The organism is Muricoccus roseus (assembly GCF_900141905.1).
In the GTDB taxonomy this organism is placed as follows: domain Bacteria; phylum Pseudomonadota; class Alphaproteobacteria; order Acetobacterales; family Acetobacteraceae; genus Roseomonas; species Roseomonas rosea.
The window spans coordinates 56047-110674 of sequence record NZ_FQZF01000007.1; the positions used below are offsets into that span (position 1 = coordinate 56047).

A 54628-nucleotide genomic window follows, 5' to 3' on the forward strand; every position below is an offset into this window, starting at 1 on the left:
CCCGGGCGGCGGCGGAGCCGTTCCGGGCGCAGGGGTCGGGCGCCTTCGTGCACATGACCTCCACCTCCGGCCTGGTCGGCAATTTCGGCCAGGCGAACTATGCCGCGGCGAAGCTCGGCGTCGTGGCGCTGTCCAAGTCCATCGCGCTGGACATGCAGCGCTTCGGCGTTCGCTCCAACTGCATCGCGCCCTTCGCCTGGAGCCGCATGACGAGCTCCATCCCGGCCGAGACGCCGGAGCAGCAGGCGCGGGTGGAGAAGCTGAAGCGCATGACGCCGGAGAAGAACGCGCCGCTCGCGGTCTTCCTGGCCAGCGATGCGGCGGCGGATGTCACGGGCCAGGTCTTCGCCGCCCGGAACAACGAGATTTTCCTGATGAGCCAGCCGCGGCCGCTGCGGAGCGCGCATCGGGGCGAGGGATGGACGCCGGAGCTGATCGCCGAGCACGCCATGCCCGCGCTCCGCGCGCAGTTCCTGCCGCTGGACCGCAGCGCGGACGTGTTTTCCTGGGATCCTGTCTAACCACGGGTTCCCGGCCAAGGGCGACAAGCCACGAAGGGGAGACGGGCGGGAATGATCGGGCGCAGGCAGCTTCTTGCGGCGGGGGCGGCGGCGCCCCTGGCCGGCCCCTTGGGGTCGCGCGCGGCGCGGGCCCAGGCCCAGCCCATCCGGCTGGGGGTGCTGGGGGATTTCTCCGGGCCGTACCGCCATCTCTCCGGCCCCACGGCGGTAGCCTGCGTGCGGCAGGCGGTGGAGGATTCCGGCATCCTCCAGCGCGGCATCGCGGTGGAGGTGGTGCAGGCGGACCACCAGCAGAAGGCGGATGTGGGCCTGACGGTCACGCGGGAATGGTTCGACCGCGGCGGGGTGGATGTGGTGCTGGAGGTGAACAACTCCTCCATCGCCCTGGCCCTGAACGGGCTGGTGCGGGAGAAGGACAAGCTGCACCTCAACACCGGCGCCGCCACCTCGGAGCTGACGGCGAGGGCCTGCAGCCCGAACACGGTGCACTGGACCTACGACACCTACATGCTCGCCCGTTCCTCCGGCGGGGCGACGGTGCGGGCGGGGGCCGATACCTTCTTCATCATCGCGGCCGACATGGCCTTCGGGCACCAGATGGAGCGCGACGTGACGAAGTTCGTGGAATCCGAAGGGGGGCGCGTGGTGGGCGCGGTGCGCCATCCCTTTCCCGGCACCACGGATTTCTCCTCCTTCCTCGTGCAGGCGCAGCGCAGCCGCGCGAAGGTGGTGGCCTTCGCCAATGCGGGGGCGGACTTCATCAACTGCGTGAAACAGGCCCATGAGTTCGGCCTGGTCTCGCGCGGGCAGAAGCTGCTGGGCACCATCGCCTTCGTGAACGACGTGAAGTCGCTGGGGCTGGAGACGACGAAGGGGCTGCTGCTGACCGAGAGCTTCTACTGGGACCTGAACGACCGCACCCGGGCCTTCACGCGCCGGGTGCTGCCGAAGACGCCGGACAACTACCCGAACCAGACCCATGCCGGGAATTATTCGGCCGTGACGCATTACCTCAAGGCCGTGGCGGAGCTGGGCGCGGCGCGCGCCAAGGCCTCCGGGCGGGAGGTGATGGAGGTGATGCGCCGCATGCTGACGGATGACGACGCCTTCGGGGCCGGCAGCATCCGCGCGGATGGCCGCCACCTGCATGACGCGCATCTGTTCGAGGCCAAGGCGCCGGCGGAATCCACCGGGCCGTGGGACCTGCTGAAGCTGGTGCGGACCACCCCGGGGGCGGAGGCCTTCCGGCCGCTTTCGGAGGGGGGCTGCCCCCTGGTTCCGGGCTGAGGCGCCCCGGGGCGGCCACAGGCCGCCTTCCCGGCGGCCGGGAGCCCCTGGCCCGGCCCCGCCGGGCCGGGGCGGCGGCTCTGCCGGGGGCGATGCGGGGCAGCTTTGCTGCGCCCGCGAGGCGAGACCCCTTGAAACCGGGGGGGTCTCTATGGTCAGTCGGGTTCTTCCTTCCGTCCCCGGGTCCCGCACCATGCTCCCTGACCGCCGCCGGTTCCTGACCGGCCTGGCCCTGACCGGCCTTTCCGCCCCCGCCTTCCTCCGGGGCGCCGCCGCCCAGGGCCTGATGAAAACGCGGCTGCAGCTCAGCTGGATCCCCAATGTGCAGTATGCCGGGGAGTGGATGGCGCTGGACAAGGGCCTGTTCCGCAAGCACGGGGTGGAGGTGGAATGGGCGCCCGGCGGCCCCAACGCGCCCGCCGCCCCGGTGGTGCTGGCCGCCGGCCGGGCCGATCTCGGCTATACGAACTGGTTCCCCTTCCTGGACGCGGTGATGCGCGGGAACGACTTCGTCATGGTGGCGGCGGTCTATCCCCGGAACCCGCTGGGCATCATCTCCCTCCCCCGCAAGCCCATCCGCCGGGCGCAGGACCTGGTGGGAGCCCGCATCCTGGCCCAGGGCGCGACGGAGAAGACGGCGGTGGACGCCACCCTGGCGATCGCCGGGCTGCCGTCGCAATGGACCCAGGTGCCGGCCGGCTTCTCGCCGGAGCCGCTGCTGAGCGGCCAGGGGGACGGCTACACCGCCTTCAGCACCAACCAGGTCATCACCCTGGAGAATATGGGGCTGGTGCGGGACAAGGACTTCTTCTTCACCCGCTTCGACGAGATGGGCTTCCGCGCCTTCGGCGCCGTGCTCGCGGCGCCCCGCGCCTATGTCGAGAAGAGCCGGCCCGTGGTGGTGGGCTTCCTGCGCGGGCTGATCGAGGGCATGCGGGAGAACGAGCGCGACCCGACGGTGGCGCCGCGCCTGGCCGTGCAGCGCTACGGCGTGGATTTCGGCCTCGACCTGCGCCAGCAGACGCGCCAGAACGCCGTGCAGATTCCGCTGACCAAGTATGACGAGCCCGGCCGGCCGCTGCTCTCGCTCGACCGCGAGCTGATGGCCGGGGTGATGTATGACGGCGCCCGCGCCACGGGGCGCACCAACCTGCCCGATGTGGACCGGATCGCCGACTTCACGCTGGTGGCCGAGGCCCATCAGGGGCTGTGACGATGACGCTTCCCCAAGGGCCCGTGGATATCCTCGTCCGCGGCTGCGACGTCGTCACCATGGATGAGGCAGGCACGGTGCTGAAGGGCGGCGCCGTGGCCGTCTCGGGCGGCCGCATCGCCTGGATCGGCGCGGATGCGGAGGCCACGGGCATACAGGCCGGCACGGTGCTGGACGGGCGCGACCGGATCGCCATGCCCGGCATGATCGACGGGCATGTGCACACCGCGCAGCAGCTGCTGCGCGGCAAGCTGCCCGAGATGAGCCGCAAGGCGCCGCTGCGGAACCCGCCCTGGAAGAACTACTACATTCCCTTCGAGGGGCTGCTGGAGCCGGAGGACGTCCATCTCAGCGGCCTCGTCACCTATGCCAACATGCTTCTCTGCGGCACGACCTGCTTCGCGGAGGCGGGCGGGCCGCATCCGGATGAGATGGCCCGCGCCGCCGAGGAGATCGGCATCCGCGGCTTCGTCGCCCTCTCGACCGTGGACCAGAACACGGCCTTCGCCGGCCGCACCGTGCCCGGCTCCATGCTGATGACGACGGAGCAGGCCTATGACCGCAACGTCGCGCTCGTCCGCCGCTGGAAGGGCGCGGAGCGGCGGGTGCAGGCCTGGATGTCCATGCGGCAGATCATCGTCTGCACGCCGGAGCTGATCCGCTCCCTCTCGGATGCCGCGAAGGAGGAGGGCGTGCGGATCCACACCCATCTCGGCGAGGGCACCTATGAGGTGGACTACGCGCTGGAGAATTTCGGCCGGCGCCCCACCGAGTATCTGGACCAGATCGGCGCCCTCGGGCCGCATCTGCACTGCGCCCATTCCGTCACCCTCTCGCCAGAGGAGGTGGACCTCTATGTGCGGCACGGGCTGACGGCCTGCCACTGCGCCTGGGGCAATTACGGCATCGGCGTGCCGCGGCTGCAGGAGATGTGGCGGCGCGGCGTGCCGATCGGGCTGGGCACGGATGGCGCGGCGGGCGCGGCCACGATGGATATCTTCCAGGTGGCCCATGCGGCCCGCGTCGGCCAGGCGGCGCAGATCGGGCACCCCTATCACCAGCGCGTGCCGATGAGCGCGGAGGACCTGCTGAAGATCGCGACGGTGGGCGGGGCGCGCTCCCTCGGGCTGGGGGACCAGCTCGGCAGCCTGGAGGTGGGCAAGCGCGCGGACCTCATCCTCGTGCAGACCACGGACCCCGACCAGATGGGCGCCGAGGACCCGCTCTTCCTCGCCTCCTCCTGCATCGTCGGGCGGGACGTGCAGGACGTGATCGTGGACGGGAAGCTGGTGGTGAAGGACCGGCGCCTGCTGACGGTGGAGCTGGAGGCGATCCGTGCCCGGCTGAAGACGCGCCGCCCAGAGATCATGGCGCGCTTCGACGCGGCCGTGACCGCCTGATGGACACGCAGCCCGCCATCGCCGTCCGCGGCGTGACCAAGCGCTTCCGGCTGGATGACGGGAGCGAGTTCACCGCGCTGGACGACATCTCCCTCTCCCTCGCGGAGGGGGAGTTCGTCACGCTGCTAGGGCCGAGCGGCTGCGGCAAGAGCACCATCCTGCGGCTGGTGGCGGCGCTGGAGGCACCCAGCGCCGGGACGGTGCTGGTGGAGGGCAAGGCGCCGGCCGAGCTGTCCCGCCAGCACCGGCTGGGCGTGGCCTTCCAGGACCATGCACTGCTGCCCTGGCTGGACGTGGCGGCCAATATCGCCCTGCCCTTCCGCGTGGCGGGGCAGAAGGTGGACGAGGCCCGCGTGGCCGCGCTGATCCGGCTGGTGGGGCTGGCGGGCTTCGAGAAGGCGCGGCCCCGGCAGCTTTCGGGCGGCATGCGCCAGCGCGTGGCGATCGCCCGCGCCCTGGTGCTGAAGCCGGACGTGCTGCTGCTGGACGAGCCCTTCGGCGCGTTGGACGCGGTGACGCGCCGGCAGATGAACATCGAGCTGCAGCGCATCTGGACCGAGCAGCGGACCACTACCCTTCTCGTCACGCATGACGTGGGGGAGGCGCTGTTCCTCTCGGACCGGATCGTGGTGCTGAGCGGGCGCCCGGGCCGCGTGGTGCGGGTGGTGGACGTGCCCTTCGCCCGGCCGCGGGACCCGGCCATCATGCGCTCCGCCCTGTTCCACGAGATGTCGGACGACCTGACGGAGGCGCTGGCCCCGCCGGCCGGCGCGCCATGACCGAGGCGCGCAAGACCTTCCTGCTCGGCGCGCTGGGGATCCTCGCCTTCCTCGCCCTGTGGGAGGTGGCGGGACAGGGGCGCTGGCTGGGGCTGAGCTGGCCGCCGCTGAGCGCGGTGCTGGCGCTGCTGGTGGACGAGAACCGCCAGCCGCTCTTCGCCCGGGCCCTGGGGGCGACGCTCTCCTCCCTCGGCACGGGCTATCTCATCGGCGGGGCCGGTGGCATCGCGGCCGCCGCGCTGGCGCATCTCGCCACGCCGCTGCGGCCGGGGCTGGAGCGGACCAATGCCTTCATCCACGCCATCCCCTCCGTCGCGCTCGCGCCGCTGCTGATCCTGGTGGTGGGGCGGGAGGGCACGCCGGCGACCCTGGCCGCGCTGAACACCTTCTTCATCCTCTATGTCTCGACCGCCTCCGGCCTGGCGGCCACGCCGCCGGCGCTGAAGGACCTGGTGCAGGTGCTCGGCGGCGGCCGCTGGACGCGGCTGCGGCGGCTGGACCTGCCCATGGCCCTGCCGACCATCGTCAGCGGCATGCGGCTGGCCGCGCCCTCCGCGCTGATCGGGGTGATCATCGGCGAATGGTTCGGCGCGCCCCGCGGGGTGGGCGTGCTGGTGATCAACGCGATGCAGAACTTCCAGATCCCCCTGCTCTGGGCCGCGGTGCTGCTGGCGGTGCTGGTCTCGCTCAGCCTGTTCGGCCTGTTCGGCGCGCTGCACCGCGGCGTGGTGGCGCGGCTGCGATGAAGGCCATGACCCGCTTCTTCCGCAGCTCCTGGGGCATCCTCGCCATCCTGCTCTTCTGGCAGCTCTGGGTGGGGCTCAGCGGGGTGAACAGCATCGTGCTGCCCAGCCCCATGGGGATGCTGCGCAGCCTCGCGGCGGACCCTGCCCTCTATCTCTCCAGCACGGCGCAGACGGTGGCGCTCGCGGCGCTGGGGCTCGTGCTCGGCGTGGCGCTGGGGACGGGGCTCGCGGTGCTCACCTGGTTCTCGCGCTTCCTGGCGGGGCTGCTGACGCCGCTGGGGATCATCTTCGCCTCCGTGCCGGTGGTGGCGCTGATCCCGGTGCTGGCGCGCATCTTCGGCTACGACATGCGGACGGTGCTGGCGATCGTCGTCATCATCTGCTTCTTCCCGGCCTTCGTCTTCACGGGGGCGGGGCTGCGGGCGCTGCCGCCGGGCAGCGCGGACCTGTTCCGGGTGCTGGGCGCCTCCACCTGGCGGCGGCTGGTGCTGCTGGCGCTGCCGGCGGCGGTGCCGGACTGGGCGGTGGCCCTGCGGCTGGCGGCGGCCAACAGCATCCTGGCCGCGATGGTCGCCGAGTTCCTGATGGGGACGAGCGGGCTGGGCTACCTCTTCGCCTCGGCCCGCAGCGACTTCGATATGGAAAAGGCCCTGGGGGCGAGCGCGATCGCCACGGTGATCTCCGTGCTGTCCTTCCTCCTCGCCTCCCGCTTCGAGGGGTGGGCGGGGCGGAACTGGCGCTGAGGAGGAGGGCTCCGCCCTCCACCCGCCAAGGGCCTGAGGCCCTTGGAACCCCTTCTGACTGCCGTGGATGCCCCGGATCAAAGGGGTCTCTGGTGGGCGGGCTGATCCTGCCTTTGCAGTCGCCTCGGGTCCATGACCCGAGGCGCACCGTCAGCCCCGTGATTCCAACTGATAGAAAAAGATGATGGGTCGAAGGCACTGCCTTCGACGGGTCCGGGGAGAGGAAGAATTCCTTCTTCCTCTCTCCGGGGCAGACCGCCAGCGTATGAATGAGATTTCACAGTGAAATCTCACCTTGCGCGTTCCCGGAATACCGGTCCAAGCTGCGCCCCTCGCGCCCCGGTACGGGCTGGCCGTTGCTGCCCCATGGGCATGCCGGGCTGCGTCCGGGGCTTTCGTAGGGGGAATTCGGCGGGATGTCGGAGCAGAAGCCGGTCGTCATCGTGGGCGCGGGCCCGGTTGGGCTCGTGGCGGCTGCCGCGCTGGTGCGGCGGGGTGTGCCCGTGACGGTGCTTGAGGCGGGCGCGGAGCTTTCGGGCGAGATGCGCGGCTCCACCTTCCATGCGCCCACGCTGGACATGCTGGACGGGTTGGGCGCGGCGGGGGCGATGATCGAGCAGGGCATCGTGGCCCCGCGCATGCAGTATCGCAGCCGCGACCAGGGCATCATCGCGGACTTTGATTTCGGCGTGCTGTCCGACGTGACGCGGCATCCGTTCCGCCTGCAATGCGAGCAGTTCAAGCTGACCCGCATCCTGCACGGGCTGCTGCAGGGCCAGCCCGGCTTCACCCTGCGCTTCGATGCCCGCGTGGCAGGCTGCGAGGACCGGGGCGATTCCGTGGAGGTGGTGCTGGAGAATGGCGAGCGGGTCGCCGGTTCCTACGTGATCGGCGCGGATGGCGCGCGGAGCCCGGTGCGGAAGGCCGCCGGCATCGAGTTCGAGGGCTTCACCTGGCCGGAGCGCTTCCTGGTGCTCTCCACCCCCTTCGACTTTGCCGAGCTGATTCCGGACCTGGCCGATGTCTCCTACTACGCCGATCCAGAGGAATGGTTCTTCCTGCTGAAGGTGCCGGGCGTGTGGCGCGCCATGTTCCCCGTGCCGGCCGAGGTGCCGGACGAGGCGACCATGACGGATGAGTATGCCCGCGCCCGCTATGGCCGGATCGTCGCGGGGCGCGACGACTATCCCATTCGCCACCGGACGCTGTACCGCGTGCATCAGCGCGTGGCGAAGACCTTCCGCCAGGGGCGCGTGCTGCTGGCCGGCGATGCCGCGCATATCAACAACCCGCTGGGCGGCATGGGGCTGAATGGCGGCGTGCATGACGCCTTCAACCTGGCCGAGAAGCTCGCCCCGGTGTGGCATGGCGAGGCCGGGGCGGAGCTGCTGGACCTGTATGACCGGCAGCGGCGCGGCGTGACGGTGGAGCATGTGCAGCGCCAGACCATCGCCAACAAGCAGAACCTGGAGGCGAAGGAGCCCGAGGCGCAGCGCGCCTTCCGCGAGCGGATGGCCGAGGCCTCCGCCGACCCGGCCAAGGCCCATGCCTATCTGCTGGGTGTTTCCATGATCAACAGCCTGCGCCGCGCGGCCGAAATCGCCTGAGCCGCCGAGGGACGACGAGATGACCGAGCTGACCTTCGACTTCCATGCCGGCGAGGGGGTGACGCGCCGCAGCGTCGCGCTCCGCCAGTTCGTCATTGCCGGCTGGACCGGCCGTGACCAGCACAAGCTGCAGGAGCATATCGAGGAGCTGCGCCTGCTGGGCGTGACGCCGCCGGCCAGCACGCCTTGCTTCTATCCCGGTGGCAAGGAGCTGCCGACGACCGCCGCCGAGATCGACTGCCTCGGCGCGGAATCGAGCGGCGAGGCCGAGTTCCTCATCCTGGTCGATGCGGATGGCGCCTGGTGGGTGGGCGTCGGCTCCGACCACACGGACCGCAAGGTGGAGACCTATTCGGTTGCCGTCTCCAAGCAGGTTTGCCCAAAGCCGGTTGCGCCGGCCCTGTGGCGGTTCGAGGATGTGGCCCCGCATTGGGACCGGATCGAGCTGCGGTCCTGGGTGCAGGAGAATGGCGAATGGGTGCCGTACCAGGAGGGCAGCGTGGCCGCGATGCGCGACCCGCGGGACCTCGCGGCGGCCTATCGTGCCATGGGACGTGAGCTGCCCCCGGGCACGATGATGTTCGGTGGCACGCTCGCGGCCATCGGCGGCATCCGGCCGCGTGCCGGCTTCCGCATGGAGCTGCGCGACCCCGTGCTGGGGCGTGCCATCACCCACAGCTACACGGCCAACTGGCTGGCCGAGTAAGGCGGAGACGAACATGCCGATCACCAAGGAGCATCTCGAGTTCCACGTGCCGGATACCTCCACGGGCTGGGAGGTGCCGAAGGGCTATCCGGCCGGGATCGAGCAGAAGATCCTCGCCGGTAAGCTGGACGAGGAGAACAAGCGCGGCCACCGCACGCGGCTGCTGCGCTTCCAGCCCGGCGAGTTCACCACCGCGCCCTTCGTGCATGACTACTGGGAAGAGGTGTGGCTGGTTTCCGGGGACCTGATCGTCGGCAACGACGCGCAGGGCAATGGCGGTGAATCCTTCGACAAGGCCGCCTATGCCTGCCGCCCGCCCGGTGCCTATCACGGCCCCTTCAAGTCGGTGACCGGCTGCACGCTGCTCGAGATCCACTACTACGACGAGACGCCGCGGTGAGCGGCCCGGCCGGCCCGACCCTGGACGCGCTGGCGGCGGATCTCGCCGCCGGCCGCACCACCAGCCGCGCGCTGGTGGAGGCGTGCCTGGCGCGGATCGCCGATCCCGCGGGAGAGGGCGGGCGGGCCTTCCTGCAGCTGGATGCGGAGGGCGCCCGCAAGGCGGCCGATGCGATGGATGCGCTGCGCGCCGCCAAGGCCGCGCCTTCGCCCTATGCCGGCATCCCCGTTTCGGTGAAGGACCTTTTCGACGTCGCCGGGCAGGTGACGCGCGCCGGGTCGCGCGCGCTGGACGACACGCCGCCCGCCGATTCCGATGCGATGACGGTCGCGCGGCTGCGGCGCGCCGGCTTCGTCGTCGTCGGCCGCACGAACATGACCGAGTTCGCCTATTCGGGCCTCGGCATCAATCCGCATTACGGCACGCCGCGGAGCCCCTGGCGGCGCGACGAAGGGCATGTGCCGGGCGGCTCCTCCTCCGGCGCCGCGATCTCGGTGACGGATGGCATGGCGCATGCGGCGCTGGGCACGGACACCGGCGGGTCTTGCCGTATCCCCGCGGCTTTCAACGGGCTGGTGGGCTTCAAGCCAACCGCGCGCCGCGTGCCGCTGGAGGGCAGCGTTCCGCTTTCCTGGTCGCTGGATTCCATCGGGCCCATCGCCCGCAGCACGGCCTGCTGCGCGGTGCTGGATTCCGTGCTGGCGGGTGAGGCACCGGAGGCCCTGCCCGCGGTGCCGCTGGAGGGGCTGCGCCTGCTGCTGCCCGAGACGGTGGCGCTGGACGGGATGGAGGAGGCGGTGGCCACCGCCTTCGAGACGGCGCTGGCGCGGCTTTCGCGCGCGGGCGTGCGGATCACCCGCGCCGCGATGCCGGAATTCGCCGAGGTGGCGCCGATGAACGCGCTGGGCGGCTTCACGGCTTCCGAGAGCTTCGCCTGGCACCGCAAGCTGCTGGACCGGCGCGGCGGGGATTACGACCCGCGCGTCAGCAGCCGCATCAAGCGCGGCGCGGGCATGTCCGCGGCCGATTACCTGGATCTGCAGAGGTCCCGGGCCGACTTCATCCGCCGCGCCACGGCCCGCATCGCGGCGTTCGATGCGCTGGTGATGCCGACCGCGCCCATCCTGCCGCCGCGCATCGCGGCGTTGGAGGACGAGGCGGCCTATACGGCCGCGAACCTCGCCGCGCTGCGCAACCCCACCCTGGTGAACATGATGGATGGCTGCGCCATCTCCGTGCCGGCGGCCCGCCCGCCGGAAGCGCCGGTGGGGGTGATGCTGGCGGCGGCGGGCGGGGGGGACCGGCGCCTGCTGGCGATCGCGGCCTCGGTGGAATCCGCGCTGGCCGCCTGACGCGGCGGCCGGTGCTTCTCCCCGGCGCGCCGCGCCGGGGGGAGCGTTCGGAAGGCCATTGGGAAGACCAGTCACACGAGCCGCGAGGCAAGGGGCCACAGAGTTCCGCCGCGGCGCTGACCGATGGTTTGCATGGAGGCTGAGACGATGGGTGCAACGGGAACGGACAGGCTTGCGGGCCGGGGGCGCCGCGTGGCGCTGGCCCTCATGGCCGGCCTCGCCTTCGGGGCGACGGGCCCCGCGATGGCGCAGGACAACTGGCCGGACCGGCCGATCCGCATGGTCGTGCCCTTCGCGCCGGGCGGCGTGACGGACAGCATCGGCCGGCTGAGCGCCGAATGGCTGGGCAAGTCCCTTGGCCAGCCCGTGCCGGTGGAGAACCGGAGCGGCGCCAACGGGGCCATCGCGGCCGAAGCCGTGGCGCGCAGCGCGCCGGATGGCTACACGCTGTTCACCGCCAGCGCCTCGCAGATGGTGATGCTGCCGGCGCTCACGCGGCTGAACTTCAATCCGGCCACCGATTTCGCGCCGGTCTCCATCGTCGCGAGCAACCCAATGGTGCTGGCCGTCAGCGCCTCACTGAATGTCTCCACGCTCGAGGAATTCGTCGCGCTGGCGAAGGCGCGGGCGGGCAAGCTGGACTATTCCTCGGCCGGCAACGGCTCCTCCACGCATCTGGCGATGGCGCTGCTGTTGCAGCGGGCGGGGATCGAGATGCAGCACGTTCCCTATCGAGGCGGCGCGCCGGCCATGCAGGCGCTGCTGGCGGGCGAGGTGGCGGCCTATTTCGGCAATCCGTCCGACATGATCCCGCATCTGCAGGGCGGGCGCATCCGCGTGCTGGCGGTGGCGGGCACCGAGCGACTTTCGAGCTTGCCCGGCGTGCCGACCGTCGCCGAGCGGGGCTTCCCCGGCTTCCGGGCGGAGACCTGGAACGGCGTGGCGGCCCCGGCGGGCACGCCGGCCGCCGCCATCCGCCGCATGGGCGAGGCGCTGGGCAAGGCCTGTGAGGACGCGGCGTTCCGCGCCTCGCTGGAGCGGCTGGGCACCACGCCGGTCTGCAGCACGCCAGAGGGCTTCGCCGAGGCGATGCGGCGGGACGCTCCGATCTGGCAGGAAGCGGTCCGCATCTCGGGGGCGAGCCTGGACTGAACGGGGGGGCCGGTGCGGGGTGGCAACGCCCCGCACCGGGATCCCGGTTCTTGCCTCGCCGGCCGGGCTGCCGCACATCGGCGGCCGCCCGGGCCGCCAGGACCGGGAGGGAGGAAGGCATCAGCGATGCGCGCGCCGATCATCAGCAGCCCCCGCTGGCTGGCCCGGGGCTCGGGCCAGGCTCCCACGGGCTATCCGGAGCAGGCGCGCGCGGTCCCGCTGAAGGATCAGGCCTATGAGATCATCCGCCACCACATCATCACCTGCCGCTTCGCGCCCGGCGAGAAGCTGAACGAGGCGCAGGTGGCCGAGGCGCTGGGCCTCAGCCGGATGCCGGTGCGGCACGCGCTGGCGCGGCTGCGGCTGGAAGGGCTGGTGACGATCCGCCCGCGCAAGGGGATCGAGGTGCGCCCGATCGACCCGGCCGAGCTGCTGCAGATCATCGAGGCGCGCACGGTGAACGAATGCCATGCCGCGCGCCTGGCCGCCGGGCGCTTCACGCCGGAGGAGGTGGCCGCGCTCGATTCGGTGCTGGACGAGACGGCGGCGGCGCTGAAGCGGCACGATACCGAGGCGATGATGCTGCTGGACAAGGCCTTCCACAGCACCATCGCGCGCGCCTCGGGCAACCCGGTGTTCTTCGACATCCTGAGCAACCTGCATGACCGGGCCGTGCGCTTCTGGTTTATCTCGCTGGAGCAGGAGGCGCATCAGGACAGCGTTCTGCAGGAGCACCGCGCCATTCGCGATGCGCTGGCCGCGCGGGACGCGGAGGCGGCGGCGCTGGCCATGGCGAATCACATCGCGGCCTTCCGGCAGAACGTGATGCTGCTGATCGGCGCGTGACGCGGGGCCCCTGCCCCGATCCTGGGCCCTTTGCCAGCTTCGGGGGCAGATCATGCGCATGCTGCGTCGCAGGATCGAACACGGATCGCGATTCAGTGAAATTTCTGCTTGCTCGGCAAAGTTAACTAGCTTTGTATCTTACCTAGTTTCGGGGCCTCCACGTTGCCGGCCTTGCCGGGGGAGCGCCGCCTTTCTGCCCGCCAAAAGGATGCGATCGGCCATGCTTCTGCAGCAGCTCGTCAATGGCCTGATGCTGGGCGCGATCTACATGCTGGTGGCCGTGGCCTTCACCATCGCGATCGGCGTGCTGAACTTCCTGAACTTCTCCCTGCCCGGGCTGTTCATGCTCGGCGGAATGCTCGCCTTCGGGATGATGAAGCTCGGCTGGCCCTGGTTCCTCGCCTTCGCGGGCGCGCTCTTCGTCGCCGCCCTCGTCTCCCTCATCGTCGAGCGCTTCGCCTATCGCCCGATGCAGGGAAGCGACCCGGAGGTGCCTCTGGTCTCCTCCCTCGGCTTCCTTGTGCTGCTCGAGAACCTGATGCTGATCCGCTACGGCTCGGACCAGCAGCCCTTTCCCGCGCTGATGCCGGACATGAACCTCCGCATCGGCGAGGTGGTGATCGGGATCGCGCAGCTCGTCTCTCTCGGCATCTCCGTCGCGCTCGTCGCCTGGCTCTCCTGGTTCCTGGCGGCGACCAATGCGGGGCGGCGTATCCGCACGGTGGCGGAGAGCCGGGAGACGGCGCTGCTGATGGGGATCGACATCCGCAGCCTCGTGCCCGCGCTCTTCGTCGCCAGCGCGCTTCTCGCGGCGCTGGGCGGCATCCTCTTCGCGGTGAATTACCAGCAGGTCTCCCCCTTCATGGGCGAGGGCATCGGCTTCAAGGGCGTGGCCGCCATGATCGTGGGCGGGATGGGCTCCATCTGGGGTGCGGTGGTGGGCGGGTTGCTGATCGGGCTCGCGGAGGTGCTGTCGATCTCCATGCTGGGCGCGGATGTGGTGAACATCACGGTCTACGGGCTGCTGCTGCTGATCCTGATCGTCAGGCCACAGGGGCTGATGGGCCGCCCGGCGACGCGGGAGAAGCTGTGATGAGCGGCTATCTGACCGGCGTCCTCGTCGTTCTCGCCTTCAACGTCATCGCGGCCTATGCGGTGTACCTGCCCCTTGCGGCCGGGCAGCTGAATCTCGGCATCGCGGGCTTCATGGCCATCGGCGCCTATACCGCGGCCTATCTGACGAACGAGATGGGCTGGACCATCCTGCCCGCCGTGGTGGCGGGGGGCGCGGCCGCAGGCTTGGTGGGGCTGGTGGTGGGCCTGCCCGTTCTGCGCACGCACGGCATCTACCTGGCCATGGCGACCTTCGCGCTGGGGCAGGTGATCTCCGCGATCTTCCTGAACCTGGACGTGGTGGGCGGCGCGGCCGGCTATCCCGTGACGGAATACGCGCCGCCGGCCGCCGTGTTCGGCCTGGCGATCGGCGTGGTGCTGTTCATGCTGCTGCTCAGCAGCACGCGCTTCGCCCTCTACCTGGCCGCCGTGAAGGGCGACCCCACGGTGGCCGACCTCCTCGGCATCTCGGTGCGCGGAATCCAGGCGGCGGCCTTCACCCTGGGCGCCATCGTGGCCGGGGTGGGCGGCGGGCTGTACGCGCATCACTTCAGCTTCATCGAGGCACAGCATTTCAGCGTGCTGCTCAGCGTCTTCACCGTGCTGTACGTGCTGTTCGGCGGCACGCAGACGGTGTGGGGGCCGCTGGTGGGCGCCGGCTTCTTCACCCTGGTGCCGGAGCTCCTGCGCGCCGGTGACCAGTACCGCTACGCCATCTTCGCATTCGTCCTCATCCTCTTCATGGCGATCCGGCCGCAGGGGCTGGTCACCACGGCCATGCTGCGCCTGCGGCGGCGCGCCGGGAGCGCCGCATGAGCATCGCGATTTCCGTGGAAGGGCTGTCCAAGTCCTTCGCCGGCGTCCAGGCCATCCGCAACCTGTCCTTCGCGGTGCCCAAGGGTGGCGCGACGGCGCTGATCGGGCCCAACGGCGCGGGGAAGACCACGGTCTTCAACATGATCAGCGGCGTCTATGCCGCCGACGCCGGGCGCATCGTCGTGAACGGCACCGATGTGACCGCCATGCCGTCCCGCCGCCGCATCCGCACCGGCATCGCGCGCAGCTTCCAGAACATCCGGTTGATGCCGCACCTGACCGTGCTGGAGAACCTGCTGGTCGGGCAGCATGTGCGCGCCTCCTCGCTGCTGGACCTGCTGACGCCCTTCCGGCTGGTGCCGAACCACCGCTGGAAGCGCGAGGCGCGGGCGGCGCTGGAGGAGAGCGGGCTGGGCCGGTATGCGGACGAGACCGTCTCCGGCCTGCCCTATGGCGTGCGCAAGCGCATCGACCTCGTGCGCGCCACCCTGGCCGGGGCGGATGTGCTGATGCTGGACGAGCCGGCGGCGGGGCTGAACCCTTCTGAGACCCATGCGCTGCGCGACCACCTGCGGGCGCTGCTCGGGCGCGGCCTGACGCTGCTGGTTGTCGAGCACGACATGAAGTTCGTCGACAGCATCTGCGACAATGTCGTGGTGCTGAACTTCGGCGAGAAGATCGCCGAGGGCCCGCTTTCCCAGGTGCGGCGGCACCCGAAGGTGCGCGAGGCCTATATCGGCGTCGAGGAGGAGGCCTGACCGTGGCGCTGCTCGAGGTATCCGGCCTTTCCGTCTCCTACGGCCGCGTGGCGGCCCTGAACGATGTCTCCCTCACCGTGCGGGAGGGCGAGATTGTCACGGTGCTGGGCGCCAATGGCGCGGGCAAGAGCACGCTGCTGCGCGCCATCCTGGGCGCGGTGCCGGCCAAGGCGGGTGGCGTGACCTTCGCGGGCGAGGACGTCTCGCGCGAGCCGCCCCATGCGCGCATCGCGCGCGGCCTCTGCCTGGTGCCCGAGGGGCGGCGGATCCTGATCTCGCTCAGCGTGGAGGAGAACCTCCTGCTCGGCGCGCATATGCGGCGCGACACGGAGGCTGTGCGGCGCGAGATGGACGCGATCTACGGCCGCTTCCCCAACCTGGCGGAGCGGCGGAAGATGCTGGCCTCCTGCCTTTCCGGCGGCGAGCAGCAGATGCTGGCGATCGGCCGGGCCATGATGGCCAGGCCGCGGCTGATGATGCTGGACGAGCCCTCGCTGGGGCTTTCGCCCCTTTTCGTCTCCAAACTCTTCGCCCTCATCCGTGAGCTGAACGCGGAGGGGCTCTCCGTCCTGCTGGTGGAGCAGAACACCACCAAGGCACTGGCGGTCGCCCATGGCGCCACGGTGCTGGAGCTCGGCCGGGTGATCATGGCCGGCGATCCGAAGGCGCTCGCCGCGGATCCCCGGCTCCAGGAAGCCTATCTGGGCGAAGGCGCCGCGGCGCCGGCCCCTTACTGAGACAGCAAGGAGAGTGGAGATGCAACGGAGAGTTCTTCTCGGGGCCACGCTGGCGGCGGCCGCCGCACCGGGCGTGCTGCGCGCGCAGGCGGGCAAGCTGCGCCTGGGCTACATGATGGCCAAGAGCGGACCCTATGTGTCCCTCGCCAACACGAACGAAATCGCGGTCGACCTTGCCGTGGAGGAGATCAACGCGCGCGGCGGCATCAACGGGCTGCCGTTGGAGGTGGTGAAATTCGACACCGCCGGCGAGCCGCGCCAGGCGACCATCGCGCTGCGCCGCTTCGCGCAGGATGACGGCGTGCTGGGCGTCATCGGGCCCTTCTCATCCTCTGAGGTGCGGACGACCTTCCCCGTGGGCGATCGCGAGGGGCTGGCGCAGATGTCCATGGCCTCCTCCGCGCCCGGCCTCTCCAAGGGCTTCGCCTTCGGCTTCCGCAACACGACGGATGAGGGGATGGTCATCGAGCAGGTGCTGGCCGCGCTCAAGGCCAAGGGCCTGCCGACCGCGACCGGGGCCGCGGCCTATGCCACGGATGACGTGGTGTCCCGCTCCATCGGCACGGATGTCGTGCCGGCGCTGTTCCGCAAGTTCAACGTCGCGCTGCGCGGTTCCGTCACCTTCCAGTTCGCGGCCTTCGACCTCTCGCCGCAGGTGGCGCAGCTGAAGGGCATGGCGCCGGACATCATCGGCCTCGGCTCCCCGCCGGAGGGCGCGGTGAACCTCTCGCGCGAGCTGCGGCGCCAGGGCGTCTCCACCCGCGTGATCGGCGGCACCACGATCGCGGACCCGGAGCTGCCTCGCCGCATGGATGGGGCGGGCGAGAACCTGACGATCGGCACCACCTTCTTCCCGGAGGTGAATGACCGCACGAAGGCCTTCGCCGCCGAGTTCGCCCGCCGCACCAAGGCGGCCGGCCTGCCGCGCAACGAGCCGAACCAGATGGACGCCTCGGTGTTCGACATCGTCTATCTCTATGCCGAGGCGATGAAGCGCGGCGGCGTGACCGGCGATGCCGGCAAGCTGGCCGCCGAGCGCAAGGCGGTGCGCGATGCGCTCTCCGGCATCAAGGATCTGCCGCTGCTGGAGGGCTCGATCTCCTTCAACGCCGATGGGGATGCGGTGAAGCCGATCTATGTGCTGGAGGTGAAGAGCGGGCATTGGTCGCTGCTCGACACCCGCATGCCCGGCTGAGAATGGTGGCCGCGCCGCCCGGCGCGGCCACCCCTCGGAGGTGAGAAGGGCCCGGCCGCGATGCGGCCGGGCCCTTGCGCTTTCCGGAGCTTCGCGCCCGGCCTATTCGGCCGCGCGCAGCGTGGCCTGCGCCTGGGCGGGCAGGTCGTAGCTGGAGAGCATGCGGTCCAGCAGCTGGCCGGCGCCGGCCCAGTCATAGGTGCGGAAGGAGTGGCCCTTCACCACGAATCCCGCGCCCGCATAGAACATCTCGTACTGCGTGTGGCGGGAGGCGAATTCGGAGCCCACCGCATCCCAGGCGAGCTTGTAGAACTTCACCTTCTCCTCGGCGCTGGCGGCCGGGGATTGCTGGGTCTTGCCGATGAGCCGCGCCAGCTCCGGATTGGCGAAGTCCTTCTCCGAGGAGGGGAGCATGATCATGCCGCCGCCGGCGAGTTCCCGCAGGGTGGTGATGATCTTGCCGTAGAGCTGCTGCGTCAGGGTCTGCGCGGCATAGAGGGTGTGGCGGTCGGGCACGAAATAGGGGCCTTGCTGCGTGCCCTTGGCCTCCATGGCCGCGACGAAGGCGTCCACCATGCCGACCTCGGCGGCGAGCTGGCCGAGGATCTCGCGCACGGCGGGGAAGCCCATCGTGCCGTTCACCTGCGCGATGCGGTGGGCGATGCCGCTGAGGAACTTCAGCTTCACCGACAGGCGGATCTGCGCCTGGTAGTTCTGGTAGACATGGGCGGGCGTGCCGTGGAACTGCTTCGCCGTCATCTCGATGTTGTCCACGACGAAGACGCGGTCCCAGGGGACCTTCACGTCGTCGAAGTAGAGGACGGCGTCGTTCTCGTCGAAGCGGCTGGCCAGGGGGTTGTCGAAGACGGAGGTCGCGGAGGCCTCGTAGGACTTGCGCGAGAGGATCTTCAGCCCCTTGGCGTTCATCGGGATGGCGAAGGAGACGGCGTAGCGCTCATCCCCGGGCTGCAGCGGCTGGATGCAGGTGACGAAGACCTCGTTGGCCATGATGCCGCCCGTGGCCAGCATCTTCGCGCCGCGCACCGTGATGCCCTCCGCGTCGCGGTCCACCACGCCGGCGGAGAGGAAGGGGTCCTGCTGCTGCGCCGCGCTCTTCGAGCGGTCCGCCTGCGGGTTGATGATGACGTAGGTGAGGTAGAGGTCGTTGTCCCGGGCGTAGCGGTAGTAGTCCGCCAGCGCGGTGGCGCGCGCGGGGTCATAGGCCTGGAACAGCTCCAGCCCCATGAACATGCCGGAGATGCAGGAGGCGACGTGGTCGGGCGCGCGGCCGAGAAAGCCGGCATGCAGCTCGGTCCAGGCCTCCAGCGCCTTCCGGCGCTCCACCAGCTCGGCATAGCTCGTCGGCAGCTGCCAGATGCGGTTGGCGAGGGTTCCCGTCTCCGTCCGGAAGGTCATCAGGGACTGGTTCTCGGGCGCGCTCTGGAAGTCGAACATGCGCCCGACGGAGGCGACGGCGCCGCGATAGGCGGGATGCGTCGTCGCATCCTCCACCCGCTCGCCATCGAGGAAGATCGCGCGCCCGTCGCGGAGGCTGGCGGTATGCTGCTGGCCGGTCTTGATCATGGGGCTGTCCTTTGGGCGTTTGGTGCAGGTTCAGGCGGTGGGCGAGAGGGCGCGGTAGCGGCCGCGGAAGAAGATCAGGGGCTCGCCCGCGTCCCGCAGGGAGAAGCGCAGCACGCGGGCGAGGAAGATGACGTGGTCGCCGCCATCGTGCCGGGCGTGGGCGGCGCATTCGAAATGCGCCAGCGCCCCGTCCAGCAGCGGTGCGTCGTGCAGGCCGGGGCGGTGCCCGATGCCCTGCCACTTTCCCGCCAGGGCACGGGCGAAGCGGCCGGAGGTCTCCTCCTGCTCGCGGCCAAGCACATGGATGGCGTAGCCCGGCGCATCGAGCAGGGCGGGCAGGGAATGGGCGCTGCGGGCCACGGAGAAGAGCACGAGCGGCGGGTCGAGCGAGACGGAGTTGAAGGAGCTGATGGTCATGCCCACCGGCGCCTCCGCGCCGGGGGCGGTGACGATGGCGACGCCCGTGGCGAACTGCCCCAGCGCGTGCCGGAGGGCGCGCGGGTCGAAGGGCGCCTCGGTGGTGTCGGCGGCGGCAGCCATGCGGGGCCTCTCCGTTGCTGATAGCTTTGGGAGAAAGCTAAAATTCTGATGCGCTGGACGTCAAGGGCGCTGTGCCGCTATCTCGTCGGAAACCGCGCGACGACCCCATGACGACAGCACGTAAGGCCCGCATCGCATGCCCGTGAAACAGACCGCATCGAGGGGGCTGCCGCTCACCGTCTCGGACAAGTCGCTGCTCGTCGGTGGCTCCGACCGGGAGTTCCGGACGCTGGTGCATGACATGCTGGCCTTCGCCAGCTCCATCCAGGATGTACGGAACCGGCTGGGGCAGCTGATCGGGCTCTCGGGCACGCAATACACCATCCTCATGGCCATCGCGCGACTGGGCGAGGAGAGCAGCGACCTCGGCATTAACCAGCTGGCCGACCACCTGCATCTGAGTGGCGCCTTCGTGACGATCGAGGTGAACAAGCTGGTGGCCGCGGGGCTGGTGACGAAGCTGCCGAACCCCGATGACCGGCGGCGCGTGATGCTGGCCGTGACCGAGGCGGCGCGCCAGCGCGTGCTGGAGCTGGCGCGGGTGCAGAGCCCGGCCAACGACGCCCTCTTCGCCGGCCTGTCGGCGACGGAGTTCCGGAGCCTGCTGGCGGTGATGGGGAAGCTGGTGCGCAACGGCGAGCCGACGCTCCACCTGATCGAGTATCTCGCGCCCGGGGGGCGGCTGGATGGCGCCACGCCGCGGCGGGCGCCCAAGGCGGCGGCCGGGTAAGGAGGCATGCCCGGTGCCGCACCGGAGATATCTGCGGCAATGTGCAATTTTCTCTAAACGCGGCGGGGACGCTCAGCTTCTGGTCGCTGCGGTCCGGGCTGATGGGTTATTCGCGGAGAGGAAGCAAGGAACTGTTCCTCTCCCCGGACCTTCAGCATCATCTTTTCATCGAGTTGGAAGCGCGGGGTTGACGGTGCGCCTGGGGGGCGATGACCTCAGGCGGGCGCCAAGGGCTTCAGGCCCTTGGCGGGCGAGGGTGGATCATCTCACCCCACATCCATCCGCAGCCCTTCGCGTTGCAACACCGCGCCCCATTTCGCGATTTCCGCCCGCACGAAGGCCGCGTATTCGGCCGGGGTGCCGTAGGCGGGCACGCCGCCCATTTCGGCGAAGCGTTGGCGCGTGGCGGGCAGTTCCAGCAGCGCCTTGATTTCCCCGTTCAGGGCGAGGACGGCGGGTTCGGGCGTGCTGGCCGGCAGGAAGGCGCCGAACCAGGTGCTGACGTCGTAATCCGCCAGTTCGGGCATGGTCTCGCGCAGGGCGGGGAGGTCGGGCATTTGCGGGTTGCGGTCGGCGCTCGTCACCGCCAAGCCGCGCACCTTGCCCGCGCGGATCTGTTCGACCGCGGTGGTCAGGTTATCGACCGAGAATTCCACGTCCCCCGCCATCAGCGCCAGCATGGCCGGGCCCGCGCCGCGGAAATGGACGGCGGTGGCCTGGGTGCCGGTGAGCTGGTGGAACCAGACGGCCGAGAGATGGCCGGACTGGCCAGGGCCGGAGGTGGCGTAGTTCAGCCGCCCCTCCTTCTCCTTCAGGTAGCGCACGAAGTCCGGCACGGTCCGCACGGGGATGGAGGGGTGGAGCATGATCGCGTTCGGGCCGCGGATCATGTTGGAGACGGGCGTGATCTGCTCCGGCCGGTAGGGCATGTTGCGGAACAACGAATAGGCGATGGCCTGCGGGCCGATATTGCCGATGAGGATGGTGTGGCCATCCGGCTTCGCGCGCAGGAACTCGGCCGTGCCCAGCGTGCCGCCCGCGCCGGAGCGGTTCTCCACGACTGCGGGCTGGCCCCAGCGTTCCTGCAGCAGCGGGGCGAGCAGGCGGCCCATGATATCCGTGGTGCCGGCGGCGGCGGCGGGCACGATGATGCGGATGGTCTGGGTAGGGCGCCAGCCGCCCTGCGCGCGGAGCAGCCCGGGCATGGCCAGCCCGCCGAGGAGCAGGGCGCCGCCGCGCAGCCCGGCGCGGCGATCGAAATGCGTCATGATCGTCCCTCCTTCTGCGGCCAGCCTGTTCCGGCCGGTCCGTCGGGGGCTGATCCTGCGTCAGGCTGCGGGCGATGTCATTCCAAATCGGGAATGCTATTCACCATTCCGAATGACAGCCGGAGCCGGAAAAAGGGTCCGGCCGGCCAGCCCGGCCAGCTCACGCAGCTCCTCGCCCAGCGCGGGGAAGACCGCGGCCTCATGCTGGGCGGCGATGGTGATGCCGCTGAGGCCGAAGCGGGGCTGGCCCGCCTGGTCCTTCACCAGGGAGGCGACGGTGACCAAGCCGCGATAGAGATGGCCGTCATCCATGCTCCATCCCTCGTCCCGCGCGGCCTTGGTGTCCGCGAGGTAGGATTCGAAGCTGGGCGGGGACTGCCAGCGCAGCCCGGCGAAGCGGCGGCGCAGCTCGGCCTCGGGCAGGTCCAGCGCGGCGGCGACGCAGCGGCCCACGGCGCCGATCAGCATGGGCAGGCGAATGCCGGCCGACATCTCCACCCGCACGCCGGTGGGGCTGTGCGCGCGGTCGATCAGCACGATGTGGCCGTCCTCCGTCACGCGCCAGAGGACGACGAGCATCCCGTATTTCAGGGCCAGGCGCTGCAGCTCCGGCCGGATCAGCTCGGCATGGCTGACGCCGAGGAAGCCCGCCGCCAGCTCCGCCACCGCCAGGCCGAGCGCATAGGTCTTGTCCGCCTCCCGGAAGGTGACGAAACGCGCGCGCGCCAGAGTGCGCAGGATGTTGAAGCAGGTGCTGACGCTGATGCCGGTGCCGCGCGCAATGGCCGCCACGCCCAGCGGAGCGGTGGCGGTGGAAAGGTGACGCAGGATCCCGATGGCATGGACCACCGCGCCCACCTCGCGCTGGCCGCCCGCCCCGCTTTCCCCAGGAGAAGGCGCTGCCATCCAAGATCCTGATCCGCCGTGCTTTTCCGACTCTAGCCGAGTGGCCCCGGGGCGCAAGCGGCCCGCTTGTTCTGGGGTGGCGGTCTGTCCCCGGGGAGAGGAAGAAGGAATTCTTCCTCTCCCCGGACCCGTCGAAGGCAGTGCCTTCGACCATCATCTTTTTCTTCGAGTTTGGATTCACTCGGCTGTCGGTGCGCCTGAGGTCCACGACCTCAGGCGACTGCAAACGCAGGAAGGGCACCCTAAACCGGAGACCCCTTCGATCAGGGTATCCACGGCAGTCAAACGGGGTTCCAAGGGCCTCAGGCCCTTGGCGGGTGGAGGGCAGAGCCCTCCGGCTCACCCCCAGGCCGGCCGCGGCCGTTCGATCGCCAGGTCCAGCTTGCGGTCCGCGGGGTCCAGCGCGGGTTCCAGCGCATCCAGCGCCGCCTCGAATTCGGCGCGCAGGGCGGCCTTGCGGTCTGGCGGCAGCCAGGAGGCCTCCACCCCGGCCAGGCTCAGGCGGCGGGCTTCCGGGATGCCCCAGCCGGTGTGGTGGAACACCTGCCGCCAGGAATGGCCGATGGTGGTGGCGAACATGGTCGGGTCGTCGGTGCCCAGCACGATGTTCAGCCCCGCCTCGGCCATGCGGCGGATGCGGTCCAGGCGGGGGATGCGGTTGGGCAGGATGGAGGACCAGCAGGCCATGGTGAAGGGCGTGCCCTCCCGCGCCATGCGCTCCACGATCGCGGGGTCCGCGAGCATGTTGTAGCCGTGGTCCAGCCGGTCGCAGCCCAGGGCGTCGCGGCAGTGGGTGATATGGGCGGGCGGGCCTTCGAAGAGGGTCTGGTTATCCTCGCAGACATGGGCGGTGCGGTGCAGGCCGGCGCGGCCGGCGCGGCGCCAGGCCTCCACCCAGACCAGCGGGGGACCGGCCCGCTCCGCGCCATCGAGGCCGATGCCGACCACGTGCGGATGGGGGTGGGAGGCCATCCAGTCCAGCATCTGCAGCGCCTCGCTGGGAAGGCAGACGCTGCGGTCGATGCAGGCGATCATCAGGGAGGAGACGCCGAAGTCGCGCTCGGCCCGTTCCAGCCCCGCCGCCAGCCCGTCCGCGATCAGCGGGTAGGTCGCGCCATTGGGCGTGTAATAGTGCGGGTTGAAGAAGATCTCGACATGCCTTGCGTTGCCGTGGCGGTGCATGTCCTCGATGCACTCATAGGCAACGCGCTCGAAATCCTCCCGCCGGCGCACGGCGAGGGCGCCGAGGCGGAGGACTTCGAGGAAGCCGTAGAAGTCGGGCCACTGGTAGAGGGTTTCCGCCGGGCGCGGCAGGCGCACGCCGTTCGCGGTGGCGATCTCATGCAGGGTGGTGGCGCGCATGGCGCCGGCGATGTGGCAGTGCAGCTCGACCTTGGGGACCAGGTCGAGCCAGTCGGAGAGGTTGAGCATCAGCGGCCCCGCCGGATGTTCCAGAGGAACATGGCCGGGCCCATCGGCACGTCGTTCAGCTCCGCGCGCCAGGCGGAGGCGGCGACGAACTGGCCGAGGGGCATGTAGAAGCCCTGCTCCGCCGCGCGGGCCTGGATCTTCTCGGCCAGCTGCTTGCGCTCGGCCTCCGACGACGTCGCGGCGAAGGCGGCGCGGTCGGCCTGCACCTGCTCGTCCTTCGGCCAGCCGGCGAAGCCGTTCGGGGCGCCCGCGGCTTCCATGTAGGAGTTCTGCAGGGGCGTCTGCATGTCCGGCACGGTGGCGGTGGTGTGGAAGACGTTCCAGCCCTCCGGGCGCGCGCGGCGGCCGAAGAAGGTGTTCAGGTCCATGCTCTGCAGGTCCACCGTGAAGCCGAGCTTCGTCAGCAGGTCCTGGGTGACGAGGCCGAGGGCCGCGATGCCCGGCGCGTCGGCGGGGTGGATGATCACCACGGGCCTGGAGAGGTCCACGCCGCTTTCGCGCAGCAGGCGCTTGGCGCCTTCCATGTCGGGCTTCGGCGGCATGCCGGCGGTCGTCTCATAGGGCGTGCCGCAGCCGAGCATGGAGCGGCATTCGCGCGCGTATTCGGGCAGGCCGGCGACGCCGGGGAGGTAGTCGGCCTGATCCACCGCCATCATCACGGCGCGGCGCACCCGCACGTCGTTGAAGGGCGGCAGGAGGTGGTTGAAGCGCAGGATGCCCTGATAGCCGAAGGGGGAGACGACCTGCACCTTCACCTCCCGGTTGCGGCGGAGGAGGGGCAGGACATCGGCCGGCAGGCGCTCCAGATAGTCCACCTCGCCGGTGGAGAGGGCGCTCACCTGGCTCGACACGTCGGGCATGGCGATCAGCTCGACGCGGTCGAAGGTCGGGCGCTTGGCGCCGCTGGCCCAGACGGAGGGCTCGGCGCGCGGCCTGTAGCCTTCATGCCGCACCAGCACGATGCGGTCGCCCGGGCGGTATTCGGCGGCCACGAACCGGTAGGGGCCGGAGCCGATGGGCTCGGTCACCGGGCGGTTCGGCGGCGTCTCGGCCAGACGCTTGGGCATGATCATCGGCACCATGGCGCCGGGCTTGGACAGGGCCTGAAGGACGAGGCCGAAGGGCTGCTTCAGCTTGATGCGCACCGTGCGCGCATCCGGGGCATCCAGGGTTTCGGTGGCGCGCAGCATGACGCTGCCCAGGGCATCGCGCTGGCCCCAGCGGCGCAGGCTGGCGGCGCAGTCCTCGCCGGTGACGGGCGTGTTGTCGTGGAAGAGGAGCCCTTCCCGCAGGGTGAAGCGGTATTCCATGCCGTCCGGGCTCACCTCCCAGCGCTCGGCCATCTGGAGGGTGGGTTCCCACTTGTCGTTCACCGCCAGCAGCGTGTCGTAGACGAGGTAGGAGAAGTCCCGCGTGGTGAAGCTGGTGGTGAAATGCGGGTCCAGGATGGTGGTCAGCGTCTCCGGCACCACGCGGAGGGTGCCGGCGCGGCTGGCGCCCTGGGCGCGGGCCAGGCCCGGGGCAAGGGCGGGCGCCGCCAGGAGGGAGGTGGCGGCGAGGAGGGAGCGGCGGTGCATGGGGTACTCTCGGAAAGGCCAGGTGCGAGGATTTGCAAGCAAATCCCGCACCACCGGGGCATTTCACGCCGGGGACCGGCGCGCTAGATAGGGGGCATGGTCGCGCTCACCTCCCCTGACTTCAAGCGTCGCGCCGCCCGGGCCCTGGCCGATCCGGGGCTGCAGAAGGCGCTCAAGCGCGGCGGCTCCGGCTTTCATTCCAAGCGCAGCACGGCCGTGGCCGCCCTGCCGGAATTCGAGCGGCTGCGGGAGATCGGGCGGGACATCAAGAACCACACCCTCGCGAACCTGGACCACTATCTCGAGGTGTTCGAGCGCAACGTGGTGGCCAATGGCGGCCAGGTGCACTGGTGCCGGGACGCGGCGGAGGCGCGGGCCACCGTGCTGGGGATCTGCCGCGAAGCCGATGCGCGGACGGTGACCAAGGGCAAGTCCATGATCTCGGAGGAGATCGGGATCAACGAGCATCTGGAGGCGAACGGGATCACGCCGGTCGAGACCGACCTGGGCGAATATATTCTGCAGCTGGTGAACGAGCCGCCCTCCCACATCATCGCCCCCGCCTTCCATCTGAACCGCGAGGATTGGGAGCAGCGCTTCCGCGCCGCGCATACCGACCTGCCGAAGGACCGCGTGTTCCACGAGCGGCGGGACATCATGGTGGAGGCGCGGCAGAAGCTGCGGGAGCGCTTCCTGGCCGCCGATGTCGGCATCACCGGCGCGAACTTCCTCATCGCCGAGACGGGTTCCTCCGTCATCGTGACGAATGAAGGGAATGGCGACCTGACGCAGACGCTGCCGCGCGTGCATATCGCGCTGGCGAGCATCGAGAAGGTGGTGCCGACGCTGGAGGACTGCACGTCGCTGCTGCGCCTGCTGGCCCGCAGCGCGACGGGGCAGGATTTCTCGGTCTACACCACCTTCTCCACCGGCGTGCGGCGCGCGGAGGACCTGGACGGGCCCGAGGCGTACCATGTGGTGCTGATCGACAACGGCCGCTCCAACATGGTGGGCACCGAGTTCCAGGAGATGCTGCGCTGCATCCGCTGCGCGGCCTGCATGAACCACTGCCCCGTCTATGGCGTGACGGGTGGCCATGCCTATGGCTGGGTCTATCCGGGGCCGATGGGCAGCGTGCTGACGCCTTCGCTGGTGGGCGTGGAGAAGTCCGGCCACCTGCCCAACGCCTCCACCTTCTGCGGGCGCTGCGAAAGCGTGTGCCCGGTGAAGATCCCGCTGCCGAAGATGATGCGGCATTGGCGGGAGCGGGAGTTCGAGCGCCACCTCACGCCTTCCACCATCCGCCGCGGGCTGGGCGTCTGGGCCTGGTTCGCGCGTCGGCCAGGCTGGTATCGCGCGGCCTCGCGCCTGGGCATGGGCGCGCTGGCGCTGCTCGGCCGCGGGTCCGGGCGCTTCCGCAGCCTGCCCCTGGCTGGTGGGTGGACCAGGGGGCGCGACCTTCCGGCGCCGGAGCCTGGGGGAACCTTCATGGCGCGCTATGCCGCGACGCAGAGGCGGCGATGAGCAGCCGCGACGAGATCCTCGGCGCCATCCGGCGCGGGCTGAAGCGCGGGCCGCTGCCGGCGGACCAGAAGGCGATGCTGGATGGCCGGCTGGCGACGCATCCGCGCCACCTCATCCCCGCGCGCTCCCGCGTGTCGCGGCCCGAGCAGATCGCGCTCTTCGTGAAGAACGTGGAGAAGGAGTTCGGGACGGTGGAGCGCGTGCCGGATGCCGCCTCCGTCCCCGCCGCCGTGTCGGATTACCTGGCGGCGCAGAACCTGGAGCCGCGCTTCGTCATGGCGCCGCATCCGGAGCTGACCGCGCTGCCCTGGCCGGACCGGCCGATGCTGCGCTTCGAGACGCGGCGGGCGCGGGCGGATGACGCGGTGTCCGTGCAGCATGTCTGGGCGGCGGTGGCGGAGACGGGGACGCTGCTCTTCCCCTCCGATCCCTCGCGCCCGACGACGCTGAACCTGCTGCCGGAGACGGAGATCGCGGTGGTCCGCGCCTCCGCGATCGTCGGCGCCTATGAGGAGGCCTGGGACCGGCTGCGGGCCGAGCGCGGCGGCGCGGAGCCCTCGGGCGGCTTCATGCCGCGCAACATCATGTTCGTGACCGGACCTTCGCGTTCGGCCGATATCGAGCAGACGCTGGAGCTGGGCGCGCATGGCCCGCGCCGGCTGCATGTGGTGCTGGTGGAGGACGAGCCCGCCGCCCGCACCACCCTTTCGGAGGTTGCCGATCCGCGCCCCCTCGCGGCGCGGGAACCCGTGGCGCGGCCGGGCGAGATCGCCAACCCGGCGGACTGATGGCCCGCCGGCCTCGCATCGTCTCGGCTTCCGAAAGGGCGCTGTGGCACGCCTATCTCTCGCTGAACGCGGTGGAGGCGCTGCCGGGGCGGGAGGCGCCGCCGCCGCCGTCCGCGCCGCTGCCCGAGCCGGCCCCGGCCCCCGCCGGGGCGCCGGCGCCGCCGCGCCCGAAGGGGCCGCCCACCGTGCCGCCCGTGGCGGTGGGCCAGCCCGGCGCGGGGATGGATGACAAGCGGTGGCGCGACCTGCGGCGCGGCAAGACCCGGCCCGAGCGCACCCTGGACCTGCATGGCCGGCGCGCGGAGGAGGCCCATGGCGCCACCATCGCCTTCCTGCGCGGGGCCCATGCGGATGGGGTGCGCTGCGTGGCGATCGTGACGGGCAAGGGCAGCGGCGAGGGCGGGATCCTCAGGCGGGAACTGCCGCACTGGCTGAACCTGCCCTCCGTGCGGCCGCTGATCCTGGGGGCCGCGCATCCGCACCGGGCCAATACGGGGGCGGTGCATCTCCTTCTGCGGCGCAGGCGGTAGGGGCCGGCGCCGCAATTTGTCACTGGATGCGTGGGCCTGGCTGGATGAACGTCCTGTCATGAGCAGGGAGGCATCCATGGACCGACGGGCATTGCTGGGCGCGACTGCGATGGCGCTGGTCGCCAAGGGAGCGGCCGCGCATCACGGCTGGGGCTGGGCGGAAGGCGAGCAGACGGAGCTGACCGGCACCATCCGCGAGGTGACCATCGCCCCGCCGCACCCGACCCTGCGCGTGGAAACGCCGGATGGCCTTTGGACGGTGGAGCTCGGAAATCCCTCCCAGACGCAGCGCGCCGGCTTCGTGGAGGGCGTGGCCAAGCCGGGCGACCGCATCGTCGCGCGCGGGAACCGCTCCCAGAACAGCAGCGAGCGCCGGTTGAAGGCGGTGCGGGTGACGGTCGGCGACCGGCGCTTCGATATCTATCCGGAGCGCATCCAGGGCGGCTGAAGCCTTGGACCCTTTGCAGGCCCTGGCAGGGTGGCCGGTGGCCGTCGCGCTGCGGCAATCGCCGGCGCTCTACCCGCTGGCCAATGCGGCCCATATCCTCGGGATCGGGCTTCTCGTGGGCGCGATCTTCACGCTGGACCTGCGCGTGCTGGGGGCCTTCCGGCAGGCGCCGCTGACCGTGCTGGGGCCGCCGCTGGTGCGGATGGCCGCGATCGGGCTGGGGCTGGCGCTGGTGACGGGGTTCCTGATCTTCACCGTCCGCCCCGCGGGCTATGCCGCCAACCCCGCCTTCCTGGTGAGCTGGGGCTGGTGGTGGCGGGGCTGGCGAATGTGCTGGTGCTGAAGCTGGGGACCGGGTGGCGGCAGGCGCTGGCGGGCGGGGCGGTGGGCTGGCCGGTCCGGGTTGCGGCGGTGCTGTCCCTGCTGATCTGGGCCGGCGCCGTGCTGGCGGGGCGCTGGATCGCCTTCGTGGAGTAGGGGCGGGAAGGGCTTCGCCCGCCCCGCCCCTTCCTCATGGCGCGACGGGCGGGAAGCCGTAGAGCCGCGCCGGGTTGCGGGTGAGGATGCGATCCCGGGCCTGCTCGTCCGTCCAGTCCAGGAACACCTCCAGCAACCGGGCCGGATCCGGCACCCCGCCTTCCGGGCGCGGGTGCGGCCAGTCCGTGCCCCAGACGAGGTTATCCGGATTGGCGGCGACCAGTGCGTCATGGAAGGGACGGGCCTCCGCATAGTCGGGCGCCGTGGCGCCGAGGCGGTAGGTGCCGGAGAGCTTCGCCCAGAGCCGCCCTTCCGCCACGCCCTGGCGCAGGGCCTCGAAGCCCGGGTCCCGCGTGCCGCGGCTGTGGTGCAGGCGGCCCATATGGTCCACCACGACCGGAAGCCCGAGCGCCGCGAGGCGCGGCAGCAGCGCCGGCAGGTCCGCCGCATCGATCCAGAGCTGGAGGTGCCAGCCCATCTCGGCCATCAGCGGCGCGAGGGGCTCGATCTCGTCCAGGCGGACGCCGCCGTGATAAGCGGCCTGGCCGGCCCGGCGGTATTCGTTCGCGCGCAGACCACGGATGCCGGCCTCGTGCCATTCGCGCAGGATGGCCGGGGTCAGCTCCGCGCCGCCGACGCCCACGCCGCGCAGCCGCTCCGGCGCGCGGCGAAGGGCATCGAGCGTCGCGCGGTTGTCGCGGTCATAGGCGCTGGGCTGGACGATGACGCCGCGCGCCAGGCCCAGCCGGTCCAGCAGGGCGAGGTAGTCCTCCAGCGTCGCGTCCTCCGGCGTGTAGGAGCGCGGTTCGGCATAGGGGAAGCGCGCGGCGGGGCCGAAGACATGGCAGTGGCAGTCGCAGGCGCCGGGCGGGACGCGTGGATCGGGCGCGCTCATTCCGGCTTGATCCCCGCGAGGTCGGCGGCGCGCTTCGCATCGGCGGCCTGGCGCCTCAGGAAGGCGGTGAAGCCCTCCGGCGTCTGCTCGGGGCCGGAGGCGATCTCCGAGCCCAGCCCCTCCAGCTTCGCCCGGATCGCCGGATCGTCGGTCGCGGCGGCGATCGCGTCCCGCAGCGCGGCGAGCACGGGGGCGGGCGTTGCGCGCGGGGCGAGCAAGCCGCAATAGCTGGCGGCGACGAAATCCGGCAGCCCTGCCTCGGTAAAGGTCGGGACCTCCGGCAGCAACGGCGAGCGACGCACGGAGGCGATGGCGAGGATGCGGCCCTTGCCGTCCTTGTGCAGAGGCAGGGCGGTGGAGAATTCGGTGAACATCGCGCGGACGTTGCCGGCGAGGAAATCCGGCACGATGGCGCCACCGCCGCGATAGGGCACATGGACCAATGCGGCGCCGGTCGCGCTGTTGAACAGCTCCAGAGTCAGATGCGCGGTGCTGCCCGCGCCCGGCGTGCCGGTGGTGAAGCCGCCAGGCTCGGCCTTCGAGAGTCCGACGGCATCCGCCACCGTGGCGGCACGGGTGCCGTTGGTGACCATCAGCACCAGCGGCACGGCATTCACCAGCGCGACGGGAGCGAAGTCGCGCAGCGGCTCATAGGGCAGGCGCGCCTGCACCAGCGGGTTCACCGTGATGGGGCCGTTGGAGCCGGCGAGCAGCGTGTAGCCATCCGCGGCCGCGCGGGCCACCTGCTCCGCGCCGAGGCTGCCGCCGGCGCCGGGGCGGTTATCCACCACCACGGGCTGGCCCAGCCGTTCGGACAGCGCGGGGGCGAGGAGGCGGCTGACGACATCGATATTGCCGCCGGCCGCATAGGGCACGACGACGCGGAGCGGCCTTTCGGGCCAGGCTGCGCGTGCGGCGCGCGGCAGCAGGGCGCCGGCGGACAGGCCCGCCAGCGCCAGGGTTTGGCGACGGTTCAGCATTCCTGGATCTCGTTCTTCCCGTTTCCGGGGGTCGCCCGGTCTGCGCCGGCCCTGGCCCCCCAGGGCATTCTGCACAGGCCGGCGCCCAAGGAGATACGCTACGCCGGCGGGGCCTTTTGCCGCGGCCTCCTCGATTTCCTACACTCACGCGGCTCGTCAGAGGAGGACGCACCGTGGATCCCGTCGTCGTCGCGGTCGCCATCACCGGATCGGTGCCGCGCAAGAAGGACAATCCGGCCGTTCCCGTCACCCCGGCGGAGCAGGTGGAGTCCACGCATGAGGCCTTCGAGGCCGGGGCCTCGCTCGTGCATATCCATGTGCGCAACCCCGACGAATCCTCCTCCTCCGACCCCGCGCTCTTCGCACAGGTGCAGGAGGGCGTGCGGAAGCACTGCCCCGGGATGATCGTGCAGTTCTCCACGGGCGGGCGCGGGCGCGATCCCTCGGCGCGCGGCTCCTCCCTGCCGCTGAAGCCCGACATGGCCTCGCTCTCCACCGGGTCGGTGAACTTCCCGACCATCGTCTACGAGAACCCGGCCGCGCTGGTGACGGAGCTGGCGACGGGAATGCGCGACAACGGGGTGCTGCCCGAGATCGAGATCTTCGACCTTTCCCACCTGCATGGCGCGCGGCGCCTGCTGCAGGAAGGGCTGATGAACGCGCGCCCGCATGTGCAGTTCGTGATGGGCGTGAAGAACGCCATGCCGGCCGAGGAACATCTGCTGGACCTGATGCTGGGCGAGCTGCGCCGCGTGCTGCCGGAGGCCAGCTGGACCGCCGCCGGGATTGGCGTGAACCAGGCGCGGGTGATGGAATGGGCGCTGGCGCGTGGCGCGCAAGGCGTGCGCACGGGGCTGGAGGACAACATCCGCGTCTCGCGCGATCGCCTCGCCGCCTCGAATGCGGAGCTGGTGCGGATGGCGGTGGAGGCCGCGGCCCGCCACGGCCGCCGCCCCGCGACGCCGTCCGAGGCCCGGCGCATGCTCGGCCTTGCCGCCTCCTGAAGCGCCGACGGTCCCCACACGGACATGACGCCCTTCGGCGCGCGGCTTCGGCAATGGCGCGAGGCGCGGGGCGTGACGCTGGCGCAGATGGCGGCGGCGATGCAGGTCTCCTCCGCCTATCTCTCGGCGCTGGAACACGGGCGGCGCGGCGCGCCCTCCGTCGGGTTGGTGCACCAGGTCTGCGAATATCTCGGCCTCATCTGGGACGACGCCGACGAGCTACGGCGCCTGGCGCAGATCTCGCGGCCACGCGTGGTGCTGGACGCGGGCGGGCTCACGCCCGAGGCAACGGAACTGGCCAACCGGCTGGCGGATTCCTTCCGCCGCCTGCCGCCGGAACGGGTGGCGGCGCTGCTGGCGGCTCTGGAGGGGCGGTAAGAGACGGAGGGCTCCGCCCTCCACCCGCCAAGGGCCTGAGGCCCTTGGAACCCCATCGGACTGCCGTGGATACCCCGGATCGAAGGGGTCCCTGGTTGGAGGGGATTGATCCTGCCTTTGCAGTCGCCTCGGGTCATCGACCCGAGGCGCACCGTCAGCCCCGTGATTCCAACTGATAGAAAAAGATGATGGGTCGAAGGCACTGCCTTCGACGGGTCCGGGGAGAGGAAGAATTCCTTCTTCCCCTCCCCGGGACAGACCGCCCCCCAGAACCCTCAAGCAGCCGGCGTTGCCCGAAGCCGGCTGACGCGCAGCATGCCCTCTCGCTCCAGCAGCGGGTGGGCGATGCCGGCGAGGTGGCCGGCGATGGCCTTCAGGTCGCGGGTCACGTCCAGCGCCAGCCGCGCGGTGGCGGCGGAGGCTTCGTCGGTGCTGCGGCCCAGCCGGGCCACGGCAGCGCGCTCGGCCTGGCGCCAGGCCTCTTTCTCCACCACCAGTTGGCGTGCGGCGGCGGGGTCCTGCCCCATGAAGACCGCGACCGCGAGGCGGAGCTGGGCGATGGCGCGGCGGTGGAGCCCCGCCAGTTCCTCCGCGAGGTCGGGTGGGAGGGCGGTGCCGCGGCGGGCGGCGCGGGTGGCGTGGCGGGCCAGGCCGCGTTCCACCATGTCCCCCACATGCTCGAGGATGATGGCGACGTCGCGGATGTCCTCCAGCCGCGTCACCTCCGGCTGGGCCAGGGCTTCGCGCGGCAGGCCGGCGAGGTACGCATGCACCGCCCGGTGCAGGCCGTCCACCACGTCGTCGCGCCGGGCGGTGGCCTTGGCGCGGTCTGCGTCGCCACGGCGCAGGGCGGCGGAGGCGTCGCGCAGCATGGCCTCCACCTCATCCGCGATGCGCAGCACCTCCCGCGCGGCGTTGGAGAGGGCGACGGCCGGGGTGGAGACGGCCTCGGGGTCCAGGTAGCGGGGGGCGGCCGCGTCGGCGGCGGCGGGCGGGGCGGGCAGCAGGCGGGTGAGCAGCCGCCCGAATGGGCCGAGGAGGGGCAGCGTCGCCACGGCCAGGATCAGGTTGAAGGCGAGGTGGGCATTGGCCACCAGCCGCACCGGGGCGGGATCGAGCGCGCGGAGCGCCTCGGTCAGCGGCCCCAGCAGGGCCATGGCGAGCGCCGCGCCGGCCATCCGGTTCACCAGGTTGCCGATGGGCATGCGCTGGCGCGACAGGTCCCGCGTATCGCCCCGCGCGGCCAGCACGGGGGTGATGGCGCTGCCGAGATTGGCGCCCACCACCATGGCCACCGCTGCCTGCGGGCCCAGCACCCCGGCCCCGGCGAGGGAGCCGACCAGCAGCACCGCCGCCACCGAGGAATGCATGGCCCAGGCGAGCAGCGCGGCTGCCATGAGGTTCAGCGCGGGCGAGCCTTCGAGCAGGTGCAGCACCTCCCGGAAGGCGGGGGAGGCCTGGAGGGGGGCCATGCTCTCCAGCATCAGGTGCAGGGCGGCGAGCATGAGGCCGAGGCCCATCACGGCCCGCCCTGCCTCCCGCTGGCGGATGACGGGGCGGCGATAGGCCGCCCAGCCCAGGAGCATGAGGGCGGGGAACACCGCGCGCACGTCGAAGGAGAGCAACTGGACGATCAGCGCGGTGCCGACATTGGCCCCCAGCATGGCGGCCAGGGCGGGTTCCAGCCCCAGCGCGCCCTGGGCGGCGAGGCCGCCCACCATCAGCGCGGCGGCGGTGCTGCTCTGCAGGGCGGCGGTGACGCCGAGGCCGGCGAGGAAGGCGCGTAGGCGCGAGCCGAGCGCCACGCGCACGAAGCGGCGCAGATTCGCGCCGAACCCCCGCTCCACCCCGCGCTGCACGAGATGCAGCCCGAAGAGTAGCAGGGCGGCCTCTCCCGCCAGCTCGACCAGCAGCCTGATTGCGTCCAACGCCACCTCCACTCCCCCTCATAGTGGCGTCGGCGGGGCGGGGTTGCACGCGGAATGTGGAAAGCCGGGCATCAACATTGGAAGGTTCAACTCTTCGGGCAGGCTTTCCGGCCACCCGCCCCTGCCGATAGGCTTCGCGCCAGCATGGGAGGCGGGCGATGAGCGGGAGCTATGACCGGGCCGGGGCGAAGGGCTTCGCCCGGGAACATCTGCGGGGGATCTGGTGCGCGGCGCCCACGCCCTTCCGGGCCGACCTCTCGCTCGACGAAGCCGGTTTCCGCGCCAATCTCCGCCACTGGTTCACCGAGCTGGGGGTGGACGGGGTCTTCGTGGCGGGGAAGCAGGGCGAGTTCTTCTCCATGTCCGTGGAGGAGCGGAAGCGGAGCTTCACCCTGGCGGCCGAGGTGGCGCGGGAGACGGGCAAGCGGACGATCATGTCCTGCTCGGACCAGAACCTGGACACGGTGCTGGAGCTGGCCGCCCATGCCGAGGCCTGCGGGGCGGACTTCATCGTCGTCCATGCCCCCGTGCTGCACTTCGTGCACGACCGCGACGAGACGCTGGTGGAGTACTACCGCCACATCAGCGAGCGGACGCGGCTGGGCATCGCGCTCTGGTCGCATCCGGACAGCGGCTACCTGATGAGCCCGGATCTCTGCCTGCGGATCGCGGAGAACCCAGGCGTGGTGGCCATCAAGTACTCCGTCCCGCGGGAGATGTATGCGGAGCTCTCGCGCCGGGCCGGCGATGCGCTGCTGGTCAGCACGGCCAGCGAGGATGAATGGCTGGACAACATCCTGGAGCTGGGCTGGCGGCTCTATCTCTGCTCCTCCCCGCCCGCGATGCTGCAGACGGCGGCGGACAGGAGGATGCGCGAATACACGGATCTCGCCTTCGCCGGGCGGGCCGGGGAGGCGCGCCGGGTGTTCGACAGCCTCGCCCCGGTGCGGCAGGCCATCCGCTCCACCAAGCCGGGCGGCAAGCCGCAGGCGCATACGAAATACTGGATGGAGCTGCTGGGGCAGGCCGGCGGCCCGGTGCGCCGCCCCATGCTGCCGCTGACCGATGCCGAGCGCGCCGCCACCCGCGCCGCCTTCGCCGGCTGCGGCCTCAAGGTCCCCACCCGCCAGGCCGCGGAGTGAACCCGATGCGCAAGCCCTTCGACTTCCAGGCCTGGATTGCCGAGAACGAACACCTGCTGAAGCCGCCCGTCGGCAACAAGCTGCTCTTCGAGGATGCGCAGACGGTGGTGCAGATCGTCGGCGGCCCGAACCAGCGCGTGGATTTCCACGACGACCCGGTGGAGGAGTTCTTCTACCAGCTGCGCGGCGACATGGTGCTGAAGGTGCATATGGACGGGCGCATCCAGGACATCCCAATCCGGGAGGGGCAGGTCTTCCTGCTGCCGGCCCATGTGCCGCATTCGCCGCAGCGCCCCATGCCGGGCTCGGTCGGCCTCGTGGTAGAGGGCAGCCGGCCCGAGGGCGCGAAGGACGCCTTCGAGTGGTACTGTTTCACGTGCAACGGGAAGGTGCATCGCATCGAACTGGTGGTGAAGGACATCGTGAAGGACCTGCCGCCCCTTTATGCCGAGTTCTATGCCAGCGAGGAGAAGCGCACCTGCCCACATTGCGGCACGCTCCACCCGGGCAAGACGCCGCCGGAGGGCTGGGTGAGCCTGTGATCCGCCATCCCGACGGCACCGAGGCCCCTCCCCTTCCCGAGACGCGCTTCGCCGAGCTGGACGCGGCCGCGCTCGGCCTCGAGCATGGCCGGCTGTCCTACATGGAGGCCGGGGCGGGGCCGGAGGTGGTGCTGCTGATGCATGGCATCGGCTCCAACGCCACCGGCTGGCGCTTCATCCTGTCCGCCCTCGCGCGCCGCGCGCGCGTCATCGCATGGAACGCGCCGGGCTACTGGCTCTCCGCCGATTTCGCCGCGGAGGCGCCGCTGGCGACGGATTACGCGCGCGTGGCCGTCGCCCTGCTGGATGCCTTGGGCGTCGAGCGCGCGCATTTCGTCGGCTCCTCCTTCGGCTCCATGATCGGCGCGGTGATCGCCGCGGAATACCCGTCCCGGGTCGGGCGCCTCGCCCTGCTCGGCTCCTCCCGCGGGCAACGCTGGAAGCCGCAGGCCGAACGCGAGCGGATGCTGGCCATGCGGCGGGATACGATCGCGGGCGGGGGCATGGCCCTGGCCCGGGAACGCTGGCGGAACCTCGTCGCCCCCGGAACGCCGGACAGCGTGGGGGAATGGGTGCGCGACACCCTCTCCGCCACCCACGCCAAAGGCCTGCTCCGCTCCGCCCGCGCGAGCGACGTGACGGACACGCTGGACTTCGCGCCCCGCATCGCCACCCCCACCCTCATCCTGGTGGGCAGCGAGGACCGGGTGAACCCGCCCGAGGTCAGCCGTGCCATGGCGAAGGCCATCCCGGGCGCGGTGATGCGGGTGCAGGAGGGCGTGGGGCACCTGGCGAAGCTGGAGGCTCCCGGGGCGACGCTGGGGGCGCTGGAACGGCATCTGTTCTGAGCGGGCGGTCTGTCCCCGGGGAGAGGAAGAAAGAATTCTTCCTCTCCCCGGACCCCTCACCTTCTTCTTTTTCTTCGAGTTTGGAATCACGGGGCTGACGGTGCGCCTCGGGTCCATAACCCGAGGCGACTGCAAAGGCAGGAACAGCGCCCAGCGACCCGAGACCCCGCCGGTCAACGGTATCCACGGCAGTCAGACGGGGTTCCAAGGGCCTCAGGCCCTTGGCGGGTGAAGGGCGGAGCCCTTCGCTGGAACCCGGCCTGCCAAGTTCCCGGTGCAACGCCCCTATGGAGCTGGCCCGGAACCTGCCTAACCTTTCCCCGCCATGCCTGTCACCCGACGTCTCTTCCTCGCCGCGCCTGTCCTGGCGGCACCTGCCCTGGCCCAGCCGGCCTGGCCGGACCGGCCGGTGCGGCTTGTCGTGCCCTACCCGCCCGGGGGTGGGTTGGATGCCTTGGCGCGGGCGCTCGCGGACCGGCTGACGCCGGTGTGGAGGCAGGCCGTGACGGTGGACAACCGGCCGGGCGGCGCGACCATTCCGGGCACGGATGCTGTCGCGAAGGCGGCGCCGGATGGGCATGTGCTGCTGATGACCTCCGACGCGTCGGTCACGGCCAATCCGCACCTGCATGCGCGGCTGCCACATGACCCGATGAAGGACCTGGCGCCCGTCTCCTACCTGCTGGACGTGCATCAGATGGTGCTGATGCATCCCGACGTGGCGGCACGGGACATGGCGGGGCTCGTGGCGGCGGCGCGGGTGCGGCCGGGGGCACTGAACTACGGTTCCTACGGGCCGGGAAGCCAGCCGCATCTCCTGTTCGAGGCGCTGAAGGCGCGGGAGGGCATCGACATCGCCCAGGTGGCCTATCGCGGGTTGACGCCGGCGGTGCTGGGCACCGTATCCGGCGAGGTGCAGGGCACGCTGGCGGGCGTGGCCTCCGCGCGGGAGTTCCTGGCGACGGGGCAGCTGCGCGCGCTGGCGGTCGGCCGCCCGGCGCGGCTGCCGCAGCTTCCGGACGTGCCCACGCTGATTGAGGCGGGATATCCCGAGGCGGACCCGCGCACCTGGTTCGGCCTTTTCGCACCCGCGAGAACGCCGCCGGCGCTGCTGGCGCGCATCCAGGCCGATGTGGCGGCGGCGATGGAGGATCCGATGGTCCGGGAACGGCATCTCACGCCCAATGGCTACACCGTGCACGCGGCCACGCCGGAGGCTTCGGCCGCGCTGGTGGCGGCGGATTTCGAGGCCAAGCGGGAACTCGTTCGGCTTTCGAACGCGCGGGTGGACTGAGGACCGAAAACCCCTTTAAGCTTCAACGAAACGACACGGAGGCTTCCAATGAACCTGCATCGCCGTGGCCTTCTGGCCTCCGGCGCCGCCCTCGGGCTCGGCGCCGCCTCGCTTGCCCGGCCCGCCATCGCCCAGGGCGCGCCGCTGAAGATCGGCATGATCACCACCCTCTCGGGTGCGGGCGGCTATATCGGCCAGGATATCCGGGACGCCTTCCTGCTCGCGATCGAGCTTTCGGGCGGCAACCTGGGCGGCACCAACGTGCAGGTCATGGTGGAGGATGACGGCTTCCGCCCCGGCCAGGGCAAGCAGGTGGCCGAGCGCTTCATGAAGAACGAGCGCATCAAGCTGCTCACCGGCATCATCTTCTCCAACATCCTCGGCGCCGTGGCGCCGGATGTGCTGGATGGGGGCGGCATCTATGTCTCGCCCAACGCCTCGCCCTCCAACCTGGCGGGGCGCGAGTGCCACAAGAACTTCTGGTCCATCGCCTGGCAGAATGACAGCCTGCATGAGAGCGCGGGGCAGCTGGCCACCAATCTCGGCCAGAAGCGCATGTTCATCCTGGCGCCGAACTATCAGGCCGGGCGCGATGCGCTGACCGGCTTCAAGCGGCTCTACAAGGGGCAGGTGGTGGGCGAGGTCTATACCCGCCTCGACCAGACCGACTACGCGGCGGAGATGGCGCAGATCCGCGCCGCGAACCCGGAGGGCGTGTACCAGTTCCATCCGGGCGGGCTCGGCATCGCCTTCCTGCGGCAATATGTGCAGGCCGGGCTGCTGGCGAATGTCCCGATGACCCTCGCCGCGCCCTCCATGGATGCGACGACGCTGGCGGCGGTGGGCGACGCCGCAGTGGGCATCAACCTGACCAGCCACTGGAACACGGATTTCGACAACGCGCCGAGCAAGCGCTTCGTCGCGGCCTTCCAGCAGAAGTTCAACCGCGTGCCGACCTATTACGCGCAGCAGAGCTTCGACACGGCGCTGGCCATCGGCGCCGCGCTGCGCGGCACGGGCGGCAAGGTGGACGATACCGAGGCCTTCTACCGCGCGATGAAGCCCGCGAATTTCGAGAGCACGCGCGGCAAGTTCTCCTTCGGCTCCAACAACCACCCCATCCAGGACTGGTACGCGCTGAAGGTGGAGAATGTGGGCGGCAAGCCGGCGCTGGTGACGCAGGGCAAGGTGTTGAGCGACCACGGGGACGTCTACGCGTCCCAGTGCCGCTTCTGAGGGCGCGCGCGTGGGGCTTCTGCTGGAGCAGCTTCTCAACGGCGTCCAGCTCGGCGTCACGCTGTTTCTTCTCGCGGCCGGGCTGACGCTGGTCTTCGGCATCATGGGCGTGATCAACCTCGCCCATGGTTCCCTCTACATGATCGGCGCCTATGCGGCGGCGGTGACCGCCGCCGCCACCGGTTCCGCGCTGCTCGCCCTCCTCGCGGGGCTGGCGGCCGCAGGGGTGACGGGGATGGCGATCGAGTTCCTGGTGCTGCGGAGGCTCTATGCGCGGGATCATCTGGACCAGGTCCTGGCCACCTTCGGCCTGATCCTGTTCTTCAACGAGGCGATGGTGCTGCTGTTCGGGCGGCAGCCGCTTTTCGTGAACGTGCCGGAGGCCCTGCGCGGCACGCTGCGCGTGCTGCCGGGGGTGGACTACCCGGTGTTCCGGCTGCTGATCATCGCGCTGGGCCTGCTGGTGGCGCTCGGCCTCTACATCCTCATCCAGCGCACGCGCATCGGCATGCTGGTGCGCGCCGGCGCCACCCACCGGGAGATGGTGCGGGCGCTGGGGGTGGATGTGCGGATGCTCTACACGCTCATCTTCGGGCTGGGCGCGCTGCTGGCCGGGCTGGCCGGGGTGATGGCGGGGCCCATCCTTTCCGTGCAGCCGCAGATGGGCGAGCAGATCCTCATCACCACCTTCGTGGTGGTGGTGATCGGGGGCATCGGTTCCGTGCGCGGCGCGCTGTTCGGCGCGGTGCTGGTGGGCGTGGTGGACACGCTGCTGCGCGCCTATGTGCCCGGCCTGCTGCGCCAGGTGATGGAGGGATCGGAGGCGGACGCGCTGGGCGCGGGCCTCGCCTCGATGGGGGTCTATCTGCTCATGGCGCTGGTGCTGCTGGTGAAGCCGCGCGGATTGTTCCCCGCCCATGCGTAGGGCCTGGCGCGACGAACGGCTCTGGGCCGTGCTGCTGCTGGCGCTGGCCGCGCTGGTCCCGGTGGTGGCGCCGATGCTGGGCAGCCCGGCGACGGTGGGGCTCGCCACGCGCATCGTCATCTACGGGCTGGCGGCCTCCTCGCTGCATCTCATCCTCGGCGGGGCCGGGCTCGTCTCCTTCGGCCATGCCGCCTTCTTCGGGCTGGGCGGCTACGCGGTGGGGATCCTCTATGCCCATCATGTCTCGGGCGAGCCCTTCCTCGGCTTCATCCCGGGGTCGAACGACCTGCTGGTGACGATGCCCGCCGCCATCCTGGCGGGCGGCATCGGCGCCGCCATCATCGGCGCGCTGTCGCTCCGCACGGCGGGGGTGCAGTTCATCATGATCACCCTCGCCTTCGCGCAGATGCTCTACTTCCTCTTCGTCTCGCTGAAGGCCTATGGCGGCGATGACGGGCTGGCGATCCGCCGCGTGGTGCCGGTGCTGGGGATGAACCTGCGCGACCCGGCGACGCTCTACTGGATCTGCCTCGGCCTGCTCGCGCTCTGGCTCTTCCTGATGGACCGCATCCGGCGCTCCCGCTTCGGGCGCATCCTCGCCGGCGTGCGGCAGGGGGAGCGGCGCATGGCGGCGATCGGGGTCCGCACCTATCCCTACAAGCTGGCCGCCTTCACCATCGCGGGCATGGGCGCGGCCATGGCGGGCGCGCTGATGGTGAACTACCTCCGCTTCGTCTCGCCGGACATGATGCACTGGACCAAGTCCGGCGAGCTGATGGTGATGGTCATCCTCGGCGGGCTGGGCACGCTGCTGGGCCCGGTGGTGGGCGCGGCGGCACTGGTTTCGCTGGAATACACCCTCTCCGGCCTGACGGAGCACTGGCAGTTCGTCCTCGGCCCCATCCTGCTGCTCGTCGTGCTCTTCGCGCGCGGCGGCATCCTGGGCGGGCTGCGGCGGCTGGCCGGGCGGCCGGCGGAGCATGAGGCGCAGCCGCTGCCGCCCGGTGAGTTGCCCTCGGGCGGGACGGCGCCGGAGCGCGCGGCCCATGGCTGAACCGGTTCTCTCCGTCCAGCACCTGGTGAAGCGCTTCGGCGGGCTGACCGCGACGGACGACCTCTCGATCGAGGTGCTGCCGGGCGAGCTGCACGCGCTGATCGGCCCGAACGGCGCGGGCAAGACCACGGCCATCGGCCAGATCATGGGGGAGATCGCCCCGGATTCCGGCCGCATCCTCTTCATGGGCGCGGAGATCACCCGGCTCTCCACCCCCGCCCGCGTGCGGCGCGGCCTGTCCCGCACCTTCCAGATCACGCAGCTGCTGGAGGACGACACGGCGGAGGACAACGTGGCGCTCGCCGTGCAGGCCCATGCCGGGCACTCCTTCCGCTTCTGGCGCGATGCCTTCCGCGATGCGCGGCTGCGCGGGCCCGCGCGGGCGGCGCTGGAGCGGGTCGGGCTGCCCGAGGCGCGCTGGGGCCTGGCGGTGGCCGACCTTTCCCATGGGGAGCGCAAGCAGCTGGAGCTGGCCGTGGCCCTGGCGGGCGAGCCGCGCATGCTGCTGCTGGACGAGCCCATGGCCGGGCTGGGGGCGAGCGAGAGCCTGCGGATGACCGAGGTGCTGCGCGGGCTGAAGGGGCGCATCCCCATCCTGCTGGTGGAGCATGACATGGATGCGGTGTTCAGCCTGGCGGACCGCATCTCGGTGCTGGTCTATGGCCATTGCATCGCCTCCGGCACGCCGGAGACCATCCGGCACGACCCCACGGTGCGCGCCGCCTATCTCTCCGAGGAGGAGGCGGTCTGATGCTTCTCGTGGAAGGGCTGCGCGCCGGCTATGGCGGCGCGGAGGTGCTGTTCGACGTGAACCTCCGCGTCGGCCAGGGGGAGGTGGTGACGCTGCTGGGCCGCAACGGCATGGGCAAGACCACCACGGTGCGCGCCATCATGGGGCTGAACCCGCCGCGCGGCGGGCGGGTGGAGTTCCGCGGCGCCGTGGTCTCCGGCCTGCCGCCGGAAGGCGTGGCCCGGCGCGGGATCGGGCTGGTGCCGGAGGGGCGGCAGGTCTTCCCGACGCTGACGGTGCGCGAGAACCTCGTCGCCACCGCGGCCGACCGGGAGAAGGCGGCGCATCCCTGGACGCTGGAGCGGGTCTTCACCCTGTTCCCCCGGCTGCGCGAGCGCGCGCACCAGTCCGCCCGCACCCTGTCGGGCGGGGAGCAGCAGATGCTCGCCATCGGGCGGGCGCTGATGACCAACCCGCATCTGCTGATCCTGGACGAGGCGACGGAGGGGCTGGCGCCCGTCATCCGCGCCGAGATCTGGACGACCCTGGCCGCGCTGAAGGCCGAGGGCCAGGCGATCCTGCTGATCGACAAGACCCTGGCCGCCCTGCGGCGCCTGGCGGACCGGCACACGGTGCTGGAGAAGGGCCGGACGGTGTGGGAGGGGACGGGAGCCGAGCTGGACCGGGACCACGACCGCGTCCGCGCCTGGATCGGGGTTTAGCCTTGGACGCCGCGACGCTGGACCGCGAGTACAACGCGCGCGCCACCACGCCGGATGTGCTGGAGATCCTGGCCGAGTACCGGGCGCGCACGGATGCGGCGAAGGCCGTGCTGCCCTGGTCCACCCAGGCCTATGGGCCGAGCGAGCCGGAGCGGCTGGACATCTACCCCGCTGGGGCTGGCCCCGCCCCGGTGCTGGTCTTCATCCATGGCGGCTACTGGCGCGCGCTGGACGCGGCCGATTCCGGCTCCATGGCGCCGGCCTTCGTGGCGGCGGGGGCCTGCGTGGTTTCGGTGAACTACACCCTGGCGCCCGCCGCCAGCCTGGACCGGATCGTGGAGGAATGCCGCCGGGCCCTGGCCTGGGTGCACGGGAACATCGCCCGCTTCGGGGGCGACCCGGCGCGCATCCATGTGGCGGGCAGCAGCGCGGGCGGGCATCTGGCGGCCATGCTGCTGGCGCCGGGCTGGCAAGCCGGGCTGGGCCTGCCGGCGCGCCCCCTGGCCGGCGCGACCCTTCTTTCCGGCCTGTTCGACCTCACCCCCCTGCCGCACACCCATATCAATGCCTGGATGGCGCTGGATGCGGCGGCGGCGGCGCGGAACAGCCCGGCCCTGCTGCCCCTGCCCACCGGGCTGCCCCCCGGCTTTCCCGTGGTGCTGGCGCATGGCGACACGGAGACATCCGCCTTCAAGCGGCAGACCTCGGAGTTCGCGGCCGCCCTGCGGGACGCGGGCTGCGCGGCGGAGGTGGTGCCGCCCCGGCCGGGCTCGAACCATTTCGACCTGGTGTTCGATTTCGGCGAGCCGGGGAACCCGTTGCACCGGGCGACACGGCGCGTGATGGGGCTGTAGCGCCGCCTTCCGCACCGCCTCGCGGCCCGTTTCTCTCCTGCGCCCGGTTGGTTTGCAGACCCGGAATAACCATCTTTCCTCTATCGCCCGCCGAGTATCTGGCTGCCGGCGACTGAGAGAGGTCCGCGCTCCCGCCCCGTTTTCGCGAGGAGCGCCTCATGGCCACATCCCCTCATCGTTCGTCTATCCGCAACCGCCTTCTCAAGGCCCTGCCTCCGGAATCGCTGGACCGCATCCTGCCCAAGCTCGTTCCGGTGGAGCTGCCACTGCGGAAGCAGCTCTACCAGCCGGACCGCCCCATCGAGGCCGCCTACTTCCCCGAGGAGGGCATCATCTCGATGGTCTCCGTCCTCGATGAAGGCATGCAGGCCGAGGTCGGGATGGCCGGGCGGGAAGGCATGCTGGGCACCCCGCTGCTGGCGGGGGTGGAGACCTCCTTCGTCGAGAGCATGGTGCAGCTGGGCGGCAGCGGGCTGCGGATGGAGGCGCATGCCTTCCGCGACGAGGTGGAGGCGAACCGCCCCTTCCGCACCCTTCTTCTTCACTACAGCGAGGCGCATCAGGCCCAGATGATCCAGACGGCGGCCTGCAACGGGAACCACGGGCTGGAGCAGCGCTTCGCCCGCTGGCTGCTGATGGTGCATGACCGCGTGGATGGCGACGAGATGTCGCTGACGCAGGAATTCATCGCCGTCATGCTGTCCGTGCATCGGCCGAGCGTGACGGTCGCGGCCGGCATCCTGCAGCGGGCGGGGCTGATCCGCTACGCCGCGGGCCGGGTGACCATGCTGGACCGGCCGGGCCTCGAGGCGGTCTGCTGCGAATGCTATGGCGCGGTGCGCCGCCGTTTCGAAACGGTGATGGGGCAGCCGGTTTCCTGAATGTATGGAAGGCGACCGCCAGGGCGCCGCCGATGCGCCATACCGGCCCCCGCCGGCGACTGAGACACGCGCTCCCGCCATGACGCTGCGAGGAGTGCCTTTTGATCCTTGCCGATCCGATGCCCCGCAACCGCCTCCTCGCGGCGTTGCCACAGGACGTGCTCGCGCATCTTCTCCCGAAGCTTACGCCGGTCGAACTCTCCATGCGGCAGGCGCTGTACCGCCCCGCCGCGCCGATCGACGCCGCCTATTTCCCGGAGGCCGGCATCATCTCGATGGTGTCGATTCTCTCGGAAGGCGAACAGGTCGAGGTCGGGATGGTCGGGCGGGAGGGCATGGTGGGCACGCCGCTCCTCGCCGATGTCGAGACCTCCTATGTCGAATCTATGGTGCAGGGCCCGGGCAGCGCACTGCGGATGGAAGCCCGCGCCTTCCGCCAGGAATTGCAGGCGAACCCGTCCTTCCGCGCGCTCCTTCTCCGCTACAACGAGGCGCATCAGGCGCAGGTGATCCAGACGGCGGCCTGCAACGGGCGGCACGCGCTGGAGCAGCGGCTCGCCCGCTGGCTGCTGATGGTGCATGACCGGACCGATGGCGACGAGATTCCGATCACGCAGGACTTCATCGCCACCATGCTCGGCGTCCATCGCCCGAGCGTCACGGTGGCCGCGGGCGCGCTGCAGCGCGCGGGGCTGATCCGCTACACCGCCGGGCGTGTCACCGTGCTCGACCGCGGGCGGCTCGAAGCGGCCTCCTGCGAGTGCCACGCCGCCGTGCGCGACCGATTTGCGGAGGTGGTCGGACTTCCCATCTCATGATGTATGGAACCTTACCGCGCTGCGGCGGAGGACCTCCCTAAACGCTAGCTCGTGACGACATCTATTTCTCATCACGACATTCGCGCCGAGGGCTCCGCCGCGATTCCGATCACCGCGGAGGCGGCGCGGATCGCCGCGCTCGAGGAGGAGCTTCGCTCCCTGCGGGCGGAGAACGACCACTTCCACCAGATCCTCGACAGCGCAGCCGAATACGCGATCGTCACGATGGATCTGGAAGGGCGGATCAGCAGCTGGAATGCGGGCGCCCGCAAGGTGCTCGGCTATGCGGCCGCGGAGATCCTGGGCCGTTCGGGGGAGATCTTCTTCGCCCCGGAGGACCGGGCCGAGGGCGCCTTCGTGACCGAGCTGTGCCGGGCCCTGGACCGGGGGCGCGCGGTGAACGAGCGATGGCATCTGCGGCGCGACGGCTCGCGCTTCTGGGCGAGCGGGTTGATGCTGCCCCTGATGGACGAGGATGGGCAGCCGCAGGGCTTCCTCAACATCCTGCGGGACGGCAGCGAGATGCGGGCCGAGGCGGAGCGCCAGGCCCTGATCCAGGCCGAGCTGGCCCACCGGGTCAGGAACACGCTCTCGCTCGCGCATGTCATCGCGGTGCAGACCCTGCGCCACACCGATGGGCCCGAGGCCTTCCAGGCCGAGTATGCCAGCCGCCTCCAGGCCCTCGGGCGCTCGCATGAGATGCTGGCCCATGGCGGGTGGGACGGAGCGCCGCTGCGCAAGCTCGTCGAGCATGCCCTGACCCCGCATCGGCACGGGCCCGGCCGCGTCGCCATCGAGGGCCTGCCGGTCCGGCTCGCTTCCGCCGCCGTGGTCAAGCTCAGCCTGGCCTTCCATGAGCTCACCACCAACGCGGCCAAATATGGCTCCCTTTCCGTGCCGGAGGGCGCGGTGGAGGTCACCTGGTCCCTGCTGCGCCCGCAGAACGGCCGGAAAATGCTCGAAATCGTCTGGCGTGAGCGCGGTGGCCCGCCGGTGAAGCCGCCGGAGCGGCGGGGCTTCGGCACGCGCCTGCTGGAGCAGAGCCTGCGGCATGAATTCGGCTGCACGGTCACCCTGGCTTTCGAGCCGGAGGGGCTGGAATGCCGGATCTGCCTGCCGCTGACCGCCAACGTGCTCGGCTTCTAAGAAGGGGCCCGGGCCGGGTCTGGACAGGAGGCCGCGCCCGTCGCATGGGGCATCCCGTTGCAGGAAACGGGGGTCTCCGATGGTCGAGCAGGTGATGAAGAGCGCAGCCTATCAGGAGGCGCTGCGGCACCTCGCGGCCGGGCATGAGCGCTTCGTCGAGGAGACCATCCGCCTGACCGAGATCCCCGCCCCCTTCTTCCAGGAGGAGGAGCGCGGGCGCGCCTATCTCGAAATGCTGCGCGAGGCGGGGCTCGAGGAATGCGAGATGGACGCCGAGGGCAATGTGATGGGCCTGCGGCGGGGGCTGGGGAACGGCCAGCTGGTCGTCGTCGCCGCGCATCTGGACACGGTCTTCCCCCCCGGCACGGACCTCAAGGTGCGGCGCGAGGGCACGCGCCTCTACGCCCCCGGCATCGGCGACGACACGCGCAGCCTGGCGATGAACCTGGCCTTCCTCCGCGCCATGGATGCGGCGGGCATCCGCACGAAGCACGACATCCTCTTCGTCGGCAATGTGGGCGAGGAAGGGCTGGGCGACCTGCGCGGCATCCGCTTCCTCTTCACCAAGGGGCGCTACGCCGGGCGCATCGCCGCCTTCATCTCCGTCGAAGGCCCGATGGGCATGGGCACCATCGTCTCCGGCGCCACAGGCTCGCTGCGCTACCGCGTCACCTTCCGCGGGCCCGGCGGGCACAGCTTCATGGATTTCGGCATCGTCAGCCCCTCCTTCGCGCTGGCCGAGGCGATGGCCGGCCTCTCCCGCATGGCGGTGCCGAAGGAGCCGCGCACGACCTTCAGCGCGAGCGTGATCGGCGGCGGCACCTCGGTGAACTCCATCCCCAACGAGGTGTGGCTGGAAGTGGACCTGCGCTCGGATTCCGCGCAGGAGCTGGCGCGCATCGACAACGCCTTCAAGGCGATCGTCGCCAAGGCGGTGGAGGGCGAGAACGCGGCGCGCAGCACCGCCAAGGGCCCCGTCACCGTGGAATGGAAGAAGATCGGCGACCGGCCCGCCGGCGCGATCGACCGCGAGAGCGAGCTGGTGGCACACGCCACCGCCGCCGCCCGCGCACTCGGCTTCTCGCCGAAGACGGTGGCCAGCTCCACCGATGCCAGCATCCCCATCTCGCTCGGCATCCCCGGCATCGCGGTGAGCGCCGGGGCGGGCGCGGGAGCGCATACGCTGGACGAATGGGTGGATGTGGAGCCGAAGCAGACGCTGCACGACATGCAGCTGGCCTTCGCGACGCTGCTGCAGACGGCGGGGATGGACGCCGGCGGCTGATCGCCTTGTTCTGATCTGCTCGGTCTGTCCCGGGGAGAGGAAGAAGGAATTCTTCCTCTCCCCGGCCCCCTCACCATCATCTTCTTTTTCAAGTTGGATTCACTCGGCTGACGGTGCGCCTGAGGTCGATGACCTCAGGCGACTGCAAAGGCAGGTTCCATCTCGTTCGACCAGAGACCCCTTCGATCCGGGGTATCCACGGCAGTCAGACGGGGTTCCAAGGGCCTCAGGCCCTTGGCGGGTGCAGGGCGGAGCCCTGCCTGCTCCACCCCTAGCCTGAGACGGGCGGCGTCCATCCCCGCCCCGGGATGCTGTCCAGCAGCGCGCGCGTATAGGGGTGGGTTGGCGCGTCGAAGACCTGTGCCGTCGGCCCCTGTTCCACGATCACGCCGCGCTGCATGACCGCCACCCGGTCGCAGATTTCCGCCGCCACGCGCAGGTCGTGCGTGATGAAGAGCATGGTCAGCCCCAGGCGCTTGCGGATATCGGCCAGCAGCGCCAGCACCTGCGCCTGCACCGAGACATCGAGTGCCGAGACGGGTTCGTCCGCGATCAGCAGTTCCGGTTCCATCGCCAGTGCGCGCGCGAGGCCGATGCGCTGGCGCTGGCCGCCGGAGAACTCGTGGGGGTAGCGGTCCATCGCCCCGGGGTCGAGCTGCACCAGGCGCAGCAGCTCCCGCGCGCGGTCCAGCGCCGCGCGGCGGGGCGTGCCGTGGGTGATGGGCCCTTCGGCGATGGCCTCGCCCACGGAACGGCGGGGGTTGAGCGAGGCGTAGGGGTCCTGGAAGACCATCTGGATCTGGCGGCGGAAGGGCTTCCAGGCCTCGCGCGTCAGGGGGCGGAGGTCGGTGCCGTGGAAGAGGATCTCGCCTTCCTCCGGCCGCACCAGCCGCACCAGCGTGCGGGCCAGGGTGGACTTGCCCGAGCCGCTCTCGCCCACCACGCCCAGCGTCTCGCCCCGGTGCAGGACGAGGTCGGCATCCTTCACGGCCTGGAAGGACTGGCCCTTGCCGAACCAGCCGCCGCCGCGGTGGTAGGTCTTGCGCAGGCCCTTGAGGGTGAGGATGGGCGGGCCGGGCGGCACCGGTTCCCGTGGGGCCGGGGTGCCGTGCGGCACGGCGGCGATGAGGGCGCGGGTGTATTCATGCCTCGGCGCGTTCAGCACCTCCGCGGCGGGGCCGGTTTCCACGATGCGGCCGCGCTGCATCACCGCCACGCGGTCCGCGATCTCGGCCACCACGCCGAAGTCGTGGGTGATGAACATCACCCCCGTGCCGCGCCGCCCCTGCACCTCGCGGATGAGCGTCAGGATCTGCATCTGCGTGGTCACGTCGAGCGCGGTGGTGGGCTCGTCTGCGATCAGCAGGGCGGGTTCGAGCGCCAGCGCCATGGCGATCATCACGCGCTGCCGCTGCCCGCCGGAGAGGCGGAAGGGGTAGGAGCGCGCGAGGTTGGCCGGGTCCGGCAGGTTCACGGCTTCCAGCAGCTCCGGCACGCGGCGGGCCGCGTCCGCGCCGGCGCCGTGCACGCGCAGGGCTTCCGCGATCTGGTCGCCCACCCGCATCAGCGGGTTCAGCGCCGTCATCGGCTCCTGGAAGATCATGGCGAGGCGGGAGCCACGAAGCCTGCGCATCTCCTCGCGCGGCTTGGCCAGGAGGTCCTGTCCCTCGAACAGGATGCGGCCGGAGCGTACGGGCAGGCCGGGCGGCAGCAGGCCCATGGCGGCATTCGCGGTCATGGACTTGCCGGAACCGCTCTCGCCGACGACGCAGAGGATTTCCCCTGGCGCGACGGTGAGGCTGACCTCCTCGATCGCATTCGGGCGGTCCCCGCCCGAGGGCAGGCCGATGGTGAGGTTCTCGACCGAGAGAAGGCTCATCGGGCGCCCCGCTTGCGCAGCCGCGGGTTCATCGCATCCGACAGCCCTTCGCCGATGAGGTTCAGCGCCAGCACGGTGACGAAGATGGCGATGCCGGGAAACACGCTCATCCACCAGGCCAGGCGGATGACGGAGCGGCCGGAGCCGATGAGGAAGCCCCAGGACATCAGGTTGGGGTCCCCCAGGCCGAGGAAGGAGAGCGAGCTCTCCAGCAGGATGGCGCTGGCCGTGTTGAGCGAGGCGAGCACGATGATGGGGGAGAGGGCGTTGGGCAGGATGTCGGTCAGCACGATGGCGATCGGCCGCTTGCCCAGCACCTCGGCCGCCTGGACGAATTCGCGGTTGCGGAGGGAGAGGAACTCCGCCCGCACCACGCGCGCGACGGGCGGCCAGGAGACGATGGCGATGGCCGCGACGATGGAGGTGATGGAGGGCGTGAAGATCGCCACCAGCAGGATGGCGAGAACGAAGGAGGGGATGGTCTGGAAGAACTCGGTGAAGCGCATCACCGCGTCGTCCACCACCCCGCCGAGATAGCCGGCCAGCGCGCCGAGGGCGACGCCGATGAGGATGGAGACCGCGGTGGAGACCGCGCCCACCAGCAGCGAGACGCGCGCGCCATAGGCGATGCCGGCGGCCACGTCGCGGCCGAGGCTGTCCGAGCCCAGCAGCATCCCGTCCTCCCCCGGCGGGGAGAAGGGTGCGCCCGCCATGTCCCATGGGCTGCCGGGGAAGAGCACGGGCGCCAGCAGCGCCACCGCGAGCACCAGCAGCAGCGTGACGGCGCCGACCACCGCGCCGGGATGGCGCGCGAAACGACGGAGCAGTTCCATCACGCCACCTCCACGCGGGGGTCGATCAGGGCGTAGAGCAGGTCGGTCAGCAGGTTGAACAGCACCACCATGACGGAGGTGATGAAGAACACGCCCATCAGGACCTGGTAGTCGCGCGCCAGCAGCGCCTCGAAGGCAAGGCGGCCGATGCCGGGCCAGGCGAAGACGGTTTCCACCAGGATGGAGCCGCCGACGAGCTGCCCGGCCTGGATGCCGGCGAAGGTGATGACCGGCAGCAGGGCGTTGCGCAGCACATGGGCGCGCAGCACGCGGCCTTCCGGCACGCCCTTGGCGCGGGCCGTCTTCACGAAGTCCTGGTCCGCCACCTCCAGCATCGTCGCGCGCGTCAGCCGCGCATAGACCGCGAGGTAGAAGAGGCCGAGCGTGACGGCCGGCAGCACGAGGTGCTGCGCCACGTCCCAGGCCAGCGCCAGGCCGGTCGCGTTCAGGCTCGGGTCGCTCATGCCGAAGCTGGGCAGCCATTCGAGATACACGCTGAACAGCAGCACCAGCATGAGCCCCACCCAGAAGAGCGGGGTGGCGTAGAAGGCCAGCGCGATGACGGTGATGACGCTGTCCGCCCATGTGCCCACGCGCCGCGCCGCCAGCGCGCCCATGGCGACGCCGCCCGAGATGGCGATGAGGAAGGCCGCGCCCGTCAGCAGCAGCGTGGCGGGCAGGCGGTCCATGATGAGCCCGGCGACCCCGGCCTGCTGGCGGTGGCTGAAGCCGAGATCGAGCTGCAGCACGCCCTTGAGGTAGATCCAGAGCTGGGTCGTCAGCGGCTGGTCCAGCCCGAACTGCCGGCGCAGCTGCTCCATGTATTGCGGATCGGCCGCGCCGGACTGCCCGGCCATGACGGTTGCCGGGTCACCCGGCGCCGCATGGATCAGCAGGAAGTTGCACACCACGATCGCCAGGATGACGGCGACCGACTTCAGCACCCGGCGCAGGAGGAAGCCGGGCAGGCGGGACAATTCCATGCGCTAGGCGAGGAACACGTCGTCGTAGCTGGCATGGTCGCCGGTGCCGAGTTGCACGGCGTTGTGCAGCCGCTTGTCCGTCACCGTCGGGTAGTTCACCTCCACCACCCAGAGCAGCGGCACGTCCTCCACCAGGATCTTCTGCACCTCGGAGAAGGCGGCGCGCCGGTCCGCCTCGGCCGATGAGGTCCGCGCCTTGGCGAAGAGCTCGTCCACGCGCGGGTTGGAATAGCCGGCCGTGTTGGTGAAGAGGATCTTCTGGATGTTGGAGGAGACGTAGCTGCGCTCCACGCCCAGGGTTGGGTCGCCGAACTGGTAGAGCACGTTGGAGGTCGCCTCGTAGTCCCAGTTCGCGATGCGCGAGCCCCAGGTGCCGGCATCGGTCGATTCCAGCGTCACCTCGAAGCCGATCTGGCGCATGGCCTGGCGGAAATACTCGCCCATGCGGTTCCAGATCTCGCCATAGGGCGGGATGACGTATTTGAAGGAGCCACGGACGCCCTGGGCATTCGCGCGCAGCCCGGCCTCGTCCAGCAGCGCCTTGGCCTTGTTCACGTCGAAGGGCGGCAGCTTGGCGTTGGCGTCATAGAAGCGCGTGGTGGAGGCCACCGGGCCGGTGGCGGCCTTGCCCAGGCCGAACCACAGGCGGTTGACGATGAAGTTGCGGTCCAATGCCATGCTCATGGCCTGGCGCACGCGCTTGTCGTCGAAGGGCTTCACCCGGTGGTTCACCTCGAACCAGAAGAGCGGGGAGAAGTATTCCCAGCCCTTGGTGGTGACGTTCAGGTTCGGCGCCTGGCGCAGGGCGGGGATGTCGAAGGGCTCGATATCCGTGGCGGTGGTCATGTGCACCTGCCCGGACTGGATGGCGAGCCGCCGGCTCTGTCCGTCCGGGATCACGCGCCAGAGGATGCCGTCGAGATAGGGTTGGCCGGGCTTCCAGTATCCCTCGAAGCGTTCCATGCGCACGAAGTTGCCGCGCTGCCATTCCACGAACTTGAAGGGGCCGGTGCCGATCGGGCGGGCATTGGCCGGGTTCGCGCGGATGTCGCTGCCGTCATAGACATGCTTGGGCACGATCGGCAGGGCGGTGGCGTCGAAGCAGAGCAGGAAGGGCTGGAAGGCCTGCTTCAGCACGAAGCGCACGGTGTGCGGATCGGGCGCCGTGGCTTCCGCGACGCCGGAGAGCACGCCGCGCAGGCGGGGCGCGATCTCGCGGTTGAAGGTCATCACGGAATAGATGACGTCATCGGCCGTGAAGGGGCGGCCGTCATGCCACTTCACGTTCTCCTGCAGGCGGAACACGTATTCCAGCCCGTCCGGGCTCACCGTCCAGCTCTTCGCCAGCTCCGGCAGCGGGTCCAACGTGGGGGAGAACTTCAGCAGGCCCTGGGTGATCTTGGTGCCGCAGATGAGCGTCGGCGTCTGGTTGTTGACGCCGATCTGAAGGACCGGCGGCTCCGGGTTCAGGATGACGTTCAGCACGCCCCCACGCTTCGGCTGCACCCCCTGGGCGAGGGCGACGGAGGCACTCATCAGGAGCGGAGCGGAACCCGCCCCGGCGAGCAGGTTGCGGCGCGTGAGCTTCATCGCGGCGTCTCCGGTGCGTTGACGCGGAGACGCTAGGCCGGATGGCAGCGCGGGAGGAAGAGGGAGAAGGGCCGCGGTGGCGGCCTGGAAAACACCGCGGCGCCACGATCTGCCCAAAGCAGGGGCATGATGCTGCAAGGCGGGGCTGCGGGGCAGGCAGTACTCAGGGCACGGGGCCCCGGAAGATGGAATACCGGGAGCGGCGGGCCCCCGGTCCGGATCTCAGGCGGCCAGGCGCCGCTGCGCGCCATCCTGCGCCAGGCAGGCGGCCGCCTCGGCGAGATGCCCCGCGGCATCCTCGGCGCCCATCTCCAGGCAGCAGCGCTCCAGATGCGCCATCAGCCGCATCAGGGCGGCCATGTCGCGCCGGGCGTGGTCGGGCCAGAGGACGGCGGCGATCGGAGTATCCATGGCGGCAGGTCCTGAAGGAGCAGAGCGGGCGGCGTCCTACACCCAGGAGGGGCCGAAGCGCCAGGACTCGTTGCACCCGGCCGGCATTTTCCCACCCTCCGGGACATCTCCGGGCGGGCGAGGGCCCGATCTTGCGCGAAAAGCCTCTTGTGCAGTGCGATCTTGCGCGCGGTGCCCTTGATGGGGCCCAGGCCGCGGGTCAGCTTTGTCTCCGGGAGACCAACGCCAGAAAAAGGGGCCCAGGCCATGGCACGAATCGCTCTCGTCACCGGCGGCCAGCGCGGCATCGGGGCGGCCATCAGCGAGCACCTTCAAAAGGCCGGCCGGACGGTGGTTGCCTCCTATGCCGGGAATGAGGAGGCGGCCCGGGCCTTTACCGAGCGGACGGGTATCCCGACCTACAAATTCGACGTCTCCGATTGGGACCAGTGCGCGGACGCCCTCCGCCGGATCGAGGCCGAGGTGGGTCCCATCGAGGTGCTGGTGAACAATGCCGGCATCACGCGCGACAACACCATGAAGCGCATGGACCGGAAGATGTGGGACGACGTGATCGACACGAATCTCGGCTCCTGCTTCAACCTCTGCAGGCTCGTCTGGGACGGGATGACGGCGCGCAAGTTCGGCCGCATCGTCAATATCGGCTCCATCAACGGCCAGGCCGGCCAGTACGGGCAGGTGAACTACGCTGCGGCCAAGTCGGGCATCCACGGCTTCACCAAGGCGCTGGCCCAGGAAGGCGCGCGCTTCGGCATCACGGTGAACGCCGTCGCCCCGGGCTATGTGGATACCGAGATGGTGCGCGCCGTGCCGCCGGATGTGCTGGAGAAGATCATCGCCCGCATCCCCCGCGGCCGGCTGGGCACGGCGGACGACATCGCCCGCGGCGTGTGCTTCCTCACCGCCGACGACGCCGACTTCATCACCGGCTCCACCCTCTCCATCAACGGCGGCCAGCATATGTATTGAGGGCGTTCGGAACCGGCCGGGGCGCGGGCCGTTATCCCTTCCCTCAGAACGGGAGGTAGGCATGACGGCTTCCAAGCACCCCAAGGGCGGCCCGAACGAGGAAGGGCTGGGCGACGGCATCCCCCGC

57 protein-coding genes (2 of these 57 running past the window's edge) are annotated in these 54628 nt (G+C 70.6%); 43 read left to right on the forward strand and 14 right to left on the reverse strand.

Translation table 11 applies throughout. From position 1 onward, the window contains the following. From BUB97_RS07250 to BUB97_RS07335, 18 genes are all read left to right on the forward strand, one after another. On the forward strand, positions 1–521 hold the 3' portion of the coding sequence (locus BUB97_RS07250; protein ID WP_073133137.1) for an SDR family NAD(P)-dependent oxidoreductase. It extends 394 nt beyond the left edge of the window; only the last 521 of its 915 coding nucleotides appear in the window; its start codon lies beyond the left edge, outside the window; it ends in the stop codon at positions 519–521. Between the two features lie 51 nt (positions 522–572). After that, positions 573–1808, forward strand: coding sequence for an ABC transporter substrate-binding protein (locus BUB97_RS07255; protein WP_073133140.1), 1236 nt, complete (start codon positions 573–575; stop codon positions 1806–1808). A gap of 193 nt (positions 1809–2001) precedes the next feature. Beyond that, on the forward strand, positions 2002–3021 hold the full coding sequence (locus BUB97_RS07260) for an ABC transporter substrate-binding protein (protein ID WP_073133388.1): 1020 nt from the start codon (positions 2002–2004) through the stop codon (positions 3019–3021). Positions 3022–3023: 2 nt separating this feature from the next. Further along, a complete protein-coding gene (locus BUB97_RS07265) occupies positions 3024–4421 on the forward strand; it encodes an amidohydrolase family protein (RefSeq protein ID WP_073133142.1) in 1398 nt (465 codons plus the stop codon). Beyond that, positions 4421–5200, forward strand: a complete 780-nt coding sequence (locus BUB97_RS07270; RefSeq protein WP_073133145.1) for an ABC transporter ATP-binding protein — start codon at positions 4421–4423, stop codon at positions 5198–5200. The genes BUB97_RS07265 and BUB97_RS07270 overlap by 1 nt, the downstream gene beginning before the upstream one ends. Continuing rightward, positions 5197–5946: an ABC transporter permease gene (locus tag BUB97_RS07275; protein ID WP_073133147.1), complete on the forward strand. Its 750-nt coding sequence runs from the start codon at positions 5197–5199 to the stop codon at positions 5944–5946. Before BUB97_RS07270 ends, BUB97_RS07275 begins: the two co-directional genes overlap by 4 nt. 5 nt (positions 5947–5951) lie before the next feature. After that, the gene (locus BUB97_RS07280; protein WP_073133149.1) at positions 5952–6689 is read left to right on the forward strand and encodes an ABC transporter permease; all 738 of its coding nucleotides are present in this window, start codon (positions 5952–5954) and stop codon (positions 6687–6689) included. A gap of 416 nt (positions 6690–7105) precedes the next feature. Continuing rightward, complete coding sequence (locus BUB97_RS07285) at positions 7106–8296, forward strand: FAD-dependent oxidoreductase (RefSeq protein WP_073133151.1); 1191 nt, start codon at positions 7106–7108, stop codon at positions 8294–8296. A gap of 19 nt (positions 8297–8315) precedes the next feature. After that, the gene (locus BUB97_RS07290; RefSeq protein ID WP_073133153.1) at positions 8316–9002 is read left to right on the forward strand and encodes a DUF2848 domain-containing protein; all 687 of its coding nucleotides are present in this window, start codon (positions 8316–8318) and stop codon (positions 9000–9002) included. A 13-nt stretch (positions 9003–9015) separates the two neighbouring features. Next, entirely contained in the window at positions 9016–9402 is a 387-nt protein-coding gene (locus BUB97_RS07295; RefSeq protein WP_073133155.1) for a cupin domain-containing protein, read from the forward strand. Beyond that, the gene (locus BUB97_RS07300; RefSeq protein WP_073133157.1) at positions 9399–10754 is read left to right on the forward strand and encodes an amidase; all 1356 of its coding nucleotides are present in this window, start codon (positions 9399–9401) and stop codon (positions 10752–10754) included. The genes BUB97_RS07295 and BUB97_RS07300 overlap by 4 nt, the downstream gene beginning before the upstream one ends. 192 nt (positions 10755–10946) lie before the next feature. Continuing rightward, entirely contained in the window at positions 10947–11906 is a 960-nt protein-coding gene (locus tag BUB97_RS07305) for a Bug family tripartite tricarboxylate transporter substrate binding protein (protein WP_175562577.1), read from the forward strand. Between the two features lie 126 nt (positions 11907–12032). Beyond that, positions 12033–12752: a GntR family transcriptional regulator gene (locus BUB97_RS07310; RefSeq protein WP_086061978.1), complete on the forward strand. Its 720-nt coding sequence runs from the start codon at positions 12033–12035 to the stop codon at positions 12750–12752. A 220-nt stretch (positions 12753–12972) separates the two neighbouring features. Continuing rightward, entirely contained in the window at positions 12973–13845 is an 873-nt protein-coding gene (locus tag BUB97_RS07315) for a branched-chain amino acid ABC transporter permease (RefSeq protein WP_073133161.1), read from the forward strand. Then, on the forward strand, positions 13845–14681 hold the full coding sequence (locus BUB97_RS07320) for a branched-chain amino acid ABC transporter permease (protein ID WP_073133163.1): 837 nt from the start codon (positions 13845–13847) through the stop codon (positions 14679–14681). Before BUB97_RS07315 ends, BUB97_RS07320 begins: the two co-directional genes overlap by 1 nt. Then, on the forward strand, positions 14678–15439 hold the full coding sequence (locus BUB97_RS07325; protein ID WP_073133166.1) for an ABC transporter ATP-binding protein: 762 nt from the start codon (positions 14678–14680) through the stop codon (positions 15437–15439). The genes BUB97_RS07320 and BUB97_RS07325 overlap by 4 nt, the downstream gene beginning before the upstream one ends. A 2-nt stretch (positions 15440–15441) precedes the next feature. Further along, positions 15442–16176: an ABC transporter ATP-binding protein gene (locus BUB97_RS07330; RefSeq protein ID WP_086061979.1), complete on the forward strand. Its 735-nt coding sequence runs from the start codon at positions 15442–15444 to the stop codon at positions 16174–16176. Positions 16177–16195: 19 nt separating this feature from the next. Then, a complete protein-coding gene (locus BUB97_RS07335) occupies positions 16196–17371 on the forward strand; it encodes an ABC transporter substrate-binding protein (protein ID WP_073133170.1) in 1176 nt (391 codons plus the stop codon). A gap of 102 nt (positions 17372–17473) precedes the next feature. Here BUB97_RS07335 and BUB97_RS07340 read toward each other — a convergent pair whose 3' ends face one another. Both BUB97_RS07340 and BUB97_RS07345 read right to left on the reverse strand, forming a co-directional pair. Further along, entirely contained in the window at positions 17474–18955 is a 1482-nt protein-coding gene (locus BUB97_RS07340; protein ID WP_073133172.1) for a 4-hydroxyphenylacetate 3-hydroxylase family protein, read from the reverse strand. A gap of 30 nt (positions 18956–18985) precedes the next feature. Beyond that, positions 18986–19495: a flavin reductase family protein gene (locus tag BUB97_RS07345; protein WP_073133174.1), complete on the reverse strand. Its 510-nt coding sequence runs from the start codon at positions 19493–19495 to the stop codon at positions 18986–18988. A 136-nt stretch (positions 19496–19631) separates the two neighbouring features. Here BUB97_RS07345 and BUB97_RS07350 point away from each other — a divergent pair, with 136 nt between their 5' ends. Next, complete coding sequence (locus tag BUB97_RS07350; protein ID WP_073133176.1) at positions 19632–20225, forward strand: MarR family winged helix-turn-helix transcriptional regulator; 594 nt, start codon at positions 19632–19634, stop codon at positions 20223–20225. Positions 20226–20491: 266 nt separating this feature from the next. On the opposite strand, the gene BUB97_RS07355 is transcribed toward BUB97_RS07350, so the two are convergent. The 4 genes from BUB97_RS07355 to BUB97_RS07370 all read right to left on the reverse strand — a co-directional run bounded on the left by BUB97_RS07355 (position 20492) and on the right by BUB97_RS07370 (position 25407). Next, entirely contained in the window at positions 20492–21493 is a 1002-nt protein-coding gene (locus BUB97_RS07355; RefSeq protein ID WP_245818220.1) for a Bug family tripartite tricarboxylate transporter substrate binding protein, read from the reverse strand. Between the two features lie 96 nt (positions 21494–21589). After that, positions 21590–22399 (reverse strand): IclR family transcriptional regulator, encoded by an 810-nt coding sequence (locus BUB97_RS07360; protein ID WP_073133178.1) that lies wholly within the window; start codon positions 22397–22399, stop codon positions 21590–21592. 339 nt (positions 22400–22738) lie between these two features. Then, positions 22739–23830, reverse strand: a complete 1092-nt coding sequence (add, locus tag BUB97_RS07365) for an adenosine deaminase (protein ID WP_073133180.1) — start codon at positions 23828–23830, stop codon at positions 22739–22741. Next, positions 23830–25407 carry an ABC transporter substrate-binding protein gene (locus tag BUB97_RS07370; protein ID WP_073133182.1) on the reverse strand — a complete coding sequence of 526 codons (1578 nt, stop codon included), beginning with the start codon at positions 25405–25407 and terminating at the stop codon, positions 23830–23832. Before BUB97_RS07370 ends, add begins: the two co-directional genes overlap by 1 nt. Before the next feature lie 96 nt (positions 25408–25503). Between BUB97_RS07370 and BUB97_RS07375 the strand changes: the two genes are divergently transcribed. The 6 genes from BUB97_RS07375 (at position 25504) to BUB97_RS26775 (ending at position 29174) form a co-directional block, all read left to right on the forward strand. Next, positions 25504–26931 carry a lactate utilization protein B gene (locus BUB97_RS07375; protein ID WP_073133184.1) on the forward strand — a complete coding sequence of 476 codons (1428 nt, stop codon included), beginning with the start codon at positions 25504–25506 and terminating at the stop codon, positions 26929–26931. After that, positions 26928–27719 (forward strand): LutC/YkgG family protein, encoded by a 792-nt coding sequence (locus tag BUB97_RS07380; protein WP_073133186.1) that lies wholly within the window; start codon positions 26928–26930, stop codon positions 27717–27719. The genes BUB97_RS07375 and BUB97_RS07380 overlap by 4 nt, the downstream gene beginning before the upstream one ends. Beyond that, a complete protein-coding gene (locus BUB97_RS07385; RefSeq protein ID WP_073133188.1) occupies positions 27719–28249 on the forward strand; it encodes a Smr/MutS family protein in 531 nt (176 codons plus the stop codon). Before BUB97_RS07380 ends, BUB97_RS07385 begins: the two co-directional genes overlap by 1 nt. Positions 28250–28325: 76 nt before the next feature. Beyond that, positions 28326–28697: a DUF6152 family protein gene (locus tag BUB97_RS07390; RefSeq protein ID WP_175562578.1), complete on the forward strand. Its 372-nt coding sequence runs from the start codon at positions 28326–28328 to the stop codon at positions 28695–28697. A gap of 4 nt (positions 28698–28701) precedes the next feature. Further along, positions 28702–29040: a hypothetical protein gene (locus BUB97_RS07395; RefSeq protein WP_245818221.1), complete on the forward strand. Its 339-nt coding sequence runs from the start codon at positions 28702–28704 to the stop codon at positions 29038–29040. Further along, on the forward strand, positions 29034–29174 hold the full coding sequence (locus tag BUB97_RS26775) for a hypothetical protein (protein WP_245818222.1): 141 nt from the start codon (positions 29034–29036) through the stop codon (positions 29172–29174). The genes BUB97_RS07395 and BUB97_RS26775 overlap by 7 nt, the downstream gene beginning before the upstream one ends. A 34-nt stretch (positions 29175–29208) precedes the next feature. Here BUB97_RS26775 and BUB97_RS07400 read toward each other — a convergent pair whose 3' ends face one another. Both BUB97_RS07400 and BUB97_RS07405 read right to left on the reverse strand, forming a co-directional pair. Then, positions 29209–30069, reverse strand: coding sequence for an amidohydrolase family protein (locus BUB97_RS07400; RefSeq protein ID WP_073133192.1), 861 nt, complete (start codon positions 30067–30069; stop codon positions 29209–29211). Further along, positions 30066–31049, reverse strand: coding sequence for a Bug family tripartite tricarboxylate transporter substrate binding protein (locus tag BUB97_RS07405; protein WP_217659593.1), 984 nt, complete (start codon positions 31047–31049; stop codon positions 30066–30068). Before BUB97_RS07405 ends, BUB97_RS07400 begins: the two co-directional genes overlap by 4 nt. A gap of 173 nt (positions 31050–31222) precedes the next feature. On the opposite strand from BUB97_RS07405, the gene BUB97_RS07410 reads away from it, so the two are divergent. Together BUB97_RS07410 and BUB97_RS07415 are read left to right on the forward strand one after the other, a co-directional pair. Beyond that, positions 31223–32053: a 3-oxoadipate:acetyl-CoA acetyltransferase gene (locus BUB97_RS07410; RefSeq protein ID WP_073133195.1), complete on the forward strand. Its 831-nt coding sequence runs from the start codon at positions 31223–31225 to the stop codon at positions 32051–32053. Between the two features lie 24 nt (positions 32054–32077). Then, the gene (locus BUB97_RS07415; RefSeq protein WP_073133197.1) at positions 32078–32431 is read left to right on the forward strand and encodes a helix-turn-helix domain-containing protein; all 354 of its coding nucleotides are present in this window, start codon (positions 32078–32080) and stop codon (positions 32429–32431) included. 275 nt (positions 32432–32706) lie between these two features. Here BUB97_RS07415 and BUB97_RS07420 read toward each other — a convergent pair whose 3' ends face one another. Next, complete coding sequence (locus tag BUB97_RS07420; RefSeq protein WP_073133199.1) at positions 32707–34359, reverse strand: Na/Pi cotransporter family protein; 1653 nt, start codon at positions 34357–34359, stop codon at positions 32707–32709. A gap of 158 nt (positions 34360–34517) precedes the next feature. Here BUB97_RS07420 and BUB97_RS07425 point away from each other — a divergent pair, with 158 nt between their 5' ends. The 14 genes from BUB97_RS07425 (at position 34518) to BUB97_RS07490 (ending at position 47836) form a co-directional block, all read left to right on the forward strand. Further along, positions 34518–35501 carry a dihydrodipicolinate synthase family protein gene (locus BUB97_RS07425; protein ID WP_073133201.1) on the forward strand — a complete coding sequence of 328 codons (984 nt, stop codon included), beginning with the start codon at positions 34518–34520 and terminating at the stop codon, positions 35499–35501. 5 nt (positions 35502–35506) lie between these two features. Further along, positions 35507–36043 carry a 3-hydroxyanthranilate 3,4-dioxygenase gene (locus BUB97_RS07430; RefSeq protein ID WP_073133203.1) on the forward strand — a complete coding sequence of 179 codons (537 nt, stop codon included), beginning with the start codon at positions 35507–35509 and terminating at the stop codon, positions 36041–36043. Beyond that, positions 36040–36891, forward strand: coding sequence for an alpha/beta fold hydrolase (locus tag BUB97_RS07435; protein WP_086061980.1), 852 nt, complete (start codon positions 36040–36042; stop codon positions 36889–36891). Before BUB97_RS07430 ends, BUB97_RS07435 begins: the two co-directional genes overlap by 4 nt. 325 nt (positions 36892–37216) lie before the next feature. After that, positions 37217–38185 (forward strand): Bug family tripartite tricarboxylate transporter substrate binding protein, encoded by a 969-nt coding sequence (locus BUB97_RS07440; protein ID WP_073133205.1) that lies wholly within the window; start codon positions 37217–37219, stop codon positions 38183–38185. Positions 38186–38233: 48 nt separating this feature from the next. Beyond that, positions 38234–39421: an ABC transporter substrate-binding protein gene (locus BUB97_RS07445; RefSeq protein ID WP_073133207.1), complete on the forward strand. Its 1188-nt coding sequence runs from the start codon at positions 38234–38236 to the stop codon at positions 39419–39421. Between the two features lie 10 nt (positions 39422–39431). Next, complete coding sequence (locus tag BUB97_RS07450) at positions 39432–40346, forward strand: branched-chain amino acid ABC transporter permease (protein WP_073133209.1); 915 nt, start codon at positions 39432–39434, stop codon at positions 40344–40346. Further along, positions 40339–41400 (forward strand): branched-chain amino acid ABC transporter permease, encoded by a 1062-nt coding sequence (locus BUB97_RS07455; RefSeq protein ID WP_086061981.1) that lies wholly within the window; start codon positions 40339–40341, stop codon positions 41398–41400. The genes BUB97_RS07450 and BUB97_RS07455 overlap by 8 nt, the downstream gene beginning before the upstream one ends. Next, on the forward strand, positions 41393–42151 hold the full coding sequence (locus BUB97_RS07460) for an ABC transporter ATP-binding protein (protein WP_073133211.1): 759 nt from the start codon (positions 41393–41395) through the stop codon (positions 42149–42151). The genes BUB97_RS07455 and BUB97_RS07460 overlap by 8 nt, the downstream gene beginning before the upstream one ends. After that, positions 42151–42852: an ABC transporter ATP-binding protein gene (locus BUB97_RS07465; RefSeq protein WP_073133212.1), complete on the forward strand. Its 702-nt coding sequence runs from the start codon at positions 42151–42153 to the stop codon at positions 42850–42852. The genes BUB97_RS07460 and BUB97_RS07465 overlap by 1 nt, the downstream gene beginning before the upstream one ends. 2 nt (positions 42853–42854) lie before the next feature. Continuing rightward, positions 42855–43706 (forward strand): alpha/beta hydrolase, encoded by an 852-nt coding sequence (locus BUB97_RS07470; RefSeq protein WP_217659594.1) that lies wholly within the window; start codon positions 42855–42857, stop codon positions 43704–43706. Positions 43707–43864: 158 nt separating this feature from the next. Next, positions 43865–44587, forward strand: a complete 723-nt coding sequence (locus BUB97_RS07475; RefSeq protein ID WP_073133214.1) for a Crp/Fnr family transcriptional regulator — start codon at positions 43865–43867, stop codon at positions 44585–44587. Between the two features lie 101 nt (positions 44588–44688). Continuing rightward, positions 44689–45405, forward strand: coding sequence for a Crp/Fnr family transcriptional regulator (locus tag BUB97_RS07480; protein WP_245818223.1), 717 nt, complete (start codon positions 44689–44691; stop codon positions 45403–45405). A 51-nt stretch (positions 45406–45456) separates the two neighbouring features. Next, complete coding sequence (locus BUB97_RS07485; RefSeq protein WP_245818224.1) at positions 45457–46551, forward strand: HWE histidine kinase domain-containing protein; 1095 nt, start codon at positions 45457–45459, stop codon at positions 46549–46551. Between the two features lie 79 nt (positions 46552–46630). After that, positions 46631–47836 carry a M20/M25/M40 family metallo-hydrolase gene (locus BUB97_RS07490; protein WP_073133215.1) on the forward strand — a complete coding sequence of 402 codons (1206 nt, stop codon included), beginning with the start codon at positions 46631–46633 and terminating at the stop codon, positions 47834–47836. 271 nt (positions 47837–48107) lie between these two features. Here the strand turns inward: BUB97_RS07490 and BUB97_RS07495 are convergent, their stop codons facing one another. From BUB97_RS07495 to BUB97_RS07515, 5 genes are all read right to left on the reverse strand, one after another. Next, a complete protein-coding gene (locus BUB97_RS07495) occupies positions 48108–49715 on the reverse strand; it encodes an ABC transporter ATP-binding protein (protein WP_073133217.1) in 1608 nt (535 codons plus the stop codon). Next, positions 49712–50548, reverse strand: a complete 837-nt coding sequence (locus BUB97_RS07500) for an ABC transporter permease (RefSeq protein WP_073133219.1) — start codon at positions 50546–50548, stop codon at positions 49712–49714. Before BUB97_RS07500 ends, BUB97_RS07495 begins: the two co-directional genes overlap by 4 nt. Then, complete coding sequence (locus BUB97_RS07505) at positions 50548–51531, reverse strand: ABC transporter permease (RefSeq protein ID WP_073133220.1); 984 nt, start codon at positions 51529–51531, stop codon at positions 50548–50550. The genes BUB97_RS07500 and BUB97_RS07505 overlap by 1 nt, the downstream gene beginning before the upstream one ends. 3 nt (positions 51532–51534) lie before the next feature. Then, positions 51535–53121 carry an ABC transporter substrate-binding protein gene (locus BUB97_RS07510; RefSeq protein ID WP_073133222.1) on the reverse strand — a complete coding sequence of 529 codons (1587 nt, stop codon included), beginning with the start codon at positions 53119–53121 and terminating at the stop codon, positions 51535–51537. A gap of 222 nt (positions 53122–53343) precedes the next feature. Continuing rightward, positions 53344–53532 (reverse strand): soj family protein, encoded by a 189-nt coding sequence (locus BUB97_RS07515; protein WP_073133223.1) that lies wholly within the window; start codon positions 53530–53532, stop codon positions 53344–53346. Positions 53533–53778: 246 nt separating this feature from the next. Here BUB97_RS07515 and phbB point away from each other — a divergent pair, with 246 nt between their 5' ends. Together phbB and BUB97_RS07525 are read left to right on the forward strand one after the other, a co-directional pair. After that, positions 53779–54501 (forward strand): acetoacetyl-CoA reductase, encoded by a 723-nt coding sequence (gene phbB, locus BUB97_RS07520; RefSeq protein WP_073133225.1) that lies wholly within the window; start codon positions 53779–53781, stop codon positions 54499–54501. A gap of 61 nt (positions 54502–54562) precedes the next feature. Continuing rightward, positions 54563–54628, forward strand: partial view of a hypothetical protein gene (locus tag BUB97_RS07525; protein WP_217659595.1) — the 5' portion only. It continues 174 nt past the right edge of the window; the window shows 66 of its 240 coding nt (coding positions 1–66); it begins with the start codon at positions 54563–54565; its stop codon lies off the right edge, out of view.

Bases quoted from the DNA above. Each gene is read 5' to 3' on its own strand.
- BUB97_RS07325 (WP_073133166.1), top strand. From the start codon at position 14,678: ATGAGCATCGCGATTTCCGTGGAAGGGCTGTCCAAGTCCTTCGCCGGC.
- BUB97_RS07315 (WP_073133161.1), top strand. From the start codon at position 12,973: ATGCTTCTGCAGCAGCTCGTCAATGGCCTGATGCTGGGCGCGATCTAC.
- BUB97_RS07310 (WP_086061978.1), top strand. From the start codon at position 12,033: ATGCGCGCGCCGATCATCAGCAGCCCCCGCTGGCTGGCCCGGGGCTCG.
- add (WP_073133180.1), bottom strand. From the start codon at position 23,830: ATGCTCAACCTCTCCGACTGGCTCGACCTGGTCCCCAAGGTCGAGCTG.
- BUB97_RS07265 (WP_073133142.1), top strand. From the start codon at position 3,024: ATGACGCTTCCCCAAGGGCCCGTGGATATCCTCGTCCGCGGCTGCGAC.
- BUB97_RS07460 (WP_073133211.1), top strand. From the start codon at position 41,393: ATGGCTGAACCGGTTCTCTCCGTCCAGCACCTGGTGAAGCGCTTCGGC.
- BUB97_RS07335 (WP_073133170.1), top strand. From the start codon at position 16,196: ATGCAACGGAGAGTTCTTCTCGGGGCCACGCTGGCGGCGGCCGCCGCA.
- BUB97_RS07260 (WP_073133388.1), top strand. From the start codon at position 2,002: ATGCTCCCTGACCGCCGCCGGTTCCTGACCGGCCTGGCCCTGACCGGC.
- BUB97_RS07280 (WP_073133149.1), top strand. From the start codon at position 5,952: ATGACCCGCTTCTTCCGCAGCTCCTGGGGCATCCTCGCCATCCTGCTC.
- BUB97_RS07345 (WP_073133174.1), bottom strand. From the start codon at position 19,495: ATGGCTGCCGCCGCCGACACCACCGAGGCGCCCTTCGACCCGCGCGCC.
- BUB97_RS07425 (WP_073133201.1), top strand. From the start codon at position 34,518: ATGAGCGGGAGCTATGACCGGGCCGGGGCGAAGGGCTTCGCCCGGGAA.
- BUB97_RS07430 (WP_073133203.1), top strand. From the start codon at position 35,507: ATGCGCAAGCCCTTCGACTTCCAGGCCTGGATTGCCGAGAACGAACAC.
- BUB97_RS07475 (WP_073133214.1), top strand. From the start codon at position 43,865: ATGGCCACATCCCCTCATCGTTCGTCTATCCGCAACCGCCTTCTCAAG.
- BUB97_RS07360 (WP_073133178.1), bottom strand. From the start codon at position 22,399: ATGGCAGCGCCTTCTCCTGGGGAAAGCGGGGCGGGCGGCCAGCGCGAG.
- BUB97_RS07350 (WP_073133176.1), top strand. From the start codon at position 19,632: ATGCCCGTGAAACAGACCGCATCGAGGGGGCTGCCGCTCACCGTCTCG.
- BUB97_RS07255 (WP_073133140.1), top strand. From the start codon at position 573: ATGATCGGGCGCAGGCAGCTTCTTGCGGCGGGGGCGGCGGCGCCCCTG.
- BUB97_RS07500 (WP_073133219.1), bottom strand. From the start codon at position 50,548: ATGGAACTGCTCCGTCGTTTCGCGCGCCATCCCGGCGCGGTGGTCGGC.
- BUB97_RS07490 (WP_073133215.1), top strand. From the start codon at position 46,631: ATGGTCGAGCAGGTGATGAAGAGCGCAGCCTATCAGGAGGCGCTGCGG.
- BUB97_RS07440 (WP_073133205.1), top strand. From the start codon at position 37,217: ATGCCTGTCACCCGACGTCTCTTCCTCGCCGCGCCTGTCCTGGCGGCA.
- BUB97_RS07445 (WP_073133207.1), top strand. From the start codon at position 38,234: ATGAACCTGCATCGCCGTGGCCTTCTGGCCTCCGGCGCCGCCCTCGGG.
- BUB97_RS07505 (WP_073133220.1), bottom strand. From the start codon at position 51,531: ATGGAATTGTCCCGCCTGCCCGGCTTCCTCCTGCGCCGGGTGCTGAAG.
- BUB97_RS07380 (WP_073133186.1), top strand. From the start codon at position 26,928: ATGAGCAGCCGCGACGAGATCCTCGGCGCCATCCGGCGCGGGCTGAAG.
- BUB97_RS07320 (WP_073133163.1), top strand. From the start codon at position 13,845: ATGAGCGGCTATCTGACCGGCGTCCTCGTCGTTCTCGCCTTCAACGTC.
- BUB97_RS07290 (WP_073133153.1), top strand. From the start codon at position 8,316: ATGACCGAGCTGACCTTCGACTTCCATGCCGGCGAGGGGGTGACGCGC.
- BUB97_RS07390 (WP_175562578.1), top strand. From the start codon at position 28,326: ATGGACCGACGGGCATTGCTGGGCGCGACTGCGATGGCGCTGGTCGCC.
- BUB97_RS07355 (WP_245818220.1), bottom strand. From the start codon at position 21,493: ATGACGCATTTCGATCGCCGCGCCGGGCTGCGCGGCGGCGCCCTGCTC.
- BUB97_RS07375 (WP_073133184.1), top strand. From the start codon at position 25,504: ATGGTCGCGCTCACCTCCCCTGACTTCAAGCGTCGCGCCGCCCGGGCC.
- BUB97_RS07510 (WP_073133222.1), bottom strand. From the start codon at position 53,121: ATGAAGCTCACGCGCCGCAACCTGCTCGCCGGGGCGGGTTCCGCTCCG.
- BUB97_RS07270 (WP_073133145.1), top strand. From the start codon at position 4,421: ATGGACACGCAGCCCGCCATCGCCGTCCGCGGCGTGACCAAGCGCTTC.
- BUB97_RS07465 (WP_073133212.1), top strand. From the start codon at position 42,151: ATGCTTCTCGTGGAAGGGCTGCGCGCCGGCTATGGCGGCGCGGAGGTG.
- BUB97_RS07405 (WP_217659593.1), bottom strand. From the start codon at position 31,049: ATGCTGAACCGTCGCCAAACCCTGGCGCTGGCGGGCCTGTCCGCCGGC.
- BUB97_RS07275 (WP_073133147.1), top strand. From the start codon at position 5,197: ATGACCGAGGCGCGCAAGACCTTCCTGCTCGGCGCGCTGGGGATCCTC.
- BUB97_RS07515 (WP_073133223.1), bottom strand. From the start codon at position 53,532: ATGGATACTCCGATCGCCGCCGTCCTCTGGCCCGACCACGCCCGGCGC.
- BUB97_RS07340 (WP_073133172.1), bottom strand. From the start codon at position 18,955: ATGATCAAGACCGGCCAGCAGCATACCGCCAGCCTCCGCGACGGGCGC.
- BUB97_RS07385 (WP_073133188.1), top strand. From the start codon at position 27,719: ATGGCCCGCCGGCCTCGCATCGTCTCGGCTTCCGAAAGGGCGCTGTGG.
- BUB97_RS07370 (WP_073133182.1), bottom strand. From the start codon at position 25,407: ATGCACCGCCGCTCCCTCCTCGCCGCCACCTCCCTCCTGGCGGCGCCC.
- BUB97_RS07415 (WP_073133197.1), top strand. From the start codon at position 32,078: ATGACGCCCTTCGGCGCGCGGCTTCGGCAATGGCGCGAGGCGCGGGGC.
- phbB (WP_073133225.1), top strand. From the start codon at position 53,779: ATGGCACGAATCGCTCTCGTCACCGGCGGCCAGCGCGGCATCGGGGCG.
- BUB97_RS07455 (WP_086061981.1), top strand. From the start codon at position 40,339: ATGCGTAGGGCCTGGCGCGACGAACGGCTCTGGGCCGTGCTGCTGCTG.
- BUB97_RS07295 (WP_073133155.1), top strand. From the start codon at position 9,016: ATGCCGATCACCAAGGAGCATCTCGAGTTCCACGTGCCGGATACCTCC.
- BUB97_RS07495 (WP_073133217.1), bottom strand. From the start codon at position 49,715: ATGAGCCTTCTCTCGGTCGAGAACCTCACCATCGGCCTGCCCTCGGGC.
- BUB97_RS07400 (WP_073133192.1), bottom strand. From the start codon at position 30,069: ATGAGCGCGCCCGATCCACGCGTCCCGCCCGGCGCCTGCGACTGCCAC.
- BUB97_RS07285 (WP_073133151.1), top strand. From the start codon at position 7,106: ATGTCGGAGCAGAAGCCGGTCGTCATCGTGGGCGCGGGCCCGGTTGGG.